Raw genomic sequence first — 57671 nt, 5'->3', positions numbered from 1 at the left:
CAAATTCCATGGCAATTTCTTCGGCGCGTTCAAAATCCAATTCGGAATTTAAATTCATCATTCCGCCGCCGCTGATCAATAATTTTTTAATAATATCATTTGCAGGAATGGAGAGGGCATCTGCCAAATCTTTTAAAGATAATACCGGCGGAATTTTCACCGGTGCATTTGGGTCAACTTCCGGTTTTTTGACCGGTTCCGGCTTAATAAATGCTCCCGGTCCGCTGGTTTTCTTTTTGCGGTTTGTATCTTGTTGGTTTTTTGTATGAAACTTCTTATTTTTTTTGTTTTTTCCGAATTTCTGAGAATTCTGAGGATTTTCTTTTCTTAAAATTTTCTTCTCCCCGTCAGCAGTATGATTCTTTTGATTTCTAGAATTTTTCTGCGAATTTCTCTGATCCTTTTTCTGGTTTTCCTGTTTTGAACCCTGCGAAAGTTTCTTGTTATTTTTCTTACTATTTTCCATATTTTGTACTGTATTCGGCTTTCTGCCATCTTTCCTCTTGTTGTGATCTGACTTTATCTGACTTTGTTTTTTTGGATGCTTTGTTTCTTTTTTTGCGGAAAATGCATCTTCCACAATTTTCATCTGCGCATCTTCAATAGTGCTCATGTGATTTTTTACATCAATATTTTTGGATTTTAATATTTCTAAAATTTCTTTATTACTTTTATTCAACTTTTTTGCAACTTCATATACTCTGAATTTTGCCATAATTATACCTCCTTTAATTATTCCTTATCAAGTTGTCTTAAAAGAGCATTACAAAATCCCTGATCTGTGACTGCAATGGAAGCTCGAAACTCCTTTCCTATCGCGTGTCCAAGCTCTTCTTTTCGACAGAAATGATAAAGAGGCACTTGATAATGATTACATTGGTTTTGAAACATCTTTTTCGTATTACTGGAAGCATCCTCGGCAACGATAACCAGGCAGGCGCTGTTTGCGCGAATCGCTTCCTGTACGGCAAATTCTCCGCTGACTAAATTTCCGGATCTCATAGCAAGACCGAGGAGTGACAGTATTTTTTTATTCAATCCCATCCATCTCCTTTTCCAGCAATTCATAAATTTCTTCCGAAACGGCCGTTTTGAAAGCACGGTCCAATCCTCTGGTTTTTCGGACTTTTTTCAGACATTCGGATTTCGGACAGATATAAGCGCCCCGGCCATTTTTCTTTCCGGTTGCATCCATGGAAATAACGCCGTCTTTGGAACGAACGATTCTTACCAAGTCGCGCTTATGCTTTTGTTCACCGCATCCAATACATTTTCTTGTGGGAATTTTTCGATTCATCATTTCACATCCTGTTTATTCTTCCGATGGCGCATCCGGCGCAACGCTCTCGAAATCTTCTGTCTGATTCATTTCATCCAATGTGTCCTCGATTTCCATCTCTTCAAAATCTTTTATTTCAAATTCTTCCGGCTGCGCTTCTTCTCTTTGTGCTTCTTCCTGCGCCTGAGATTCACTCTTAATGTCGATTTTGTAACCGGTAAGCCGTGCTGCCAGTCTGGCATTCTGCCCTTCTTTTCCAATGGCAAGTGATAACTGGTAATCCGGAACAATGACCTCGGCGCTCTTTTCTTCTACATCTGCAGTAACTGATACTACCTTGGAAGGACTCAATGCATTTTCGATAAAAATACAAGGATCTTCGTTCCAGTTAATAATATCAATTTTTTCACCTTTCAGGTCGTTGACAATGGCATTGACTCTGGCTCCATTGAGACCGACACAGGCTCCCACAGGGTCCACGTTTTTATCATTGGACCAAACCGCCATTTTTGTTCTGGAACCGGCTTCGCGAACAATATTTTTAATTTCTACTGTGCCATCTTGAATTTCTGCAACCTCTTTCTCAAACAGACGTTTGACCAGATCAGGATGTGTTCTGGAAACAAGAATCCTCGGACCGCGGTTGGTTTCTTTCACTTCTACAATATAAAGTTTAATTCGTTCAGTTGGTTTGAAAACTTCACCTCGGATTTGCTCTGATTTCATTAAAAGAGCATCGGTTTTATCGTCCAGGCTGACGCTGACATTCTCTCCTACATAACGCTGTACGACACCGGTTACAATATCCTTTTCCTTGCAATAGAAATGATCGTATACGACTCTTCGTTCTTCTTCTTTGATTTTTTGAACGATAACACTTCTGGCGTGCATGGCTGCAATTCTTCCAAAATCTTTTGGAGTAATTTCAATGCGTACTGTATCGCCAAGTTCTAAACGCTGATCTATTGCTTTTGCCTTTCCAAGACTGATTTCCAATGCCGGGTCCATCACTTCCTCTACGACTTCTTTGATGGCATACACATAAATATCACCAGTTTCCCGATCCATATTTACAACAACATTGTCTGCACTTCCGAAATCTCTTTTGCATGCAGCAAGCAGTGAATTTTCAATGGCTTCCATAATCACGTCCTTATCGATGCCTTTTTCTTTTTCCAGCTGATTTAATGCTGCAATTAATTCACTCATTTTTTTCTTTCCTCCTTAAAAATCTAACGACAAACGAGCACTTGCAATGCTCTTTTTTTCAAATGTTATATCTTTTTCATCCACGGTAATTACAAGATGATCTTGTGTCGATTCTTTTAAAATACCAGTAAATTCTTTTTGCTTTTCGATTGCCTGATAAAGTTTTACATCAATGGATTTTCCAATACTTCTAAGATAATCCTTTTCCTTTTTCAGAGGTCTTCCAAGTCCCGGAGAGCTGACCTCCAGAATATAAGCGTCTTCTATAAAGTCTTCTTGATCTAATTTTTCTTCCAGACTGCGGCTGATGGTTACGCAGTCATCAATGTTAATTCCACCTTCTTTATCTGCATAGACTCTTAAATACCAGTTTGCTCCTTCTTTTACGTACTCCACGTCAACCAACTCAAAATCATTGGTTTCCATGATCGGTAACACCAGAGCTTCTGTTCTCTCTTCAATTTCAATTCGTTTTGCCAAATCATCCATCCTTTCTTCTGCGGTCTCTATCTCCATCTGTGCTTCGATAGAAAATCCACTGAGATTTCCTATCGAAGCACAAACAATAAGAGTGGACTTTCGCCCACTCTTATGTCTTTTTTCTTAAGCTATTTATATTCTAACATGAAAAATATTCCTTGACAAGGGATTTTTCAGATAAAATTGAAGGAAAGCTGGTCTGTTTCCTCCAGGTCCCCGAGAATTCCCAACTCTTTCATTTTATCAATGGCTGCCTGCGGCGCCTTGGTGCGGTTGCGGAAATTTTCAAGAGAGGTGTATGGCTCTCCCTTGGAAGCCTCCTCCACCTGAAGCGCAGCTTTTTCTCCCATTCCGTCAATACTTGTAAGAGCAGGCATAATTTTTCCACCCATAACCTGAAAATCTTTTGCCTTTGCCTGATAAATATCCAGCGTATGGAATTCATAGCCTCTGGCGTACATTTCATCGGCAATTTTCATTTCACGAAGCAGATCAAGATCGGCATTTTTCATTTCATGTTTCGGTGTGAGCTTAATCTGCTGCATTCGTTCATTTAAACGCTCTTTCCCAAGACACATATCTTCATAGGAAAATGCCTTGGCTCGAATACTGAAATATGCCGCATAATATGCCAGAGGGTGATAGACTTTATACCATGCAATTCTCCATGCCATCATAACATAGGCTGCGGCATGAGCTTTTGGGAACATATATTTAATCTGCTTACAGGACCAGATATACCAATCCGGAACATTGTGATCTTTCATCATTTGTTCTTGTTCCGGGGTAAGCCCCTTTCCTTTTCGTACGCCCTCCATAATTTTAAACGATGCTTCTTGTTCCAGTCCCTGATTAATCAGGTAAACCATAATGTCATCACGACAGCAAATCGCTGTGGAAATCACGGCGTCTCCGTTTTCAATTAAGGTCTGGGCATTTCCAAGCCATACGTCAGTTCCATGAGACAATCCTGAAATACGTACTAAATCAGAAAAGCTTTGAGGGTGCGTATCCTGAAGCATCTGAATGACAAAATCTGTACCAAATTCCGGAACCCCCAAAGAACCTAAAGGAGTCCCGTCAATATCTTCCGGTGTAATTCCAAGTGTTTCCGTACCATGAAACAGGCCCATAACTCCCTGATCATCCATCGGAATGGTTTGGGCGCTGATTCCCGTAATATCTTCCATTCTGCGGATCATGGAAGGATCATCGTGACCTAGAATATCCAGTTTCAACAAATTCTGATCAATAGAGTGATACTCAAAGTGGGTTGTAATAATCGGGGTGTTCATATCATTCGCGGGGTGCTGCACTGCTGTAAAATCATAAATTTCTTTATCGTGAGGGACAACAATGATTCCTCCCGGATGCTGACCAGTGGTTCTTTTCACACCGGTGCAACCGATGGCAAGACGTTCAATCTCACATCGACGTTTACTGATTCCCCGTTCCTCCAGATATTTTAATACATATCCATAGGCTGTTTTTTCTGCCAGAGTACCGATGGTTCCGGCACGGAAAGCCTTTCCTTTTCCAAAAATTACTTCTACATAGGCATGGGCCTTCCCCTGATATTCACCGGAAAAGTTCAGGTCAATATCAGGTTCTTTATTGCCCTTAAATCCAAGAAATGTCTCAAAAGGAATATCCTGTCCTTCTTTTGTAAATTTTGCCCCGCACTTGGGGCAATAAGCATCGGGCATATCAAATCCGGACATTCCCATTTTAGCATATTTTTGAACCTGTTCAGAATCAAAGTCCACATAATGGCATTCTGGACAGATATAGTGAGCCGGCAAAGGATTTACTTCCGTAATCCCTGACATTGTCGCTGCAAAGGAAGAACCGACAGAACCTCTGGATCCTACCAAATAGCCGTGATCATTGGAATCCCAAACCAGTTTCTGAGCAATGATGTACATAACTGCATAGCCATTTCCTATGATTGAATTCAGTTCTTTTTCCAGGCGATTTGTAACTCGTTCGGGCAGATCCTCTCCATAGATTTCGTGCGCCCGGCTGTAGCAGATTTCACGCAGAGTTTTATCGGAATCCGGAATCACCGGAGGACATTTATCCGGATGAATCGGTGAAATATTTTCAATCATCTCATTGATTTTGTTGGGATTTGTAATGACTACTTCTTTTGCTTTATCACTTCCAAGATAGGAAAATTCATTTAACATTTCTTCCGTTGTCCGAAAATAAAGAGGCGGTTGCGAATCTGCATCCTTAAATCCTTTTCCAGCCATCAAAATAGAACGGTAAATGGCATCATCTGGATTTAAAAAGTGAACATCGCAGGTAGCCACCACAGGTTTCTGAAATTGTTCTCCCAATTCTACAATCCGTTGATTCAATTTCCGGATATCATCTGTGGAACGGATGTTTTCGATGCGATCCGAATGAATCATAAATTCATTGTTTCCCACCGGCTGGATTTCCAAATAATCATAAAAGGATACAATCTCAGCAATCGTTTCATCGGATTTTTGATCAAGCAGCGCCTGATAAAGCTCCCCGGCTTCACAGGCAGAACCGATGATCAGCCCTTCTCTATATTTTTCAATCAAAGACTTTGGCATTCTCGGCCGACGATTAAAATATTTAATATGAGATTCTGATACAAGACGATTTAAATTTACGCGTCCAGTATCATTTTGAACCAGAATAATTCCATGATAGGTTCTTCCCTTTTTTATTAAATTTTCATTATCTGATGCATATTGATTCACCTGATCGAGATTTTCCATTCCTTTTTCTTTTAACATCGAAAGAAATTCTACAAAAATCTTTCCGGTTGCACTCGCATCATCCACTGCACGATGATGTGTTTCCAACACAATATTCAAATGTTTGCAGATGTTGTCCAAAGTATATTTTCCCAGATGTCCCATCAGACATCGGGCGAGTCCCAAAGTGTCCACTGCCGTATAGTTGTAGGGCAGATTGAAACGTTTTGCATTTTCTCTTATAAATCCGGTATCAAATCCTGCATTATGAGCCACCAGAACACATCCTTTGCAAAACTCAAAAAATCTTGGCAGAACCTGCTCAATCGGATCAGAATTTTTTACCATCTCATCGGTAATCGTTGTAAGCTGTGTAATTTTATATGGAATCGGACGCTGCGGATTTACAAATTCGCTGAAGGTTTCTGTAATTTGTCCACCGACAACCTTTACGGCTCCGATTTCGATGATTCGATCTTTTTTACTGTGAAAGCCTGTCGTTTCAATATCAAAAACTACATAATTTGAGTCCAAAGACTGCCCTTTAGATTCCGTCGCGAGTTTCCCAAAATCATCTACAAAATATGCTTCGACTCCGTAAATGATTTTAAATGGATCGTCTTTGGGAAGATGCAGATCTTCGTAAGCATGACGTGCAATGGGGAAGCCCTGAAGAACTCCATGATCTGTAATTGCCACAGCAGGATGTCCCCATTCATGAGCCCGATTTATAATATCTTTGATCTGTACCACACTATCATTGTCACTCATCACTGTGTGTAGATGAAGTTCTATCCGCTTTTCTAAAGAATGATCCTGTCGTTTTTCACGAAAATCTGTAATTGCCTTAATTCCTGCTACAGAACTTAATCCAATTTCACGGTCAAATTTATCATAGATTGCCATTGCTTTCACACGATAAAATCCACCTTTCTTCAAACCATCTAAAATTTCAGGGAGCTGTTCATTTTTTACAAAAATTTTACAGGAGATGGAATCTGTGAAATCTGTTAAATGAAAAATAATAATGCTCTTTTCATTCCGAATTTCTCTTGTATCCAAAAAAGTGATCTGACCGCGCACTACCACTTCTCCGATTTCATCATAAATATCTTTGATTTCTGTTAAATTCCCATCACAGTTTCTTCCATATAATAATGTGGGATCGTCTTGATATTTTGTTTTTTTACGGAAATGTTTCTGTTCTCTGTTTGCGGCAACCTTTTTTCTGGCAATCTTCTCCTCGTGCTGTTCTTTTGCCACACTGTCTGCATGTTCTACAATGGCATGAATCTGCTGCTTTAACTGATAGGTGCTTTCCTTTTTCAATGTCTGATCCGCGGTTTTGGAGAAATCAAATCCAACTTTTATCTCCATATGAAAACGATCTTTTAATATCGTCTCAAAAAAGTCTTTGATTTCCGGAGCTTTACTTTTGTTCACAAACGTATTTTCAAAGAAAAAAGTAATGACATTTCCTTCGACTTTGTAATCTCCTTTTCTCACCACATTAAAAATAACCTCCCCTTTGCCTTTTAACTCAAAGAGGAAGCTTTTCATATACTGTTCCATTAAATAGGTCAGATTGTATTGTTCAGAAAGTTCATAAGATTCCTGAAATCGAATCTTGATATAGCGTTTGGAAAAAAGCTGTTCGCGAATTTGCTGCTCCATTCTCCAGGTGTCAATGCGTGAGATTAAGTGCGGACAACAAAAAGAAATCCGAAGCATGTTTTGTCTTTTTTTTAGTGTAATCTTTTGAATTTCGGCAGACTCAAACAAGGACCGCATTTCGTCTGAAACTTTTAAATCAGGAAACACCTGAAAAAAAGGTTTACTCGGTGTCTGCATGTTCTTCCTCCCAGTGTTCTAATTCGTTGCGCAATGTCTGAAGGAGTTCCTGCTCCGGAATTTTTCGGATAATCTCTCCCTTTTTGATCAAAAGTCCTTCGCCTTTTCCGCCGGCAATTCCCACATCGGCTTCCTTTGCTTCCCCCGGACCATTGACGACGCATCCCATCACGGCAACTTTTAAGTTTAAGTGTTCAAAATCCGCAGCCATAGTCTCTACCTGATTTGCCAAAGCAATTAAATCAATGTTGGTTCGCCCGCAGGTAGGACAAGATACAACTTCGATTCCACCGCTTCTGAGACCAAGCGTTTTTAAAATTAATTTTGCGCTAATAATTTCATTGACCGGATCTCCGGTTAATGAAACACGAATCGTATCTCCGATTCCCTGGTATAAAATGATACCAAGACCTGCTGCAGATTTAATATTGCCGCTATAAACAGTTCCGGCTTCTGTGATTCCCACATGAAGCGGGTACGCAATCTTTTCTGCAATCTGTTCATATGCCCTTGCACACATTAAAACATCAGAAGATTTGATGCTGACAACAATTTCATGAAAATCCAGGGCTTCCAGAATCGCAACCTTATCCAGAGCGCTCTCCACCAACCCTTCCGCTGTTACACCGCCATATTTTGCTAGCAGTGGTTTTTCCAAAGAACCGCTGTTGACTCCAACCCGAATGGGAACATGATATTTTTTGGCTGTTTCCACCACTTTTCGGATCTTTTCTTTCCCACCGATATTCCCTGGATTAATCCGAATTTTATCCGCTCCGTGTTCCATCGCTGCAATGGCAAGCTGGTAGTCGAAATGAATATCTGCCACAAGAGGAATATGAATTTGTTTTTTAATTTCTGCCAAAGCTTTCGCTGCTTCCTGAGAGGGAACTGTGCATCGGACAATCTGACATCCGGCTTTTTCCAATGCAAGAATCTGCTGTACGGTTGCCTGTACATTTTCAGTCTTTGTATTGGTCATAGACTGAATTGCAACGGGATTTCCACCTCCGATTTTGCGATTGCCGATTTCAATGACTTTTGTCTCATTTCTTGTATACATAGAATTCCTCCTTTACAGAATAATCTTTACAATATCCTGGTACATGACGAAAACCATTAACAGCATTAAAAGAGCCAGCCCCACAGTATGAACGGCAGCTTCAATTTTTTGAGGAACTGCTTTCCCACGAATGGCCTCTATGATTAAAAATAATAAACGTCCTCCGTCAAGAGCCGGAAGCGGCAGCAAATTCATAACACCTAAATTGGCGCTGATTAAAATCGCCATGCTCATCATCGTTAAAAATACTGCTCGAAAACCATAGGCAGCAGCCTCGTTATATTGATCTCCGACGGTTTTCACAATCCCAACAGGACCGGATAAATCCTTCATTCCAAGCTTTTGTGTTACCAGCATTTTCACGCTTTTTAACGTGATTTTTATTTGAAGGCCCACTTCCCGCACACTGTACTCGATGGTTTTCAGCGGTCCCACCTTCTGATATCCCGGCCAGGTAATTCCAATCAGATATTGATGTTTTTCCTGATTTAGAACTGGTTGAACATTCAATGTTTGTTCCTCTCCGTTCCTCTCGACGGTAATCGGAATGGTTCCTCCGTTATAATCCAAAAACATATAATAAGAGAATTCCCGGTAATTGTGAATGCTTTTTCCGTTAACGCCCACCATAACATCTCCTGCCTGAATGCCTGCCTGGGCTGCCGGAGAATTTTTCTGTACGGAATGAATTTTCGGGAGATCGACACCTGACATGCCGACCACAATGAGTGAGAGAACAAAAGCCAAAATAAAGTTAAAAAACGGTCCGCCAAAAATCACAGCCATTCTTGCCCATACAGACTTATTATTAAAAGCATTGGCTTCTTTACGGTCCTCATCCTCTCCCATCATACATGCTCCGCCAAAAGGCAGAAGTTTTACTGAATAAAATGTTTCACCTACCTGTTTTCCGATGATCGTCGGTCCAAGCCCGATACAGAATTCATCCACTTGGATGCCGTTTTTCTTTGCAATCAGAAAGTGTCCCAGTTCGTGAACCATAATAATAATTCCAAAAATTAAAATTGCAATGATAATATTCAAACGTCTACCTGCTTTCTATATGTTCATAGACCCACTGTTCTGTCTCCAACACCTGATCTAAGGTCGGGTGTTCGATCAGTTTGTGAGCGCTCATCGCGTCTTCAATGATGTCATAAATATCTAAAAATCTTATTTTGCGATCCAGAAACAATGCAACTGCCTTTTCATTGGCTGCATTGAAAACGGTTGGCATACTGCCTCCGATTTCTCCGGCCTTGTATGCATAAGGAAGCCCTTTTAGAACATCGGTCGGCGGTTCCTCAAAAGTAAGTTCTCTTAAAGCTGCAAAATTAAGCCGTTCTCCGGAAAGCGAACTGTGCTGCGGATAAAAAAGTGCATATTGAATCGGAAGCTTCATATCCGGTGTTCCCATCTGTGCAATTACACTGCCATCCTGAAATTCAATCATGGAATGAATGATGCTCTGAGGCTGAACAACTACCTGAATTTGATCCAGATTTATATCAAATAACCATCTGGCTTCCATCACTTCCAATCCTTTGTTAACCAGCGTTGCAGAGTCTATGGTAATTTTGCGCCCCATAGACCAGTTGGGATGCTTTAAAGCATCTTCTACCGTTGCGTGTGCAAGATCCGCCTGGCTTTTCTTCCGAAACGGACCTCCGGATGCCGTGATAATCAAAGAGCTTACATCTTCCTTTTGTCCGCTCTGGAGGCATTGAAAAATTGCAGAATGTTCACTGTCCACCGGATAAATGGATACTCCCAGTTCCTGTGCCATAGGCATAATGAGATGTCCCGCGGTAACCAGAGTCTCTTTATTTGCCAAAGCAATATCTTTCCCTGCTTTCATTGCGGCCATTGTCGGGCGAATACCGATCATTCCCACAATGGCTGTGACAACCATAGAACATTTAGATTCTGTTGCAGCTGCCAAAAGACCATCCATTCCGGAGACTACGCAAGTTTCCACATCCCCAAGACGCACTTTTAATTCTTTTGCCCGCTGTTCATCATAAACTGCAGCAATTGCCGGGGAAAATTCCCGCACCTGCTGTTCCAACAAATCAATGTTTGTTCCGGCAGCCAGAGCTGTCACTTTCATATCGGGATGACTGCGAACAATCTCCAGCGTTTGCGTCCCAATGGAACCTGTAGATCCTATAATTGAAATATATTTCATTTAAATTGCTCCCCCTGAAATCAGAACCGTCAGATAGTAAATTACCGGTGCAATTAAAATAATACTGTCAAAACGATCCAAAATGCCGCCATGCCCCGGAATTAACGTTCCATAATCCTTAATCCCAACGTCGCGTTTGATTGCAGAAGCTGCCAAATCTCCGATCACAGAAATGGCTCCCCCAATACCACAGATCAAAGGAAACATCAGTACAGGATCAAAATTAAAACGAATATAGGTTCTTAGATAAAGACCGTAAACGGCTCCTAAAACAGCGGCTCCGATAATTCCGCCGATTAATCCCTCAATACTCTTTTTGGGACTGAGCTGCGGCGTCATCTTATGCTTTCCAAGAAGCATTCCGGTACAATAGGCAAGTGTATCATTTCCCCATGCTGCCAGGAATAATAAGACGACAAACTCCCCTCCGTTTTGTAAATCCCGAATCTGATAAATATAGGACATCATAACTCCCACATATACAAAACCAAAAAAACATGCCATCATCTGATTCGCTTTGTATTTCGGAAATCTGACCACGTAACAGCCCAATAAAAAAATTAAAAACAGAATAATGATTGCAATCGACCATTGCGCTAAATCGAAAAACAAAGCCACAAAAAACAGAATTGTGCCGGTATAGCCAATAACTGCAAGGGATGATTTTTCAATCCCATAAATTTTTAAGATTTCACTATAACCAATTAGAGATACGATCAGTGTCATAGCAAATGTGACAATTCCGCCCAGATACAATCCGACGGCGGCGATGATTACCAAAACTATTCCACTGATTAGTCTTTGCTTAAACATAAAATTAAATTCCTCCAAATCTGCGGTCGCGTCCATTATAATATTCGATCGCTTTTCTTAATTCTTTTTTATTAAAATCCGGCCAGAGAACATCTGTAAAATAAAATTCTGTATAAGCAAGCTGCCACAACAGGAAATTAGACAACCGTTCTTCTCCGCTGGTGCGGATTAAAAGATCAGGATCCGGCAATTCTCTGGTATCCAAATAATTTGCAAAAGCTTCTTCTGTAATATCTTCTTTTGCAATTTTTCCATCTAAAACGTCCTGTGCCAGATGCTTCATAGAACGAACCATCTCGTCACGGCTTCCATAATTCAGTGCAATGGTAAAATGAATTCCCGTATTGTTCTTTGAAGCTTCCTCCAGCTCCGCAATTCTTTGCTGCAGGTCTTCGGAAAGACCAGAGACATCACCGATAACACGTACTTTCATATTATTTTTATTGGCGCGTTTGATACAGGTTTTTAAATAGTCTCTCAGTAATTTCATAAGAGCATCCACTTCATCTTTGGGACGTTTCCAGTTTTCTGTGGAAAAAGCGTAGACCGTAAGATATTTTATTCCCATATGATGAGCATCCTCAATGATTGTCTCCACAACTTTACTCCCCTGTCGATGTCCCATATTTCTCGGAAGATGTTTCTTTTTTGCCCATCGCCCATTTCCATCTAAAATAATCGCCACATGCTGCGGAATTTTTAAATGTTCCATTGTACCCTCCTATTATTATTTGAAAGACAAAACAGGGCGGAAGACTCCAACCCTGTTTTTTATTAAACTGTCATAATTTCTTTTGATTTTGCATCTACAGCGTCTTCAATTTGTTTGATAAATTTATCGGTCATCTTCTGAACCTGATCTTCCTGATCTTTTGCCTGATCATCATTTAACTCGCCGGCTTTATTTTGCTTCTTTACAAAATCGTTGGCATCTCTTCGGATATTGCGAACTGCAACTTTTGCTTCTTCTCCTCGCTTTTTCACATCCTTGGCTAATTCTTTCCTTCTCTCTTCTGTTAAATCCGGAAAATTCAGACGAATTGCCTTTCCATCGTTGGTTGGAGTAATTCCGATATCTGATACCATAATTGCTTTCTCAATCTCCTTTAGCATATTCGGTTCCCAAGGCTGAATCATAATTGTTCTGGCTTCCGGTACGGAGACATTTCCCACCTGAGCAACTGGAGTTGCCGCCCCATAATAATCAACCTTCACTTTGTCAAGTACATGGGGGTTGGCACGCCCGGCACGAATGGTCAAGAAATCATTGGCCATACTATCTAGGGATTTCTGCATCTTTTCTTCAAATTGTTTCAACATGTTTCTTTTGTCCTCCTAATATTCTCAAACGGTTACATAGGTTCCGTTAAATTCACCATTCATTAGATTCTCAATACTGTTTTTTTCATTGAGTCCGAAAACAGCCAGCGGCATTCGATTTTCAAGACACATGATGGTTGCGGTCAAGTCAATCACACCTAATTTCTGATCCAGAACCTGCTCCATGGAAATGGTACTATATTTTACTGCATTTTTATTGATTGCCGGGTCTGAATCATAGACGCCGTCAATGGATTTTGCAAGAAGTATTGCGTCTGCTTCAATCTCAATTGCCCGAAGCGCTGTGGATGTGTCAGTAGAAAAATACGGATGACCGGTTCCACCGGCAAAAAATACAACTTTTCCCTGATTGAGATCCCGGACTGCCTTATCTTTGGAAAAAAGCTCCGTAAATGCCCCGCAAACAAACGGAGTATAAATCTCGGTCTCCATCCCCACGCTGCGGAATGCATCGGATACATAAATACAATTCATCACTGTCGCAAGCATTCCAATCTGATCTGCTTTGGTGCGTTCCATGCGTTCACTTGTGCGTCCTCTCCAAAAATTTCCTCCGCCAATCACAATAGCGACCTGAAGTCCCTGATCAACCAGCGTCTTAACTTGTCGGGCAGCATCTGCGCAGGTCTCTTCATCAAATCCTGTTTTTTTATCCCCTGCCAGCGCTTCCCCGCTTAGTTTTAAAAGCACACGCTTCATATTCTTTAAATCTTTCATTGATATACCTCTTTTGTTTCTGGTTTTAAAAAAATCAAATCACGGTCCAAGCGAACAGGTCTGCTCAGGCTTTCACATTTGTCCGCTCTCAACAAGAAAAATTATATCATATCATTTTCAAAAGAACAACTGTAGAAAAAGAAAGAATCTCGTTTTTCAGAGATTCTTTCGATCTTTTGTTCTTCTGGCATCTTATTTTCTGCGTCCTCCGATGAACGCTGCATAAGTAAATAAGATTGGTATGAGAAAAGATGTCAGCTGATTCACTTTAAAGGTTTGAAAAATCACATTCATTAACATTACTGCGATATTAATCGCCAGAAGAGCCAATCCGAAATAAAAAGCACGCTTACATCCTTCAAATTCCCTGTTTCTTCGGAAAGCGGCATATCCCCCAAGTACTGCTGCAATTCCGTATAAGGCCATCAGTACTGCGCTGAAATAAAACACTGCCATAGAAAACTGCTGTTTGTATGCATCAAAATCTGCCATCAGCAGCGAGGCAACACTTAGAAGCTGTAACACTCCTTGAATTAATACAATCACACCCATAATTTTCAAAAAGGTGTTTGTTTTTTCATTCATCATAAAATACCCATCCTTTTTATATGATTTTTGCTCTTTTGACTGTCAGCATAGAGCAGTCTAACATAGAAGCAAAAGAACGTCAAGGAGCAGTAAAAACACTTCAAAGCTTTGGCGTATATTTCTTAAGTAAGAGGTTTTTCATCTGGAAGATTCAGTTCTTTCGCAACTGCAACATATTCCATCTTTAAGGCGTCAGGAGGGATTTTACAGTCATTGACTTCCGGTGCATAAAAGACACAACGGTTTTTTCCTGCTCTTTTTGCTTTATAGAGCGCAATATCTGCCTGATGTAAAAGGCTGTCATAGTCACAGCATTCATTTCCACAAAGGACTGCCCCGATGCTTGCGGAAAACTTATATCCTTCATAAGTTCCTGATAAAGCTTCTCTTAATTGCTCCGCTTTATTTTCTGCATTTTTTCTGCTGCCAATATCGCACAAAAAAATCATAAATTCGTCTCCGCCATAGTTCTAAGCAGTTTTGTTTCTTCTGCCTGAATATGAATATTGCTCATTTTTCCGATAAATCCAATGCAAACCGGTCCGATCTCGTCGGTCCAAAGAGATCGGATCATAAACTCATACCAAACTTCTTTTCCATTGGAAGCTTCTAAAATATCATTTAAAAATACTCGATTTAATTCCACATCATCGACGATGAGAATTTTTGGTTTTTTATTTATCTTCACAGTTTGTATCCTTATCCTAATTCCTGAATTTTCGACGCAATTTTTTCATATTCTTGTCTGAGTTCTTCCGCCGGCACGTTAATCGCTTCCAGTTGGTTTTCTCGAATTAGATTGACCAGTTTTTCACTCTCTCTTTGCAGACCCGAAAATTCCAATGTTCCAGAAAGACCTTTCAATGTATGCGCGGACCGGAAGATTCCTTCATAGTCCATCTGCTCTAAGGCATCGGATAACTGCTGGTATGTGGAATCTTCCATAAATTTTTTTACAAATTTCTCAACGAGAACAGTGTTTCCCATCATCCTTCTGCAAACATTTTCATAGCTTCCGTCAATACTTTCATAAAATTGTTCCATATTCATTTCTACTCTCCTCTTTTTTATTAAATGCTTCCTAAAGTTTACTAAAATCAACAATATAAAAAATTTTCTTTTCCATTATAACATTTTTCCAACCACTCAACAATCAAAAGAAACGATACATTGGATAGCACAGACCATATATTTATGGTAAAATGTATATAAGATACGGTTAATAAAGGAGGAATTTATGGATTACAGAACTTATTTGAGAAATTATCCTGATGACGACGGGCGTTTTGGTCCCTATGGCGGAGCTTATTTAACGGATGAATTAAAACCGGCATTTGAAGAAATTTCGGAAGCCTATCAAACCATCTGTCATTCATCCCAGTTTATCAATGAGCTTCGGCGAATCCGCAAGGAATTTCAAGGGCGCCCGACCCCTGTCTATCATTGTGAACGCTTATCAAAGCTCTATGGAAACTGTCAGATTTATTTAAAAAGAGAAGATTTAAATCACACAGGCGCTCATAAATTGAACCACTGCATGGGGGAGGGACTTCTGGCAAAATTTATGGGAAAGAAACGATTGATTGCGGAGACCGGTGCCGGTCAGCATGGAGTTGCGCTGGCTACTGCCGCTGCATTTTTCGGATTGGAATGTGAGATACATATGGGGGAAGTCGATATTGCAAAACAGGCTCCCAATGTAACTCGAATGAAAATTCTTGGTGCCAAGGTTGTTCCTGTCAGTCATGGATTAAAAACATTGAAAGAGGCTGTAGATTCTGCTTTCGATTCCTATGCGAAAAATTACAAGGATTCTATCTACTGCATTGGATCTGCACTGGGTCCTCATCCATTTCCTCTGATGGTGCGTGATTTTCAATCAGTTGTCGGATATGAAGCAAAGGAACAATTTCAGGAAATGACAGGTCTTCTTCCGGATGTTGTCTGCGCTTGCGTAGGAGGCGGAAGCAATTCTATTGGAATGTTTATTCCGTTTGTGGATGAGCCGGTAGATATTGTCGGGATTGAACCGCTGGGACGGGGAGCTTCTCTTGGAGACCATGCGGCATCTATGACCTTTGGAAAGAAAGGAATCATGCATGGATTTGAGAGCATTATGCTGAAAGATGAACAGGGAAATCCGGCTCCGGTTTATTCGATTGCCAGCGGATTGGATTACCCGTCCGTAGGTCCGGAACATGCGTTTCTTCATGATCTCGGAAGAGTCCAGTACGAAACCATTGATGACGAAGCCGCAATGAAAGCGTTCTTTGAACTCTCCCGATATGAAGGAATCATTCCTGCCATTGAAAGCTCTCATGCAGTTGCCTATGCTGTTCAAAAAGCACAGGAGATGAAAAAGGGATCCATCCTAGTATGTCTGAGCGGCCGCGGTGATAAGGACCTCGATTACGTTGTGGAACACTACGGTTATGGCGAGCAATATTTCTAAATATTTTACCAAGTTATCACAAACAGAGTTGGTAGAATTTTCTATCAACTCTGTTTTATCAAATGTCTATTGATTCAGCAAAGTTTTACGCTCTTTCCAATCTGGCAGAAACTTCGACATGAGACTGTGAAATCTCTGATTGTGACTTGGCTCCAACAGATGACACATTTCATGTACAATCACATATTCTATACATTTTTCAGGTTTTCGTGCCAATTGAAGATTGATTCGGATCCGGCCGGTTTTCGTACTGCAGCTTCCCCAAATGGTTTTCATATCGCGTATCGTAAAATCTGTTGCACAAACGCCCATCACCGACATCCATTTTTTATGATAAAATGCAATTCGATCTTCCAATTTCTTTTTGTCTTCTTCTGTTATCTGTGGATTCTTTTGCGCATTTTGCCGCTCCAACATTTTCTTTCGATGTTTTACAATCCAAGATTCCTTCGACAAAAGAAATGCAAAGACCACCTCCTGACGGAGCTGTCTTGGCGCTGTTACCAACACCTTGCCATCAGGAGGCTTTATGTATAAATTTATATTTTTAACATCCCTTCGTTGGATTGTAACAGAAATTCCGTGAATCATTTGTTCCATGTTATTTGTTCCTTTTCATGATCAACATATGAATGAACAGATAAAGTATCAAACTTCCTCCTATGAAAAATCCAAAAAAAGCAAGCCACGGCATCCCAAATACCTTTGGTTTGATCTCTGTCAAACAAAGAACTGCCGATCCAAACCAAAAAAATGACGCGATGATTACAATGGTCAGTTGATTTACATGGTCCCGAATTTGAGACTGCCATTCTCTTGCATCTGATCCTTCCACATTAATCCGAATCTGACCGTTTTTCGTAATATTGAGAAGATCTGACATCTGGGCTGGAATTTCCAAAGATTTTTTAGAGGAGCCGTAAAGTGCACGAAGACTGTGACGCAATTCTTTTTTTAAATCAATTTCCTTCCACATTACAGATGACATATGCGATGCCAAAATTTGCATCATGTTTACTTTCGGAGAACAAATCTTTAATGTTCCCTCCATTGTTACCATGCTTCGAGCAAGCAAAGTAATATCAGAAGCCACTGCAATTTCATGTTTTTTCAGAAGATTCAAAGCATCCTCCATTAAATCTCCCAGGTTCATACTCCCAAAATCCACATTCATATATTTTCCTACCATGTCATCCAAATCCGTATATAATTGTGCATGATTGATCGAATGTCTCGGAGTTCCAAAAGATAAAAAAGCATTTTTTAATTCATAAATATCATTTTTAAGGATTGCTGAGATTGCTCTTTTTAAAATTGCTTTATAGGAATTTGTTAAATTTCCTGTCATTCCAAGATCCAGCCAGATAATCTTTCCATTATGAACCCACAGATTCCCTGGATGAGGATCCGCATGAAAAAAACCGTCTTCTAAAATTTGCTTACAATAATTTTCAGCTGTTTTTTGTCCGATTTCTTCCAGATCGTATCCTGCTTGTTCTAATCTCTTCGTCTGATCAATGGGAATTCCGTCAATATAGCTCATCACAAGTAATTTTTGACTGGAATATTCACGAAAAACTTTAGGGCAGCTGACATAGCGAATTCCCTTTTGATTCTCATAAAATGCCTCCAGATGATCTGCCTCTTTCTGGAAATCCATTTCTTCCTTTGTAGTCTGCCACAGTTCATCAATCACACTGCGAAAATCAATCAGATCTCCTGTTCCCACAGCAAAATTCAACAGTCCGGACGCTTTCTTTAACAGGGAAATATCTTCTGCCATAATTTCTTTGATTCCGGGTCTTTGGATTTTTAAAACCACTTCATCTCCAGATTTTAAAACAGCTTTATGCACCTGGGCAATGGAGGCAGAACCGAGAGGTATGGAGGAAATTTCAGAGAAAAGTTCTTCTGGTCTTTCGGGTAGTATCTGATCTAATTCCTTTTGGATTGCTGCAAAAGACAAGGGCTTTACATCCGTACGCAGTCGGGTCAACTCTTTGCAGTACCGCTCAGGCAGAAGATCTGACCGCATGGACATCATCTGCCCTAATTTCACATAGGTAGGTCCTAAATCTTCCAGAATCAAGCAAAGTTTCAGCGGGTCAATTCCTTTCACTGCCTGATGTTTTCTGAGAACCCGAAGTATCTCCCGAAGACGCCCTTTTCTTTTTCTTGATTCCTGCGTCATAACACTCACCCTACTTTGTTTTTTCTGACGGATCCTCTTTGTCTGTCTCACTCTGCTTCTTGGCTTGCGCTTCCTCAATATATGCCTTTAACTTTTGAAGTTCCTCCGCTGACATCCGATCCACAGAAGCATATGCGTCCTCAAAACTTTTTGTTACCTGAACCGTTACATGTTCTTTCATCTTTTTCTTAGCATTGCGACAGAGCTCTTCATTCAATATTTTTCCCTGTTCCACAGTGATTTCTCCTTTTTCCACAAGATCATCAATCAGATCTCTGGCTGCTTCCGTCGTTGCCGCTGCTGCGCCAACTCCTGCTAAAAAAATTTTTTTCAGTCCATCTCCCAGATTCATTGCTTATCCTTCCTTTCTTATGAAAATTTTATTTCTGTTCGCCTTCTTGCAGTATATTGTGCTTTTTGTTCTTTATTCCTTCATTTTAACACGCGATGTTTTCCAAAACAATGGTAAATGGTCCGTCATTCACTAAAGAAACTTCCATTTCCGCCCCAAAACGTCCGGTTTTTACTACCTCGATTTCTTCCTGACACCGAGTCACAAAATAATCATAGATCTTTTTTGCTGTCTTAGGATTTCCGGCTCCCGTAAAACTTGGCCGATTTCCTTTTTTACAATCTGCATACAGTGTAAATTGAGAAACCAGAAGAAGCTCTCCGTTCACATCTTTGATTGCCCGGTTGGTTTTTCCGTTTTCATCCGGAAAGATGCGAAGTTTCAGCATTTTTTCCAGATACAGATCAGCAATTTCCGGTGTGTCCTTCTGACCTATGCCGATGAACACAAGAAATCCGTGTTGGATCTTCCCTGTAATTTCTCCCTCGATTGCTACAGCTGCATTTTTCACTCTTTGTATCACTAATTTCATTGATGAACACTCCTCTTATTTCTTAAGATCTTTCAGAATATTTTCCGGCAAAACCGATGCCAGAACATCAAAGCAGTCCGGATTTGTTTGACAGTTAGGAAGCGGCGTCCGGGTGATTTGAAATCCATATCGCACATACATCCCAACTGCCCGATAGCTCCATGTTTGAGTATGAAGAAAAATTTCTTTCTCTCCCGGTTCCACTTTTGAGAATTTGGAAAGACAATATTTGATGACAGCTTCTCCCAGTCCCTTTCCCTGTTCCTCCGGTGATGTGCTGACCCAATGGAGCAGGGGATATCGCCTTTCTTTTGTTTCCTTATACCAGGCTGTAGAAGTTGCTGTAATTTCATCTCGACAATTTACAATAAAGCACATACGCTTAGGAAGAATTTCCTGATAAGGAGAAAATATTCGATGGAAATATTCCAACGCATCCTCGAATGCAGAAAATTCTCCCACTGCCGTTTCTAATCTGGCCCAGCCGTTTTCATCTCCGTTTTGGTACATACGATATTGATAACCCTCGGGCAATTGAGGGATTTCTTGATTTGCTGCAATCTCAGCCGGTGCTTTCATTACAATATCCATAAACGGCAGATTTTTATCTAACATGATTCTTTCCCCCAACTCTATCTCATCAGAACTTTCCTATATTATAAAAAGACCAGAGAATATCTCCGGTCTCTATGTAATATAAACATTAGTTATTAATTAATTTATCTTCATCGCTCCAGCTGTATAAGCTTCTGATTTCTTTTCCTACGACTTCAGATTGATGCTCTGCCGCTAATTTTCTCATAGCCTTAAAGTGAACCTGGGCACCTGCATCAGACATATCAACTAAGAAGTCTTTCGCGAAAGTTCCGTCCTGAATATCTGTCAGAACCTGTTTCATTGCTTTTTTTGTATCCTCAGTGATGATCTTCGGTCCTGTAATGTAATCTCCATATTCTGCTGTATTGGAGATAGAATATCTCATACCTTCAAATCCAGACTGATAGATTAAATCTACGATCAGCTTCATTTCATGAATGCACTCAAAATAAGCATTTCTCGGATCATATCCGGCTTCTACTAAAGTTTCAAAACCTGCCTGCATTAATGCACAAACACCACCGCATAATACTGCCTGTTCACCAAATAAGTCTGTCTCTGTCTCTGTTCTGAACGTAGTCTCTAAAACACCGGCTCTTGCTCCGCCGATTCCCAGAGAATATGCAAGCGCTAAATCTAAAGCTTTTCCTGTGGCATCCTGTTCCACAGCTACCAGACAAGGAGTTCCTTTTCCGGCCTGATACTCACTTCTTACTGTGTGTCCCGGTGCTTTTGGTGCGATCATTGTAACGTCAACATCTTTTGGAGGTGTAATGCATCCGAAATGGATATTGAAGCCATGAGCAAACATTAACATATTTCCTGCTTCCAGATTCGGCTCAATGGATTCTTTATATAAGGATGCCTGCTTTTCATCATTGATCAGGATCATAATGATATCTGCCTTCTTTGCAGCTTCCGCAGCCGTAAAGACTTCAAATCCCTGTTCCTCAGCTTTCTTCCATGATCTGCTTCCTTCATACAAACCAATGATAACATTGCATCCGGATTCTTTTAAGTTAAGGGCATGTGCGTGTCCCTGACTTCCGTAACCAATAATGGCGATGGTCTTTCCATCTAAAAGTGATAAGTTACAATCTTCTTGATAATAAATCTTTGCCATTTTTCATTCCTCCATTTTTTTGGCTTTTATAGTAAAGGAAATTATCCTGTTACTGTCCTATATATAAAACGACGGGGCTTCATCAAAAGATGTGGGAATCGTCTTCCCCTCTTGACAATCCGGTAATTCCGGTACGCACAATCTCAACAACTTCAAAATCATCAATTAAATTAATAAATGCTTCGATCTTCTGAACGTTGCCTGTTAATTCAATCATTAAATTATCTTTTGAAACATCTACAACTTTTGCTCTGAAAATATCTGCAATGGTAATGATCTCCTGCTTCTCAGCCTTATTTGCTCTGATTTTAGCAAGAATCAATTCTCTGCAAACGGAGCGGTCGCTTTTCAATTCAAAAATCTTTACGACATCTTCTAACTTTGAAAGCTGATTTTTGATCTGCATTAAAATCATATCATCACCGCTGACTGCGATCGTTATTCTGGAAAACTTTCCTCCCTGCAGGGTGCACGCTGTAATTGTATCAATATTATAGCCTCTTCTGGTAAATAATCCGGAAATCCGGCTCAATACTCCCGGTGTATTTTCAACAAGTATTGAAAGAACAATTTGCCGCATCTTTTTCACTTCCTTTTCTTTATCGTCCCCCCGAATTCTTTGGCAAATAGGGAACCATAACTTTTTTCTATTCTACCAATTCTACAAATATGTGTCAAGAAAGAATCTTTTTTGACCAGTTCATTTTTCATCGGAAAGCCCCCGCTTTGCTGTACATGGCGATATCACAAAAGCTCCGCACAGCATAAACCGAATACAAGCAAAAAATTGCCATCCCTGTATCCGGTATGCTAAGCGGAGCAGATTTTCTAAAAACTTTGAAGTCCTCTATTCTCCTGCCGCATCATGATCTGCTGCGGTTGTTGGAGCAGAAGTTGTTGGATGATGAGTTGTCGGTGCGGAAGTTGACGGTTTGGAAGTCGTAGCTTCCGATTTTGTACTTTCTGTTCTTCGGTGAGTTGAGGTCGTTGATGTGCTGGAATGTCTGGTACTGTAGGATGTGGACGTACCGGTACTTCCCGTGCTGTAATAAGTAGAGCGGCTGGTGCTTCCGGCACTTCCCGTTTCGCTTCCTGAACTTGAATAACCGGAGTATCCAAAGGTCTCCACATCCGCAGTTCCACCATATTCTTCCGCCCAATCCTTTTTATCCCCCTGATCGAATAAGAAATAATTGAGCGCTGCCTTATTTGCCTTGAAGTTTACGAAAAATACAAACATATTGCTCTGTGCACGCCCCATTTTGTAGGTTCCTTCCAACGGTACCTGCATCTGATCAATTTCTGTGGTACCCATCTGAACCACTTTCAACACAAGGCTTTTTAAATATTTTGCACTCATATCAGTGGAAACGTCAGACAAAGCGTCCAGTGCGATCTCCGCAATTTTCGTAGGACTTTGCTCTAAGACTTTATTCAAAGCCGCCTGAAGAACTGCTCTTTGTCTTCCGGTACGACCAAAATCTCCATCTCCGTATTTCTTTGAAACAACATAACGAACTCTGGCATACCCCAGCGCCTGATTTCCGTTTAATGTTTGCTTTCCAACTTTTACATTCCGATATTTTTTCTTGGAAATATAGTTGGTTGTATTTAAATAATGGGCTTCTTTTTCTTCCAGAGAAATCTCAATCCCGCCGACTTTATTGATAACTTTTTCAAAGGTTCTAAAGTCCACAACACAGTAATTATCAATTTTAATATTAAAGTTTTCGGCAATCGTCTGATAGAGAAGCTCCACTCCTCCGTATGCGTAAGCCGAATTTAATTTATTGTGTCCATGTCCCGGAATCTCCACGTACATATCCCGCATTAAAGAAGTTAGCTTCAATTCTTTTGTTTTAAAGTTAACGGTAGCAATCATAATGCTGTCAGAACGGCCGTGATCCCCCTTGATTGCACCGTGATCGGATCCAACCAGCAAAATGTTTAAAACATCCTTGTTAAAGGTTAAATCATCGCTGACCTTCACAGAAGTTAATTTTTTCCCCTGATTATTGCTGACTGCCGCTTCCAGACGTGCATCGTAATATCCCAGAACGCCGCCGCCGGCAATTCCGAGAATTAAAAATATGGCCAAGATTATTTTAAACTTTTTCATCTTCCTTTGTGCCTCCTCACAATTATCTGCTCATGGTTATTGATTATATCATATTCAAAAGGAAAACAACAGTCGATTTTATTAAGTTTTTCAAAAGATTCTCCTTTCTTTTTGTGAATTTTCAATTTCGGCTTTCTTCTTAGGATTCCCAATAGGAGCGATTCATCGTCAATTTAGGAATCCATTTTTTCGGAAGTTTCTGATAGTTTTTTCCAAGTTTATATCCCACTAGCTTACATCCGGTGTCTATGATATATTTCGGGATGTGCTGTATTTTGCCACGGGTTATCAGGTGGCGCAGCGTTGAGAAAACCATCTTAAATCCCTCGGACTCGGATTTTACTTCTAAAAAAAGACCTCCGTAATCTACCTGCGACACTGCAAGGTCAAAATTTCGCCGCAGCTGTTCCAACGGCGTATAATCATGCCAGTGCCATACCTTTGCATCCGCTTGATAGAAAACGGCCTTTCCTGCCTCAATCAACTTTGATGCCATAATCATATCTTCATTAAAAATTGTTTTGTGAAGAAATCCTCCCATTGCATCATAATCCTTTTTTCGATAAGCGCTGCAGACATTCGAGCAAAAAAAGGTCTTAATACCTAACGTTTTCAAATCATCCTTTGTCTTTCGGCGGCTCTGTGCCGGATAATTAAAATTTCTTGTATAATATTCAATATAATTTTTTCTTGGATCCGCCATTTGTCTTCCGTAAGCTGCTGCAACCTCAGGATCTTCAAAAACTCGAATTAAATTTTCAATCAAAAATTCATCCTTGGGCACGGCATCATCTGTCATAAATAAAATCAGATCTGCGTCAGAAAGCGACGCTCCATAATCTCTGGTTCTTCCATGGTCAAAGTCTTGTTTTTGAATATGATATACTTCTACATTTTTGTAAGGAATTATCATATCCTCTGGAAAAAATTCTTTTTCAGTATTGATCAACAGAATACGATCTGGTTTTCTTGTCTGAACAGACAGCCTTTTTAAGGACCTTCTGAATTTTTCTCCGGGTTTATAAGTTGGTATAATCAAATCAACCTTCATAGGATCTCCCTTTCTCAGCGCCTTACTTTTGTTCCTTTGGTATCACGCTTGGCAAGTTTTAATTTCTGAAATTCCAGCGTTTTCTTTTTATACAGAATTGAGGTAATATTTTGTGCTTCCATAACATAAACATTGCTTAACAGATCTTCTCTGGAAAGTCTCATACTCCGAACTCCCAAAGCTCCTTTTTTCTTTGTTGGGATTTCGGAAAGCATAAATTTCAGAAACATGCCTTCCCTGGTCTGCAAAACTACTTTTTCATCCGCCTCATTTTCGGAGGATACGGGAATCACCGCAAGCAATTGATCTTCTGATAATTTCGTAGCCTGAACTGTTCTTTTGGACGCTTTTAGCTGGTCTCCGTCAACGAGTTTCATCATACTTTTTTCTGTTGCAAACAGCAGACGGCTTTGCAGTATCTTTTCCGACGCCAAAACAGTTACGATGGATTCTTTAGCGCTGTCATAATTTCCTAAATTATCAATGGGGACTCCTTTATCCCGGAATTTTCCAGCAGGAATATCCAAAGCTTTGATCTGATGCATCATTCCCAGATTGGTAAAAATACAAATTTTATCGGTATTCATGCATGGAACAAGATACTTGTAATCTTTTTGGATATTTTCTTTGTTTCGCTCATAGGTGGCTTTGTCCAAGGTTTTAGAATATCCAAAACGATCCATAACAAAATAGACCTGTTCTTCCTTGATCGGAGCCTCGATATAGACAGCCTCTTTTGCATTTTCAATCACAGTTTTTCGTTCTTTGGAAAACTCTTTTTTCAAACGATCCAATTCTTTCCGAACTACTTTTTTTAAGGAATTCGGATGATTTACAATATCCTCATACGTTTCAATTTTTTTTACGATTTCTTCGTATTCTTCTCGAAGCGCTAAAATTTCAAGACCAATCAGACGATATAATTTTAAATCCAGAATTGCAGTGGCTTGCTTATCCGTAAAAGATAATTTTGACGCTTCAATCATAGAATCGGAAGATCGAAAACGAATCGCTTCGGTTTTCCCCTTTGTCAGACAGGCTTTGACTTCTTTCTGACTGTTGCTGCCACGGATAATTTCTATGATCAAATCAATCATATCGCATGCCTTCATAAGTCCTTCTTTGATTTCTCTCTGCTCGTACAGTCTTTTCAAAAGAGTTTGATATTTTCTTCTGGTAATTTCATAATGAAATTTCGTATGGCATGCAATGATTCCCTTTAAATCCAGTGTTTCCGGTCTTCCATCTACAATCGCAAGCATATTTACGCCAAGAGTATCTTCTAATTTTGTCTTCTTATACAGTAAATTTTCCAGCCGTTTTACATCGGCGCCCTTTTTCAGTTCCAGAACAATTCGGATCCCGTCTTTGGAGGATTCATTGGAAATATCCAAAATATCCGTTGTGACTTTATTTTCAATGAGGCTTACCACATCCGATAAAAATTTGGAGATGTTATTTCCGATCATTGTATATGGAATTTCAGATATAACCAGCTTATCTTTTTCCCCTCGTTTTGTACTTTTTTCAAAGTGTACTTTTCCCCGGAGTTTTATTTTTCCGGTCCCGGAGGAATAGATGGAAAGAAGATCTTTTTGATTTACAACTCTTCCTCCGGTAGGAAAATCCGGACCATGAAGATATTCCATAAGTTCTTCGTTGGTAATGCTTTCTTTTCTCATATAAGCCTTGACGGCATCCACGACCTCACCCAAATTGTGCGGCGGAATACTGGTCGTCATACCAACGGCAATTCCGTCTGCTCCATTTACCAGAAGATTGGGCACTTTCACTGGAAGAACTTCCGGCTCTTTTTCTGTCTCATCAAAATTGGAAACAAAGTTTACAGTGTTTTTGTCTAAATCTGCAAGATATGCCTCCTGTGTCACTTTTTGTAATCTTGCTTCTGTATAACGCATCGCAGCCGCTCCATCTCCTTCAATAGAGCCAAAATTTCCATGTCCGTCTACCAGCGGAAGCCCTTTCTTAAACTCCTGAGACATCACTACCAGAGATTCGTAAATGGAACTGTCTCCATGCGGATGATATTTACCCATGGTATCTCCGACAATTCTGGCTGATTTTCTATGGGGACGATCGTAACGCAGTCCCAGTTCATCCATTGCATACAGTACACGTCGCTGTACAGGTTTTAAGCCATCTCTGGCATCCGGAAGCGCTCTGGAACAAATAACACTCATTGCATAATCTATATAAGATTTCTGCATAACTTCAGAAAATTCTGCTTTTATAATATGTTCTGACATTTTATGCCCTTTCTGTTTCTTTTTTTAATATTTAAATATCAAGCATTGCATCGTTTGCATTTTCGTAGATAAAATTTCTGCGCGGTGGAACCTCACTTCCCATGAGCATGGAAGTTACATCGGAAGCCATTCTGGCGTCTTCGATTTCAATTTGCTTTAGCGTCCGGCTTTCCGGATTCAGCGTAGTTTCCCACAGTTGCCCGGCATCCATCTCTCCAAGTCCTTTATATCTTTGCAGCGTAAAGCTCCCCGGATGCTTTGCCCGATATTTCATAAGCGCCGTATCATCAAACAAATACAGTTCTTCTCCTTTTTTGGGGATTGCTTTATAAAGAGGCGGTGTTGCAAGATAGACATGTCCATGGGTAATTAATTCCGGCATAAAACGATAGAAAAAAGTCAATAAAAGGGTAGCGATATGAGCTCCGTCCACATCGGCGTCCGTCATAATAATAATCTTATGATACCGGAGTTTGCTAAGATCAAAATCATTTCCATATCCCTCTGAGAATCCGCAGCCGAACGCATGAATCATCGTCTTGATTTCAGCATTGGCTAAGACCTTGTCCATCGTTGCCTTTTCTACATTCAGGATTTTCCCTCGAATCGGAAGAATCGCCTGAGTCTTTCGGTTTCTTGCGGTTTTTGCCGATCCTCCGGCAGAATCTCCCTCAACAATGAAAATTTCACACTCTTCCGGTTTTCTGCTTTCACAATTTGAAAGTTTTCCATTGCTGTCAATGGAGAGTTTTTGTTTCACCAACATATTTGTCTTGGCTTTTTCTTCTGCTTTTCGTATTTTTGCAGACTTTTCTGCACAGGAAAGTACCTTTTTTAAAGTTTCTAAGTTTCGGTCAAAATATAAAACAACTTCCTCTCCTGTAATCTCTCCGACAGCTTTCCCTGCATCGGGATTATCAAGTTTTGTTTTTGTTTGTCCCTCAAATCTTGGCTCCGGATGTTTTACCGAGATAATTGCAGTCATTCCATTGCGCACATCGGCTCCCGTAAAATTAGCATCTTTCTCCTTTAAAATTCCAAGCTCCCTTGCATACTGATTCATAATGGTCGTAAATTTTGTTTTAAAACCGGTAATATGAGTTCCGCCTTCGATCGTATAAATATTGTTGCAAAAGCCTAAAATATTCTCACCAAAATCTTCTGTATATTGAAACGCAGCTTCCACTTCAATTCCGTCAATGATTTGTTGAAAATAAATGGGTTCATGGAGAACCTGCTTACCTTCATTTAATTTTTTCACATAAGCACAGATCCCTTCCGGCTCATGATAATCTACCGTTGTTTCTTCTCCCTGTCTTTGGTTTATATAATGAATGGTAAGCTTGGGATTTAAATAAGCAGTCTCATGAAGCCGATTGCGCACCATCGCTGCTTTGAAATAGGTTTTATCAAAAATTTCCGGATCGGGAAGAAATTGAACTGTTGTTCCTGTATCTGTTTTTTTGCAGGAACCAATGATCTCCAGCGGACCTAAAATTTTTCCCCTGGCATATTTTTGCTGATATATTTTCCCATTTTGTTTGATTGTAACGGTAAGCCATGTGGATAATGCATTGACAACAGAAGCGCCCACCCCATGAAGACCTCCAGAGATTTTATATCCTCCATCACCAAATTTTCCGCCGGCATGCAGCATGGTGAAAACCATCTCCACCGCCGGGATTCCGGTTTTTTCATTGATACCAACAGGAATTCCCCTTCCATTGTCCGACACGGATGCTGTTCCGTCATTATGTAAGCATACGGTAATATCATTACAATATCCGGCAAGAAACTCATCCACCGAATTATCAACAATTTCATAAATTAAATGGTTCAGACCTTTTGTAGATACACTTCCGATGTACATGCCAGGCCGCTTCCTGACAGCCTCCAATCCCTCCAAAACCGAGATACTATTGGCATTATATGTATGGTTTGACATCATTTAGCTGTCCTCCTAACTTTACAGATAATCTTAGATAGTTTATCACAGAAATTTCTGTTTTACAAATATGGAATTTCGATTAAATTTGACTTTGTACGACAAAAAAACTATAATAACAAAAGAAAAACAGAAAGGAATCAAGAGTATGAAACGTAGGATTTACAAAAAGATTTTAATGGGCATTTTGGGATTTTCTGCCCTTATCTTTACTGCAGCATGCAGTCAAGCCAAAACTACAGATCCCGCTCAGACAATGGAGGCATTTTATCAGCTGATCGTTTATCAAAATACCAAGTCCATAACGGAGCTTGGGATTGCCCCTCAAGAAGCAAAAGAAACTTTAAAAACTTATCAATCATCCATGGTATCAACGATTCAAAAAAGCTTTGATGATGCCGGAGTTACCATCAATAAGGCACAGGCACAGAAAATTTTTCAATCCATCAGCAAAAAACTTGCTGCTTTGGATTACAGCATTGACGTGGTAAAAGAAAATGACAAACAGGCTGCAGTCAAAGTTTCCAGCCAATATATTCATTACCTGGATATTTTCAAAGAAGCAAAAGATACAACCATAAGGGAACTAAAACCACTTCATATCGAGGATCTTTCCGGAGCTAAAAAGCAGTTGGTTGAAAATGTCATCGAAGCATTTGAGAATGCAAAAGTATCAAAAGAGATGCACAGCAGAACGTTCCAGCTGAAAAAACAAAAAATCAAAAGTGGAGACGACACCATTCAAGTGTTCTTTCCAAAAGACTATGAACAAGTTGGAATTCACTTGATACAGATGACAACGAATCAATAAAAAGAAAAGAGAGAACCGTTTTCCCACACGATCAAAAGGTCAGCCAAATCATTTTGGTTGACCTTTTTTGCTTCCCCAAAACGCATTGTTTTCCTTATAAGTTGAAGCATTCCTCGTCCTCTTCCAGCATTTTTTTCAATTGCTTTCTTGCATCACTGCAGCGAAGTTTTACACTGCGCTCAGATATTTGAAACAAGTCAGCAATCTCTTTGCACTTAAATCCATAAACGTATCGAAATAATAATGTATCTCGATTCCGATCCGGCATCGCACCTAATTTTTGTTTTAAAGACTCCAGATCAATCATCTGAAGATACGTGTTTCGCGGATCTTCTACAAAATCTCCTTCATCCCCGTCATCATAGGTAAGGCTTTCATGTTCATTATTTTTCTCATCCTGAATTAGCGCAAGCGCCGTATTTTTTGTCATGGCAGTTAAAAAATAAAGAATCTCATCTTCCGGTACTTTTAAAATACTATTTGGATACAAAAGTGCTTTTTCAAAAACACTTTGAAGTACATCTTCTGCCAGGTCAATATCTTTTACATAATTTTTCGCAATATAAAATAATTTCTTTGAATATAACATATATAACTGCTCAATATATTTTACGGTACTCTTGCCAATAGGTTTCCTCTTACGTATTTTCATTTATATTCTTCTCTCTTAATTTAAAAGTATTACAGGGTTAATGATCACTCTCAACTATTATAAAGATATAAATTCTAGTTGTAAATAACCGTATCGTAAATTTGTGACACTTTTTCTATATTTTTCATAGTTTTGTAACTTTATGACACACTGCCGCATGGTGAATCAAATAAAAATTCCTCCAATACTGCCGAAAGATTTTCTTCTGAATATTCAATTTCTTTAGAATATATTCTGACAATATCAAAAAAAGTAAATGACTTCTTCTTATCATGACAAAATTGATAAATCGTTTCTATCAGCAGACAGCTTAAAACCGCAAATCTAACTTTATCAAATAAATTATAATCTTCATAGGCGCTCATAAAATACCGATAAATAAAGTAACCTGCAAGATTCTCATAATATAAAGCGTTTCCTGGATCGGAGACAAAAATCGTCGATTCCTGTGCGATCTCTGAGAGAATCTCTTTCCATGATGGATTCATACAATCCAAATCATGATAAAAATAAATCCAGCGTTTTAATGATTCAGACATGTGAAAGCTTTCTAGAAAATGAAATTCCTGAATTTTAACCATTGATATATCTCTGGGAAGTTCCTGATCCTGATTGATCTGCTGCTGAAGGGCAAAAGTGAAATCTAAAATTCGATTGATTCGTTTCTCGATTGGAAGGCTGCGGTTCCTAAGTATTTGAAATAGCCATTCTTGAGCCATAAAAAGCCAATTTGCCCAATCGTCCTCCTTGAATTCTTCAGAATCCCCTGAAACTTCTACTAACCGAAACGGCCGATGATTTTGAAGAATCAAATCCACTGCCTGCTCGCAAGCCAGACCAAGACCGCTTTGTACTATAGATCCATACTGATTGTGAAATCTGGGATGCTGTGCGCAAATCTGACACAGCGCAGTTTCTCCCAGCGTACGATAGATTTCACATAAATTTTTTTGATTTAAAAACACACAGCGCCCCGAAGAATCTTTACGGAAAACAGCGCCTTCATCTGAACACAAAATCCCGTTCTGTAAAGCTTCTCCGAACGGTCCCGTTACTTTGTGATACTCTTGCAAGGAATCTTGATCAATCATAATATCCCATCCGATACAGCAATTGTCTTTACAGAGATTTTCTTTGCATCGAAATTTTTTATAATGTTCCGGAACATAAACTCTCATGATTACCTCCCTTCCCATTCAATTATAACCTATTCACACAGATATGAAAATATCCTTTTTCAAGAGTCTTCGCAAAAAGGAAGTGCTGTTTTACAGACACTTCCAGTGATTTCACAGCACTTCTTTTTTCAATGGTTATGATACATTCATTTGATATTCTAATCGAATTCGATCTGCAATCACAGCAATAAATTCAGAATTCGTCGGGCGGTCCTGTCCGGAATGTACAAAGGAACCAAAAATTTCTCCTAATAACTTCTGATTTCCACGGTTCCATACAATATCAATGGCATGGCGGATCGCTCTCTCAACACTACTTGATGTGGTTTTATATTCTTTTGCGATGGATGGATATAGAAGTTTGGTAATATAATTTACCATATTAGAATCTTCCACAGCCATCACAATCCCTGATCTTATATACTGATACCCTTTAATATGTGCCGGGATTCCCAAGTCACGTGCCAAAAGACTTACATCCTTGCGAATGTCATTGGTTCTGCGAGCAATTCCCAATGGGTTTTGATATTCCTCCTGACTTTGCTGAATTTTTGTATGAATTGACTTCAGCCTGCTTAACTGTTCCATTCTGTGAAGCAGCATTTTCGGTTGAAACGGTTTCATCATACAGTAATCTACTCCCATATAGCACAGATATTCCATAAGATTTTGTGTTCCGATGGAAGTTAAAACAATAAAAGAGGGAAGGTCCTCTTCTTCCATGGCTTCCCGGCACTTTTCAATGACTCCGATTCCATCCAGTCTCGGCAGCATTAAATCCAAAACTACGATATCCGGATGAAAATGAGCGATATCATCCAGCGCTTTCATTCCATCACTGCTGACTGATATAATATCAAATTTTTTGGACAATTCCTCCTTTAATTGTCTCTGCTCTTCTGAATCATGGTCCGCAATCAAAACACGGTATTTTTCATTCATTTTTATCCTCCTTTTACAAGCCAAACCTCTGCATGCTTCCCCAAGTATCTCTCTTATATCCTGCCATTATATTTTAACACTAATTCAAGAGACATTTTTATGATATTCTCCTCTTAATTTGTCTGCAATCATTGCAATAAACTGTGAATTCGTAGGTTTGCTCTTTTCCCCACTGATGGTATAGCCAAACATTTCTTCCAGAAGTTCTATTTTCCCCCGGTTCCATGCAATTTCAATTGCATGGCGAATTGCCCTTTCCACACTGTTGGATGTGGTCTTATACTTTTTAGCTATGGTTGGATATAGAAGCTTGGTAATATAATTCATCATGTTTCCGTCCTCAATTACCAGAAAAATTCCTTCTCTTAAATATTGATATCCTTTAATATGGGCAGGGATTCCAAGATCTCTGATCATTCTTGTGATCTCCTGACGAATATGATATTGAAAGTAAAAAGACAAGTTCTGATTTCTTTTTTTTACGTCTTTCTTCGGCTGAGTTTTTTGGTTCATATGTTTGAATCGAAAAATCTGCTGGATACGATGTACTAAAATTTCAGGTTCAAAAGGTTTCATCATACAATAGTCAACATCCATAGAGCTTATAAGATCTGCAGATATCTCTGATCCACCGGCAGTTGTTATAATGCAGACCGGGATTTGTTCCAAACCTAATTGTTTCTGGCAGTTTATAATCACCTCCATGCCCTTATGTTTCACCGTATCCATATTTAGAACGATAACATTGGGACGATATTTCCGTATTTCACTGGTATAATCTTTCCCATCGTTTTGATTTATGAAAACATCAAAACTGCTTTTTAATCCTGTTTCTATCTTTTGTGCCTCTTGTTGATCACTTTCTATCACCAAAACCCTCAGTTTCTTTTCCATAAGCCTTGATTCTCCTTCCTAGGCTCTGTGTTTCTCTTCACATTGCTATGAGAGAATCTCGTTTCCATACTCCAGACGAATTTTATCAGCAATCAGCGCTATAAATTCTGAATTTGTCGGCTTTCCTTTTCCTGCATGAACAGTATAGCCAAATAAAGCATCAATGGTATCCATTTTTCCACGTCCCCATGCAACTTCGATTGCATGTCGTATCGCCCGCTCCACTCTGCTTGGCGTAGTGGAAAATTTCTCTGCAATGGTCGGATACAGTTGTTTCGTGATGGAATTTAAAATATCCATATCGTAAACAGCCATCATAATCGAATCTCTTAAATACTGATATCCCTTAATATGAGCCGGAACTCCGATTTCATGAATCATATTGGTAATAATGATCTCTAAATGATTTTGAGTAATTCCATGAGGTTCTTCCACCATTGAAACCAGAGGTTTTACAGCTGATTGTCCGGATCTTACCTGCTTAATCTTTCGGATGACCGTTCCGGAATCAAACGGCTTTAAAATGAAATAAGAAGCTCCAAGTTCCATTGCTTCCTCACAGACATTTTCCTGTCCCATCGCAGATAACATTATAACAGTCGGTTTCTTTTCCAAACGCTCTTCTTTTAATCGTTCCAAAACACCAATCCCATCAAGCTTGGGCATAATAATATCCAGCAAAACCACATCCGGATGTTTTTCTTTAATCACCTCAACTGCGGCTTCCCCATTATCTGCACTTGCAATCACGTCAATGTCCTTTTCCTGTTCCAGTATTTCTGTCATCATTTCAACCATCCTCTGGTTATCATCGGCAATTGCAACATTAATTTTACTCATTTTAAGTCCTCCAATTCTGTTTTTATTTACAAGATTATTATATATTTTATCGAAGTTTACAAACAACCCGCTATCTTTCGCAAGTTTTTGCCGAATCACAAAAAATTCAATGTTTTTAGATCTTCCTCGACACAATTTTTTTAAAAGAACGTCGAATTTTGCATCGCCGAACCTTCACTCAAGGTTCACTTAAGGTCCTTCTTTAAGGACAAAAAGCAAAAGGAGAGGACCTCCTAATTTGGAAATTCCTCTCCATTTTTAAGCTGCTTTTTTAATTCTGTGATGGATTTTACCAGAATGTCTGCACCTGCTTCTTTTAATTCTTTTTCGGAGCCGAAACCATAAAGAACCCCGATATTGTCCAGCCCATTTTGCTTAGCCCCCACAATATCATGACTTCGATCACCGATCATGACAACCCGTTTTACATTCTTGATTTCACACTGCTTTAAAGCATATTGTATAACTTCCGCTTTTGTTCCTCGCGTCCCGTCCAGTTCCATTCCATAGATGCCATGAAAATACTTTTCCAGTCCAAAATGCCGGATAATTCTTCTGGCATAATTTTCGGGTTTTGAAGTTGCGATAACTGCTTTTTTCCCAACATCACAAAGCATCGAGAGAACCTCTTCCAATCCCTCATAAACCCGACATTCAAAGATGCCCCGGTCCTGATAATATTCTCTGTAGAATCCTACTGCTTTCCATGCCTGCTCTCTTGAAAATCCGTAATATCTTTGAAAAGAATCAATTAACGGCGGTCCAATAAACTCATATAGTTTTTCTCGGTCTTTTTCTGTAATGCCATATTTTCTGAGAGCGTACATAACAGAATTTGTAATTCCCAGCGCAGAATCTGTAACAGTTCCATCCAGATCAAAAAAATAAAATTCATAGCTTTTCATTGAATCACACTTCCTTCTTTATCTCGATATACTTCAATTTTTTGGTCAATCTGTCCTTTGAGTTCCTCTACATGAGAGATAATGCCTACCATCTTTTCTCCCTCCGATGATAATTGATGGATAATTTCCATTGCTTTTGTTAACGATTCATGATCCAAAGTTCCAAATCCCTCGTCAATGAAAATGGTATCAATATGAATCCCGCCGTTCTGACTTTGAATCACATCACTGAGTCCCAGTGCAAGGGACAATGCCGCCTTAAAAGATTCTCCTCCGGAAAGCGACTGTACGTCTCGATTTTTTCCGGTCCACTGATCAAAAACTTCGAGATCCAGTCCTGTCTGAAGTCGTTTATTATTGGTTTCTTCCTTCCTTTTCAACAAATATCTCTCGTCACTCATTAACAGCATCCTCTGATTTGCCGCAGATAATACATAATCCAGATAGACAGACTGAACAAAACTTTCAAATGTAATTTTTGCTTTTCCGTTTAATTCTCCGTTTGCAGTGTCAGAAAGATCCTTCAAAATACTATACTGTTTTTCGATTTCCTCATTTTCCCGAACTTTATGCTTCAAACGCTGCAGACAGTTTTCGTTGATTTTTCTTGTCCCGGATAATGTTTCTATCTGTTCCGAAAGTTTCTGATGTGCGTCTTTAAGATCGTTTAAAGTGTGTTCCAACAGGGTTATTTTCGGCCTTTTCTGATTGCTCAATTCTCTTTGAAGCGCTTGTTTTTGCCGTTGACATATTTCCCGCCTAATCTTGTAATCCTGAAGAAGCTTTCGATTGGTTTCCAAATCCTCACGATTCATCCGATCATCCGAAAGCTCCTTTTGAGAAAAGGGCTGCTTTTCCGTTTCATAATCCTGTCTGAGGCAAAGAAGCTGTTTTTTCTGGTCCTGCAAATTTTCTTCTGCCTCGTTGTATCTGCTCTCAAGATCTGCACATAGCTTCTGTACTTCTAAAACCTCCTGCTCCTTCCTGCTTCGCAGAAATTCATACTTCTCTATTTGGGATTGAAGCCTCATCTGCTCCTTTTTGGCTGCTTCATAACAGTCAAAGGTCAAATGTTTCTGAATTTGGGAAAGTCTTGCCTTTGCCTCCCCTTTCGTTACCTCTTGCTTATAAATCTCTTCTGAAACTCTCTGCTGCTGTTTCAGAAGAGATTGCAGCAGCTGTTGTGCTTGTTCTCTCTTTGCCTGTGTCCGTCGTACGGTTTCCTGCTGTTTCTTTAACCAGTCGAAATCCTCTTTACACTGCCGTAAGATTTCCTGATATTTTTGATAGAGGAACTGAATTTTTTCAAATTCCTGCTCGTTCAACCCACTCTCTTTTTCCACAATTTCTTTTTGATTTTCTGCTTTGGCCCGTCGACTGGTTGTCTCCCTGAGAATGGCTTCATATTGATGATCCTTTTCTTCCTCCTGCTGTTTTAATCGTTTCAATTGGGAAATTGTAACATCACTGTTTTGTAACTTTGCCTTATTGGGATGCACTCTTGAACCACATACCGGACAAGGTTCGCCGCTTTGAAGCCCTGCAGCCAGAAGCCCTGCCTGATTGCAGTCATATTGATTCTGAGCTTTTAGAACTTGTTGTTTGATGATCTTTCTTTCCTCAAATATCGTCTGAAACTGGTTTAATATCTCCTGGTAGGAAGCCTCCTCCTTTTTCCAGTTTTCCAACTGTTTGAGCAGTCCTTTCCATTTTTTTGCTTTTGCCTGAATTTCCAGACCTTCCTCACGCTTTTTTTCTATGGAGGCTTCCAAATCTTCATGCTCTCTTATAAATGCAGCATATACTTTCTGTTGCTGCTGCTGTTCCTGATACCGATTGGATAAACGCTTCTGTTCTTTTTGAAGCCGGCTCAGCTCTTTTTGTGTGCCTTCGATCTCTTCCTTGAAGCTCTCTAAGTTCTGATATTCTTTTTTCTGATGTTCCAACTGCTTTAAATCAACTGCCATTTTTTGAATCAGAGGCTCTTTTTCCTGAATTTCATCATACTCTTTCATACATCGCAGTTTTCTTTCTTGTTCATTTTTTAACTGAAACAGAGTTTGCTGCATTCGATTCTCGATTTCCTTGGCTCTGCGTTCTCGATCCCTGATGTTTTCTTCTATTGGGACAAGCACCGTTAAAATACGCTCTGCATTGACTAATTGATTTTCTAACCCAGCCATTTCCTCCTTCCGGGCTTCCAGCTTCAAAGATTCCTGCATCAACTGTTCCAACTGGTCAAACTTTTGGTTTTTTTCTTGAGCTCCCTGAAATTCCATGGAGATCTTCTGCACCATCTTCTGCAGTTTTGATGATGTTTCCTTCCATTGGTGATATTCGATGGACGTTCGATGCTGATATTGCTCCAGTATGTTCATAAATTCTGACACCAGGGACTCTTTCTGAAAGTATTCCTCATATTTCACATACTCTTCGTCAGTTTCATGGATTTCTGCCTGACCCTCCAGTACAAAAATTTCTTTCATTAAGGTTTCATGTTCTCTGATGCACGCCCGATACCGCTCCTTGAGCTTGTTTTGAAAGTCATAAAGATATTCTGTTCCGAAAATTTTCCGATAGATTTCACCTCGTTCTTTACTTTGCGCATACAAAAGCTTTAAAAACTCTCCCTGTGCAATCATGGAAATTTGTTTGTACTGGGAACGGTTCATGCCCAAAATTTCCTCAATTTTTTCAGTCACACTTTTTGTTCCGGTACATAAAATTTCGTTTTCCTGATATAATACGGCATCCGCATTTTGCCTTGTAACACCGTTCCCTCTTTTGCTTTTTCTCATATAGGAAGGATTTCGCTGAATTTTATAATTCTTCTGACGATGTTCAAAGGAAAGAAGAACTTTTGTTTCTACGTCATCTCTTGCGAAATCACTGCGCATCATTTCGGATTTTCGATATTCTCCGCTGACTTCTCCGTAAAGGGCAAAACAGATAGCATCAAAAATGGTCGTCTTTCCTGCCCCTGTTTCTCCAGAAATCAAAAAAATTCCCTGAAAATTTTCAAAATGTATTTCTGTTTTTCCGGAAAATGGTCCAAAAGCCCACATTTCTAATATTTGAGGTCTCATTGCTCTGCCTCCTTAAAAATTGATGCCATCGTTTCCATTCTTTTTTGGTCTGCCTCCACATGATTCTGTATTTTATAAAATTCAGAAAATAATTGGATCGGGTTTTGATTAAAAAGATGCTCCTGCTGAAATTTTATATGTTCCAGTGTTTGCATATATTTCCGATTTTCAAAACTGATCTGCATTACATTTGGATAGACTTTGCGTACTTTTCCAATGACATCAAACATTTCATCCTCATCTGTTAAAATAACATGCATATAATCCTGTAAATTTCCCAATTCTACTTCTCCATTCAACAGTTCTTTCATGCTGCATTTAATCTCGCGCATATCATGAAGCGGCCGAAGAATACGGTAGGACAGGTCTATGGTTTTGTTTTTTTCAATTGTCAAAATCGTTGCCTTTTTTTCTGTATGAATTTCTGAAAAAGAATACTTTAAAATAGAACCTCCATAACGCACATGTTCTCTGCCCATTGCCTGAGGTTTATGAATATGACCCAAAGCCACATAATCAAAATCATCAAACACCCGGTAGTCAACCTGATCCAGACCTCCCAGAGAACTGCTTTCAGAATCTGAAAGCTCCGGATTTTTATGATTGGCAGTCACAAACTGATGTGCTAATAAAATGTTTGTCTGTCGGGTATCTACGTTCATTTGTTTTACAAAATATCTCAAACACTCCTCAGTGTTTTCTTTCTGAATTCCAAGCAAGTGATTGATATATACTGGCTTGACAAACGGCAAGAGATAAAAACAGACGGAAACCTTCTCGTCTTTAATTGTAATCTTCTCCGTCTCTCCCTGAAACAGGGAAGATATGTAAATATGAGACTGGGAAAGCAGATGTCTTCCAAAAGAAAGCCGTTCCCCGGAATCATGATTCCCACTGATAATCAAAACCTTTTTCTGCAGAATATTTAATTTGTTTAAAAATTCATCCAGAAGACGGATCGCTTCAATGGTTGGAATTGATTTATCGAAAACGTCCCCGCACAGAAGAATCACGTCCACTTCTTCTTCCTCTATTATCTTTAAAATTTGCAGTAACATGTATTTTTGATCTTCGATCATGGATATTTCATTTACTCTTTTTCCAAGGTGAAGATCTGATAAATGTAAAATTCTCATATATTTTCCTCTTTTTCACAGTATACATTTCATTTTCATGATTCATTATAACAGCTTTTTTCTATCTTTGCCTAATTTCTTTCCACAAAAGCAAGTGAAAAGACGGCTCATCAAGATGACGAACCGTCTTTTAACCACCTAATGTTACATCCTGCCTGCGATACCATTCTAAAGCTTTCTCAAAATCATCATCTGTATAGTCAGGCCAGAATTTTTCCTCTACATAAAAGTCAGCGTACACGGACTGAATCGGGAGAAATCCTGACAGGCGGCGCATTCCGCCCCACCGTATGATGAGATCAATTCTTGAAATTTCTTCTGAGAAAACATGACCATCTTTTTTTAAATGAGACAGATCCCATTTCCATCCGTAATTCACTAAAAAATTAACTCGAATTCCCCCTCCATGCACAGGGGTTCTCGTATTATACGGCAAGAGTTCTTTGGGAAAGCATTTTGAGCGAGAGTCTCCTATGACAAGAAGATCAGCTCCCTCTCTCGTGAGCATCTCCACCGCTTTTACACAGGCTTTTTGAAACGCCTGAAACTGTTCCGAAGGACGTTTGCAGTTATCCGTTGTAAATCCGTAATAGGTAATTTCCTCAATGCCGCACATCTTTGCCTTTTTTAGCAGTTGAAGTCCGGGTTTTAATCCAAAATTGTAGCCCTCCTGTTTTTTTAATCCATGGGCAACTGCCCATCGCCGGTTCCCGTCCGGTATGATTCCGATATGTCTCAGTTTGTGTTTGCTCATCTTTCTATTCTCCTAATAAAACTTTATACAGTGATTATATCCCATTTTTAAAATTTATTACGAACTCAAAGATAAGTCTGATTCTTATTTTGCCATTTCCTCTATCATTGTTTCTGCCAGAATCGCATAACCTCTCGAAGGTTTCTCGACAAATACATGTGTCACCGCGCCTATGAATTTGTTTCCCTGTACAATCGGGCTCCCCGACATTCCCTGTACAATTCCGTTGGTTAATTTTAAAAGATTCTTATCCGTAATTTCTATTTCCATACTCTTTGTTGTATTGGAGTCCGAATGATTTACTTTACGAATTTTAATTTCGTATTTTTTAAATTCTCCGCTGATATTGGATAAGATATAAGCCTTTCCCTCTTTAATATCCTGACGATATCCGACCTCGTACTCCTTTTGGTTTCCAAGTGCCATAGAGCCATAGATCCCTTTTTCCGTATTCTTTTCAATGGCTCCAATGACATTTTCCTCTTTATAGTAAATATTTCCGACAATTTCCCCCGGAGATCCAGCTTTTCCTTTTGATATGGAATCTATTTGAGGATCTAAAAGAAATCCTCCTTTTACGTCCATTAAATCTCCGGTATCCATATCACAAATCCCGTGTCCAAGTCCTCCAAATCCATTTTTGCTGGTGTAGGTTAACGTTCCGATCCCCTGTGTATTATCTCTGACCCATGCTCCGATTTTATACTGATGGTCCGATGCGGACATCACCGGCAATACTTTAATGGTAATCTTTTTAGAATTTCTGCGAACGTCTAAGGTAATTTCTTTGCCCTTGCATTGATTTACCATGGACATAAAGGAAACCTTAGAATCAATGGATGTGCCATTGACCGCCAGGATATAATCTCCCCGATATAATTTATTGCTGCTTGGCGCATGGCTGGCTCCGTCAATCCCTGTAAAAGTATCTGTTTCCAATACCAAAAGTCCTTTTGTCTCCACATAAATTCCTACAACTTTTCCACTTGGCACAACTCGCTTTGTGTCCACCACATGAACCTTGATCTTTTTTAACGGAATGGTTCCAAACAAGCTGGCGTCCATTTCATACTGTCCGGTTTCACTTTGTTTAAATACAAAGGGATGATTTAGCTGAATTTTTTGGTTGTTAATCTTTGCCGTTGCCGGAACATTATACTTTAAAGATGTTTCCTGCCCTTTTTTGATATGAATTGCATTTGGAAGCTGCTCTTTGCAGTATTTGATGTAAAGAGTACCAATTGCCAAAAGATTTAGAAAAAAAAGCAATATCAATATTTTTCGATAATAGTATTTCCGCATAAATTTTCCTCCTAAAAAAGGACGTACCTTTTTTTGTGATACATCCTTTTTATTATGTGCTATTATCGTCAATCGAATCAGTATAATTTTACGTCATTTGCTAAAGATTTCATTTCTTTTGCATTTTTCATAGAAGTTTCGGTTCTTTGATCCCCGCTGATCATTCTGGAAATTTCTTCCAGTGATTCCTTTGCATTTAATTGCCGAATGGTTGTGGAGGTTTTCTTCTGGTCTGTTTGTTTTTCAATAAAATAATGGCTGTCTGCCATTGCTGCAATCTGAGGAAGATGTGTAATGGCAATCACTTGATGATCTTTTGAAATGAAAGCCATTTTTTTTGCGACACGATTGGCAGTCTCTCCGCTGATTCCCGTATCAATTTCATCAAAAATCAAGGCATTGACCCGATCTGCTTCTGCCGCCACAGATTTCATCGCTAACATAATTCTTGACAATTCTCCTCCAGAAGCCACTTCCTGCACCGGACGCGGAGGAAGCCCGGGATTGGTAGAAATCAGAAAACGCACATGATCCGTTCCGTCCGGCGAAATCCGCTTTTCTTTTGTAATCTCAATTTCAAAACTTACAGAAAGAAAATTTAAATCCTTCAGCGCCTTTGTAATTTCTTTTTGTAAGTTTTTCCCAATGGTTTTTCTTCCTGCCGAAAGTGTTTCCGCTGCAAGATAATAAGAATCCTCCAGCTGCTTTTGCTGCGCTTTCAGAGATTCTATTTGTACAGACGCATTCTCAAGAACCTCAAGACGTTTGGAAGCTGTGTTGACATACTCCAATATCGCTTCGATGGAAGTTCCATATTTTTCCTTTAATCCATTGATTAAATTCAGCCGCTGTTCAGTTTCTGCAAATGTCTGCTCATCAAACTCCGTCTCTTGTACATAATCGGTTAATTCCTGGTGAAGACTCCCGAGCAGATCCTCTACCTGAAGCAGCTGTTCATAAAATCCATGAATTGTGGGATCCAGATGACTGACTTCCTGCATCTTTCGGATACTTTCCGTTAATTGATTCCCGATTGCCTGATCCTCCTCATATCCCGTCAGGCGACTGACAGCATAACAGGATGCTGCAATTTCCTTCCGATACAGCATTTTTTTGTAAAGCAGCTCTAACATCTCATCTTCTCCGCAGTTGAGATTTGCAGCTTCAATTTCCTGGATCTCATGTTCTAAAAAATCAATTTCCCGAAGTCTTTGATGATCATCCATCGAAAGCGCCTTTATTTGTCCAGAAAGTTCCGAATATTGACTGGCAAGACTGCGGCACGTATTTAATGCCGTTTTTGATTCTTTCGTAAGAAAATAATCCATCATGGACAAATGATTTTTTTCTTTCAGCAATACCTGATGCTCCTGCTGACCATGAAGATGAAACAGCCGTCTGGAAACTTCTCTTAAAGTTTTTAAAGTGACAGTGCTGTCGTTGATTTTATTTATGCTTCGGCGTTCCTGAATCACACGTTTGATAAACACCTGTCCATCTTCAATTTCCAAATCAAACGCTTCAATCTCCTGAATTGTCTGCGGATCATCAATCCAAAACAACAATTCAATGACCGCCTCCTTCGCTCCGGGACGAATCATATCTTTTGGAATTTTCTTCCCCAACGCGCTTTCAATTGATCCGATCAAAATTGATTTTCCGGCCCCGGTCTCTCCTGTCAGAATATTTAAATGTTCATGAAATGTAATTTCAATCTCGTCAATCAGAGCCAGATTTTTTACATGTAAATTTTGAAGCATAGAACCCCTCTCAGTCTTTTTCTTCCATTGCCCGGATCATCTGCTTAATCTCCGCAATGACTGTCCGCCCAATAGTTTTATCTTTCATCACACACATAATCGTGTCATCTCCTGCAATCGTTCCAACTACCCCTGAAATCTCTAACGAATCCAGCGCTGCGGCTGAAGCCATCGCCATTCCGGAAACGGTTTTCACCACAAGCATATTTTCTGCCAGTTCCATAGAAAGAATTGCCTCTGCCAGAATCCTTTGATATTTTTTCAATGTTTCATCTTCCGGATCCATCAAGCTGTAAATTTGACGTCCTTTTGCATCCGGCTTCTTAATCAGAGCCAGATCTCTGATATCACGGGAAATCGTAGCCTGTGTCGTCTGAAACCCGATGTTGTGAAGTCTTGACAGCAGCTCTTCCTGAGTTTCGATGGAATATTTTTGGATTAAGTCGATAATTGCCTGCTGTCTATTCTTTTTCATTGCTCCCACCAACCTTAATTCTTAAAATTTGATAAAAACTATCACCTTTTACTTTGATTACTTTGGCTCTCTTTTTTGAATTTTTTACTTGAAGGACATCCCCCGGCTGCAGCTTTCGTGCAACTTGTCCGTCAAATGTAACATAGGCCTCCTCAAGCTGTGTCTGCCGGACATTTTCTATATAAATTTCTATGTTGTCTTCCGGAGAAAGCACCATACTCTTCGCCTGCAAAGAATGAGGACAGATCGGAGTAATCACAATCACATTGGCTTTTGGATTGACTACCGGACCTCCTGCGGAAAGATTATATCCTGTAGAACCTGTGGGCGTGGAAATAATCACTCCGTCTGCCTCATAAATATCCAAAAGCTCATCATTTACCATAATCCGAAAAGAAATAATTCTCGAAAATCCACTCCTTGCAATCACAACATCATTTAAAGCCGGCAAGTGATCGGTTTCCTGATTTGCGTGAATGACTCTTCCATCCAACATCATCCGCTCTTCGATCTGAAATGTATCGTTTAACAGTCCGTCCAGACCTTCATAAAGCTGTTTCAGCTCAATTTCCGTAAGAAATCCCAGAGTTCCGAGATTTACGCCTACCATCGGCAGATCCTTTCCGGCTAAGAGTCTGGCTGCGTGCAGCATGGTTCCGTCTCCGCCTAATACAATCACACATTCTGTGTCTTTTGTAATGCAAGTCATATCTTCCTGAATGTGTCTTGTAAACTCGCACATTCGATGGCTGACGCCGCCGGACTGTTCAATATAATCCTGAATCTGTTTTGAAATCTCCAGTCCCGGATCTTTTTCCTCATTTGTCAAAATTAAAAAATTTTTCATGTCATTCCTTATTCTTTGCCAGATCCTGATGAGATGTTAAGACAATGGCTTCCATGTCCGTTCTCCCTATCTGTTTTTGTTCTTCTGTTGCTGTTTTCTGCATATGAAGCAGATATTCGATATTTCCCTCTGGTCCTTTAATCGGAGAATAATCCAAGTGCAGAAGCGAAAATCCACTGGCGTATGCAAAATCACAGATTTTCTCAATCACTTCCTCGTGCACCTTGGGATCTCTGACCACTCCCTTTTTCCCGACTTTTTCTCTTCCGGCTTCAAATTGGGGCTTAATCAGGGCTACAACCTGACCGTCAGATGTAAGAATCCGGTCCACTGCCGGTAAAATCTTCGTCAATGAAATAAACGAAACATCAATCGAAACAAAAGCTGCCTTCTCCTCGATGTCATCCTCCGTTAGATAGCGCATATTCGTTCTTTCCATACAGACTACCCGATCATCATTGCGAAGCTTCCAGTCCAGCTGACCATGTCCCACATCGACAGAATAGACCTTCACTGCACCGTTTTGAAGCATACAGTCTGTAAATCCTCCGGTGGACGCCCCAACATCCATGCAAACCTTTCCTTCCAAAGAAATGCCAAAGCGCTGCATTGCTTTTTCCAGCTTCAAGCCTCCCCGGCTGACATATTTTAAAGTTTTTCCCTTGATGACAATCTCCTGCTTTTCATCAAAGGACGATCCTGCTTTATCTTCTCGCTGCCCGTCCACAAAGACAATTCCAGACATAATGATTGCTTTTGCTTTTTCTCTGGAAGCAGCAAGTCCTTTTTTTACCAATAGTACATCTAAACGTTCTTTTTTCATGTATTATCCCTCAATCCACTGGCGTATGCATGCCGCAACATGTTCTCCGTCAATCTGAAGCATTTTTCGCAGCTCTGCGACGGACCCATGTTCCACAAACTGATCCTTAATTCCAATGGTTCTCACGTTTCCCTTATAATTATTTTCCAAAAGAAGCTGTGATACCATGGAGCCAAAACCGCCATGTAAAATTCCTTCTTCCAAGGTCACAATCAAAGAATACTGTTTTGACAAATCATATAACAGTTCTTCATCCATCGGTTTTATATATCTTGGATTGACCAATCCAATTTGATAACCATCTCCTTTGAGAATCTCTATCGCCTTCTGTGCCTCGGAAATCATGTTTCCAACCGCCAAAATCACAGCGTCTTTTCCTTCTTCTAAAATCTGACCTTTGCCATACTCTAAATCTTCCATGCGATCTTCATAGAGATGCCCCGCTTCTCCCCTGGAATATCGGATTGCTGTCGGTCCCTGAGGGTTCGAAAGTGCCGTTTGTAACATTGCCCTCAGTTCTCTTGCGTTGATAGGAGACATCACAGTCATATTTGGAATCATTGAAAGGTACGGAATATCGAAAATTCCCTGATGTGTCTCTCCATCCGCTCCTACCAGTCCGGAACGATCCAGACCAAAAATCACCGGATAATTTCCAATCGCCGCATCATGAAGAATCTGATCAAATCCTCTTTGCAAAAAAGTCGAATAAACCGCAAACACAGGTTTCAGCCCTCTGGCTGCCATTCCCGAACAAAAGGTCACTGCATGTTCTTCTGCAATTCCCACATCGTAAAAACGATCCGGAAACTGTTCCTGAAATTTCAAAAGCCCGGTTCCATCGGGCATTGCCGCTGTAACTGCCACTATTTCTGGATCTTTTTTTGCCATCTCCAGCAATGTCTCAGAAAAAATCGCAGTATTGGAAGCACCAGAGGACTTAGAAAGAACTTCTCCTGTTTTTAAGGAAAATGGATTGACTCCATGAAATTTCGCAGGATTTTGCTCTGCGGGCCGATAACCCTTTCCCTTTTTTGTCACAACATGAAGAATGATTGGCTCTTTTAGCTGTTTGGCTCGATTCAGTGTTTCAACCATCAGCGGAATATTATGTCCGTCTAAGGGACCGACATAAGTGATTCCCATATCTTCAAAATACATCCCCGGCACAAACAACTGCTTGATTGAATCTTTGGATTTTTTTAAAAAGGAAGCAACTCCTTTTCCGATTCTGGGAATTTTCAGCAAAGACTGCTCCACATTCCCTTTGAATTCCACATAGCCCTTCTGCGTTCGCACTTTATTAAGATACGCAGACATTCCTCCTACGTTTTCTGCAATGGACATCTTGTTATCATTTAAAATTACAATCAGATTTTTCTTTTCTTTCCGCAGCCTTGCCATATTATTTAATGCTTCATATGCCATGCCGCCGGATAATGCGCCGTCTCCGATCACAGCAACAATTGTCTCATCCGTCTGATGAAGATCTCTGGCTGTTGTAAGTCCCAGCGCAGCGGATAAGGACATGGAACTGTGACCGCTGTGAAAAGCATCACAGTCACTTTCTTTTCTCTTCGGAAACCCACTCATCCCTCCAAATTGACGCAGAGCTCCAAATCCTTCTTTTCGCCCCGTTAAAATTTTATGAACATAGGATTGATGTCCGACATCAAAGATCAACTGATCCTTCGGAAAATCTAAAACAAGGTGCAGCGCCATGGTAAGTTCCACAATTCCAAGATTGGAGGCAAGATGTCCTCCGGTACGACTGACATTTTTTAACAGAAATCGACGGATTTCCTTGGCAAGTATACGGTAGTCTTCCGGTTGAATTTGCTTAATATCATTGGGTTTATTAATATATTCCAGCATATTTCTCCTTTCTTCCGGTTTCTGATTCTATCCTGATTAATACGTCCGGTCTATCAAAAATGCTGCGAGACTGATAAGATAACCATCCTTCTGATATCTCTTCAAAATTTCAATGGCTTGTGCCGAAAGATCCTTCACATCTTTTTTCGATTGCTCCAGACCCTTTAATGTAACATAGGTTGTCTTATGATTTTTCTCATCACTTCCAACCGGCTTGCCGATTTTTTGTTCATCCCCAATTAAATCTAAAATATCATCCTGAATTTGAAATGCCAATCCAAGAAATTCTCCGCACTGTTCCATTTGAGCCACTTCATCTTCTGAAGCATTTGCAAGAATTGCACCGATCATCATACATGCCTCAATCAAGGCAGAGGTCTTATTCTTATGAATAAACAAAATCTGTTCCATGGAAAGTTCCCTTCCCTCCAGTTCTACATCAGCCACCTGACCGCCGATCATTCCGTAAATTCCCGGTTTTGAAGCCAGCACCTGAATTGCCCGAACCACGGAAAAAATCTGTGTTTCGTCTGCAAGGTCAAAAGACTTCGCCGCAGTCTCATAAGCATAATTTAGCAATGCATCTCCGGCTAAAATTGCCATATCTTCCCCGTAAACAATATGGCAGGTTTTCTGTCCTCTGCGATAATCATCGTTATCCAAAGCCGGCAGATCGTCATGAATCAGAGAGTAGGTGTGTATCATTTCAATTGCTGCCATAAATGGTTCAATGATCTTTCCTTCCCCATGGAACATGCGGAAGGTTTCTTCCATTAACATCGGACGCAAACGTTTTCCTCCTGCACGAACCGTTGTATTCATGGCGGTGAGCACTGTTTTTGATAACCCTTCAGGTTTTGGAAGATACTGATCTAAGATTGTCTCAATGTGCGTCGTCCTTGCTTTCATTTCCTCTTTAAAGTTCATCTTCTTTTCCATCCTTGTCTAATAGAATCAACTCTTTTTCCACTTTATCTAAGGAATTTTTACATTGTTTCATAAGGTTTACACCTTCGGTATATAATTTTACGGCCTCCGAAAGTTTTATATTCTCATTGCTAAGCTGTAAAAGAATTTGATCCAGCTGATCAAACCCCTGGTCTATGCTAAATTGTTTCTCACTCATAAGCTACTCCTTCGTTCTGTTTCTTCTACTCTGGCATGAATTTTCCCATCTGATACCGTCACGAAAATAGAATCTCCTTTTTTCACATGCCCTGCCGAAGACACCGGATTTTGATCGGAATCTTCCAGATACCCAAATCCGTTCATTAATTTTGCTGTTGGTGATAATCCGTGAAGCTTTCCTGTCAGCACTTCCAGGCGGTGCCGGTAGGCTGTGATTTTCTCTTTTATGCAGGACGACAGTCTCTCTTCCAGTTCATTGAATCGCATCCTCTGCTCCTGCAGCCGATATTGGGGATCATAATCTGCAAAGCTCCACTGATATTCCTTCAAGCGCATTTGATACCTCTGAAGAATTTGATTCCGCAAGGTTTGTAAAGTATAGACGCGACGCTCCAGTCCTTCTATGATTTCTCTTATATCCGGAACTGCAATTTCACATGCTGCCGTGGGAGTTGCCGCACGAAGATCCGCCGCATAATCTGCAATCGTTGTATCTACCTCATGTCCTGTTCCGGAAATAATCGGCGTTTTTGCTTCATAGATAGCTCTTGCAACATTTTCTTCATTAAAAGCCCATAAATCTTCCATGGACCCTCCTCCCCGTCCGACAATGATCGTGTCAACACCATAAGCGTCCAAAGCTTTAATCCCTCTTACGATGGTTTCTGAGGCCTTCTCCCCCTGAACCTGTGCCGGGTATAGAATTAACTGCACATAAGGATTTCTTCTTTTTGCCGTACTTATAATATCATGGATGGCAGCGCCGGTTTTGGCTGTAACAATTCCGATCTTTTGAGGATTCTTAGGAATCGGCTTCTTATGCTCATGATCGAACAATCCTTCCTCGTAAAGCTTTTGTTTTAACTGTTCATAGGCAATATAAAGATCCCCCATCCCATCCAGACGTATTTCGTCTGCATATAGCTGGTAACTTCCGTTTCTTTCAAAAACACTGACATTTCCACTGACGATAACTTCCTGACCGTCTTCCATGTCAAATTTTAATCCCTGATATCTGGAATTTGCAAACATTACGCAGGAAATTTGTCCGCCCTCATCCTTCAGAGAAAAATAAATATGTCCGGAGGGATGGTATTTACAGTTGGATACCTGCCCTTTAATGGAAATCCTGCGCAGTGCATAATCGCTCTGAAACATTCGCTTAATATAAGAATTGATCTGTGTTACGGAAAAAACTTTACTTTTCATCCAGATCTGTTCCTATCTGTCCTAAAATTCCATTAATAAAAGGAGCCGCCTTTTCATTGCAATATTTTTTTGCCAGTTCTACAGCCTCGTTAATTGCAACTTTTTTGGGCACCTGCGCATCCATGAGAATTTCATAGATTGCCAGCCTCAAAATTGATAATTCCGCCTTTCCCAGTCTCATCAAATTCCATGCTCTGGCATGTGCTGAAATCTCGTGATCCAAATCATCTAAATGTATCATCAGATCCATTACTTTTTCTCTGATTTCTTTCTGATGCTTTTCACAGATCTGCTCGTGCCCCTGAAAATAGAGTCGAATTTGCTCTTCAAATTCCTCTTTGTTACAGAATTCTGCCGCAAACAGAATTCTGAAAATGTGCTCTCTCATTTCACTTCTTGTCATTTGATTTCCTTTCTGCGCTACAAAGACGGAACTGCTGACAGTTCCGTCTGGCTTTCACTGTTTGATTCCGATTGTTTTTCTAAAAATCACCTATTCCTCTGCTGCAACTCCTGCTACCCGGACATTGACCTCACTGACTTTTAATCCTGTCATATTCTCAATTGCAGACTTTACACGGTTTTGTACTTTTTCAGATACCGCTGGAATGCTGACACCGTAATCCAGTTCCAGAGCAAGATTGACTCTTACATGGTGATTTTCCACGAACACCTTGACTCCTTTTGAAAGATTATTGACTCCAAGCTTGCTGACTAATTCGTTGGTAATGTTTCCGCACATTCTTGCAACACCCGTCACTTCTGTTGCTGCAATTCCCGCAATGACTGCAATAACATCATCCGCAATCTTCACTTCACCGAGCACACCCTGCTCTTTTATCTGATAACTACTTTTATTTTCCATAAAAAGCCTCCTGTACTTTTTGCATACTGATATAACTGATTATATCAAAAATGCGTTTCTTATTCAAACTTATTTTATGTAATGTTCTCCCGCCTCAAACATTTTTTACAGATTTTGTTCTAATCATCTGTTTTCATCGAAGTAATCACAACATCTTCCAGCTGACATCCTGTTTTTCTAACAACAATGTCTTCAATCTGGCTCCGCTCAACTTTGGACAAATCTTTTTTATTTACCAAAACGTCTACTTTTCCATTGCTGATGGTTACAATAGAATTTAAAAATCCTTTTGCTCCTAACAAGTTTTCTGATGCCGTTTCCATTTCCATTTGTTCTGAAAGCGTTGATAATTTATCTACGGCATCCTGTTTCACGCTGTCCTTCACTGTTTTATCCTTAATAATTTCCTGCAAAGTATCTTTTGCCTTGCTGTGCGTCTGTTCCCGTTCTAATTTTGCCTTGGCAACATAGTTGCTGACTTGGGCATTGGTCAAGACTGCTTCTCCTACGTCTGTAATGTCATCCTTTACTTCTCCTGCAGTTTCCTGTGCTGTATTCGACACTGTCTTTGTTTTCGTTTTTGTGGCTGAATCATATTTTCCGCTGTAATTTACATATCCGGCGGCGGCAATTATTACCGCCAATGTTGTAATAATCATCTGATTCTTTTTAAACAACTTCTTCATTTATGAATCCTCCATTTTTAAGACTTTTACTTTATAAGATGAAATATGAAAAAGAACAGAGACTGCCTCCACAATATTCTGGTTGACGACATCATTTCCTCCTCCCTGCGCAACCACAACCACTCCTTCCACTTCCGGCTCCACTTCCTTGATCACGTAAGGAACTTTTTCTCCATCTTCCTCCACCAAAACAGTTTCTTCCCCCTCCTTTACCGTTTTTTCTTTCTCTCCGGTGCTTTCTTCATAGGGACTATCTTTATTCACAACAGACTCTTTTGAAGCTTTTACTGTAATCATAACTTTTACTTCCCCCACTCCGGCTACATGCTGCAATGCCTTAACAAGTCTTTTTTCCTGCTTTTTTACATAGGCATCGGTGGAATCTTCAGATTCTGTTGCAGTTTCTGTTTTGGAAGTTTCTGTTTTCTCTCCTGAAGGAATACTTAAAAGGATCAGTCCAATTCCAAGTGCGAACAGTAACAAAAGCTTCTTCATTCCTATGGTTTCTATGAAATTTTGCAGTTTCTTTTTATCCATCATATTTCCTCTACTCACTTATATTTATATTAGAGCTTTTCACATTATAGAAGTTGGAAATCACGCTTTTTAATGCCTTTTCTTTTGATTTTATATGATCTGCCCTTACTGAAACCGAAGAAATTTCACCTTTGTCATCCAAAGAAACCTGAATTTCATCAGTCTCTATTTTATACTTCTTTAAAATCGTTTGAAGCTCCCGGCGAATCTGTCCTTCCTTCGCTTCTTTTGCGTCGTTTTCAAAAGAAAGACGTTCTGCGCTGGCTGCCATATTAGAAAATACGTCTTCTACTGTTGTTTCGTTCCCAAATAATCCAAAAATCGGACGAATCATAAGAGATATCAGCATAAATCCCGTAATCAGCCGTATATAAGGCCGATATTTGGACTGCCCAATCAACTGCTCCGCAAGCGTTGATAGAATCAAAAAAAAGATCATAGATTTTACAAACTTCATCTTCTATTACCCCGTGTAATAATTGACATTAGTTGAAAAAGCAATCATTGCGATGGATAAAATAAATAACATCGTCATTGTCAGAATCATCCGAAGCATCAGTTTTCCGCTTTGAATTACAGCATCCATAGCGCCGGTTACTCTTTTGTCCGATACTGGCTGCAGCAAAATTCCTGCCCCCATATAAGAAATTACAACGCAGGAAATTTCTAAAAGCGGCGGCACAACAACTACAAGAAGTACCAAAATTCCTGCGGCTCCGATACTGTTTTTTATCACAACCGCAGATCCGAGAATTGTTGTCATCACTGAATTCAGTCCTCCGCCGATTCCCGGAATTGCCGACATTCCTTTTTGAAGTGCCGTATTTTTCAGAGAATCCACCGCCGGAAGAATCATCGACTGTATCAGTTGAATTCCGAGGATCACCGATAAAAATCCTTTCATAAAAAGTTCTGCGGCAAACTCCAGCGTTTTGCAAAGTCTTGAAAAATGTTCTTCTTCCGAGAGATGATTGATGATTTTTAAAACAAATAAAATTTTAATCATAGGCAGAAGTATCATATTTGCCGCAGCAGACATTGCATAAATTAAGAGTAGATAAAATTCATAAACCGCCGTGGATGTACTGATACCGGATGTGGAGACAACCGCAATAGAATATGCGGAAATCATTCCTTTCATGTAATCCAACATAAGATCCACAAGATTTTGTATCGTTGTATTTAAATAAAAAAAGGAATTGGTCATTAATCCGATGAGAATAATATAGGTTACATAAAATGCCGTGTCTCCAGTACTCCCTTGAAAAAAAGAATCTGAAAGATTTTTAAAAATTGCAGCAATCAGCGCTGCGGCTATGATTTGTTTTAATACATTTTTCTGAATGAAAAAGTTGTTTTTCAGCTCTCCCAGAAGATGATCCGTTAAATCTTCCACAACTCCTTTTATATCTCCGGTCATTAATTTTTTTACTAGCTTTGTATAAGAAAGATCCGTTTCTTCTTTTAACGTTTGTTCTACCTCCCGGAGGGAATCTTCATTGAGCTCCTCTTTTGATGTCTGGGCAGCAGAGACAGAAACCGTGCCCAAAAGGAACCATAGAAACAAGATACAAATACTGATTTTTTTCATGAGCCATTTCCCAAAAGTTTTTGTACTGTTTGCAGCAGAGACTTAAAAATCGGCACACTTACCAACAAAATCGCCAATTTTCCTACAAATTCAATCTGTTTCCCGATGGAAGCCTGTCCTGCATCTTTACAGACATTTGAGGTAAATTCACATAAAAATGAGATCCCGATTAGCTTCAGCAAGATCTGAAAGTAACTCTTTGGAATTCCGGAATACTCCCGGATCGTTTCAAATACGTCAAGAATCTGCTTCATTTCCCGAAGCCCATAAACCGCCAGTATTACACTTGCAAACACTCCGATCACCATTCCGATTTCCGGACGAATGGCTTTCAGCTTCATGGCGGCCAAGCTTGCAACAATTCCAAATAAGGCTGCTTGTATCATATCATCCTCCCATCATCAAGAGATTGTAAAAAGCGTCTGCACACTTTCAAACAAATCATAAATATAAGGAATTACCCATGTTAAAACAAGAATCAACCCCGCCAGCGTCAGTAAAAATGCCTGCTCGTCTCTCCCGGAATGTTTTAGTACCTGTACAAGAATTGTCACGAGAATTCCAACAGCTGCGATTCTGAAAATAATATTTACACTCATTCCATCCCCCCTATATTAAGATAATTACAATGAGAAGACTGCATGACAATCCCAATGACCGGTACATTTTACAGTTTTTCATCACCTGATCCTTCATCTGAAAAATTTCATCCTCCAGCTGTTCAATCGCAAAGCCAATGGTTTTTTCCTGCATTTCTTTATCTAAATATCCTATAGTTTCCCCCATGGTCTGAATCGGTTCCAGAAACTTGTTTTCTAAAATTACCGGATTCAGATATTTCTCTAAAGATTCCTGCCACACAACGGAAAAAGATTCTTCTTCATAAGTTCCAAGTCTTCTTGCTGTTTCTTGTAAAAACGGCATAAACTCATCAGAAGCTTTTTGTGCAATTCTGCAAATTGCTTCCGGTAATGGTGTAAATCCATACCGTATTTCTCCCTGTAGAAGATACAGCATCCGCTTTAGTGCGATCCCCTGTTCCAGACGTTTCTGCTCTTTCTCTGCTTTCCGAAATCCAAAACAAATCCCGGAAAAAATCACAATCAAGACTCCTATTATTTTAATCATATAATACTGCTCCATTTTCATCTAAAATTTTCTCAATGGTTCCCGGCTTGCCATCTGTGCTTAACAAAACATACCTCTGAAACATCTTCTTTTGTAATACTTCATTGAGATAAGGATTCTTTGTCAGAGATTCCATATTCTTTCCATGAGCTGTGGCAACCATCGTACACCCTCGATAAGCACAAAAAAACAGGGCATCAATATCACTTTGGCTTCCGACCTCATCCACCGCAATGACTTGTGGAGCCATCGAACGGATTAACATATTCATCCCCTCATCTTTTGGACACCCATCCAATAGATCCGTCCGGATTCCCAAATCATTTTGAGGAATTCCCTGCCACGCTGCCCCGATTTCGCTCCTTTCATCGGCAACGCCAACCGTCTGTCCACAGTTTGAGATCAAACGAATCAAATCGCGAAGCATTGTCGTCTTCCCACATCCCGGCGGAGCTACAATCAGCGTTGGAAGTATCTTTCCCATTTTGGTGCAGTGATGATAAAGTTTTTCTGCACATCCTTTCACCTGATGAGCCACTCGAAGATTCAGACACGAAATATGTTTCATCCTCTGAATTTTCCCATGTTCTAAGGCTACAGATCCGGCAAGTCCCACGCGATGACCTCCGCGAATTGTCAGAAATCCCTGCTTCATCTGTTCCTCATACGCATACAATGAGTAATTACTGATATATTCCATAGCCTGTCTTAGTTCTTCCATGGACAAGATGTATGCATTATTTTTTTCAGATATCAACCCTCTCCTGTCCGATAAAAAATATTCTTTGTGCTGATATGTAACGATCACCGGACGCTGCGTTCTAAATCGAATCTCCTGAAGCTGGTCCCAATCTATATCAAAATGACTTAACAGATTTCGGATTCTAAGAGGAAGAATCCTTAAAATCTCATCTCCTTCTTTCATAACGATCCACCTCCAAATACCTGTATAATCAAATATATGGGGAAAGCCTTAAATTATGCATAAAAAGAGCAGATTCTTTTGATATAAGAATCTGCCTTTTTACTTGTAAGATGCGACAGGGAAAATTGTCACTTCTACTGTCATGATATCTACTGATTCCAAATTGCTTCTGCATCTACCGCAATCTTTTCACAATTTCTTCCCATCGTATCTTTCTTCTTTACATCTCCACCTTGCTGTTTTAAATATTTCACAATGTCGTTACTTTGTCTTGCGTAAGCCATTTGTATTGATGTCCATGAAAATTTATCATCTTCCTCCTTTACATATTTGTTAATATCCGCACCTTGTTTTACTAAATATTTCACCATGGCAAAATCGCCAATGTTCACAGCTGACTGTAACAATACCTCTTTCTTTATACTTTGTTTTAGTTTAGAATCTTCCATAAGCTTTACTACAATATCACTTCTTCCATTCCAAATTAGATTCTCCAGTTGATCTTCATCCGGTCTAGCTCCTTTCTTATACATCTTTAAATAAAAGTCCTCTGTACTATTTAAAGATAAACATGAAAGAATCTTATTTCCATATTTTTTTATGTACGTATTACGTTCTATGGTTTGTAAATATTGGAACTGATCTTCGCTACAGGCCTCAAACATAGAATATATTTCTGCTGCACTTGGATGATATCCTAAACGATTTAATGTTTCACATGATTTCCGATTACCGAATGCTGAAATAAATTCCCATGTTATGTTTTGACCGAATTCATTCATTTTTCTATAATCCACGCCTCCTTTTGCTGCTAAGTTTTGAGCATTCTCCAATTTCCCGCCAAGAACCGCATAAGAAACGGCATTCGCTTCATAATAATCTACTTTCTGATTTCCTTTTACCCCAATATTTAATAAATATTCAACAACTTCCACGTCATTACACATTGCCGCTATGTGCAACAGTCCTACTTTATCTCCATCTTTCCAAGAAAAATCGTATTCATACTGTTTTAATACTTTTAAAGTATCAACATTACAGTAAGCGCAAGCCAAAGCCAAAACAATTTCCTTCTCATTTTTCTTTACTTTTTTTTCTCTTACCAGACGCTGCAGCTGTACGTTATTTCCCAAAACAGCTGCTTTCACTGCTGCAGATATTTTTTGATGATCTCCGTTTCTTAATCCTATTTTTGCAACATATGGAGCAAAATAATATTGCATTCCCCAATTTTCTGTTTTCAGAAAATTGTTAAAAAAATCTGGATTAGTTTTTGCACCCGATGACAACAATCTATTTATGATCGCTTGCTTTTGATCAAAATCTTTTAATCGAATATCATTTACCGCACATTGTAAAGGGAAAGTATCTTCGTCGCCTTTTAAGTTAACGTCAGCTCCTTCTTCTATCATTAACTCCGCTAATGAAAATCTGTTATTCACCAATGCCCAGCATAAGTTTGTGTTCTTATCAACCCCTTTTTGATTTACCATCGCGCCTTCTTTGATCAGTAACCTGCATATTTCTAACTGAATTTTCTGGCTTTCAATTTCTCTAACAGCAAGTTCTAAAGGCGTTCTCCGATCTATGAACCCCATTCTCTTATTCACTATAGATTTATTTTTTTTTAATGCTTCTTTCACTCCTTGAAGATTCGGCTGTAAAATAGAATCCTTTAATTGCCTTTGTGCCACTCCTTCTTTTCTTTTACAGCCTAAAACTACACAGGAAATAAGTATTAAAGTACAAATAATCGTTAATATTTTTTTAAGGTATAATTTCATTCGCCCTCCTATTATTCAAAAATTTCACCAAAATCTTGCTGATTTTTTCTATCTGACAGTTGAAAAAATAATTCCTTTGATCCGCTGCACATATACTCATGAGAGATTGTTCTTAAAACGATATCTGAATTTCTTATAAAATATATATCAATCCAATCTGCAATCTCATAGATATTCGGATACCGCTTCAGAACTTTTAAGCTTTCTCTTGTGCAAGAGAAAAAATACCAGTTATCTACTAATATATAGCCTTTTTTACCTTTTTTTCTCGGAAGTGGTGTTCCGTGTTTTCTGCATAAGCGACTTTCTAAAAAAAACTCTTTTAAGTATTTAAACACCAGACAGTTTTTTATTTCCTCCTCTTCCCGGAGTCTCTCCTGTTCGTTTTTTACTTTTTCTAATGGTATCACTAGGACAAATCTATCACATTTATTTTGGAGTATTTTAAAAACCTCATTCTTTTTTGTCAGCAATAGTTTATCCATATCAAAATCGCACTTATTTTCAAACTCCATATAATTCATTTCAACCACGTATGACCTTTATGAACACTGAGATTCAAACTGAAACGTCCCCGCTAGCATAGACACCCAAAACGAAAGGATTCTATCCAGTTCTTAGTTTTTCTTGATTTTTCTCGTTTTT

60 protein-coding genes (1 of these 60 running past the window's edge) are annotated in these 57671 nt (G+C 39.6%); 2 read left to right on the top strand and 58 right to left on the bottom strand.

The features are described 5' to 3' along the window. The 17 genes from infB to AC27EF_RS00220 form a co-directional block, all read right to left on the bottom strand. Window positions 1-715: the 5' portion of a translation initiation factor IF-2 gene (gene infB, locus AC27EF_RS00300; protein WP_487108171.1), read on the bottom strand. 1586 nt of this gene lie to the left of the window's left edge; 715 of the gene's 2301 nt are visible here — the first part of the coding sequence; it begins with the start codon at window positions 713-715; its stop codon lies beyond the left edge, outside the window. 17 nt (window positions 716-732) lie between these two features. Beyond that, the gene (locus tag AC27EF_RS00295) at window positions 733-1038 is read right to left on the bottom strand and encodes a L7Ae/L30e/S12e/Gadd45 family ribosomal protein (RefSeq protein WP_487108170.1); all 306 of its coding nucleotides are present in this window, start codon (window positions 1036-1038) and stop codon (window positions 733-735) included. After that, the gene (gene rnpM, locus AC27EF_RS00290; RefSeq protein WP_487108501.1) at window positions 1031-1297 is read right to left on the bottom strand and encodes an RNase P modulator RnpM; all 267 of its coding nucleotides are present in this window, start codon (window positions 1295-1297) and stop codon (window positions 1031-1033) included. Before rnpM ends, AC27EF_RS00295 begins: the two co-directional genes overlap by 8 nt. A 15-nt stretch (window positions 1298-1312) precedes the next feature. Next, entirely contained in the window at window positions 1313-2488 is a 1176-nt protein-coding gene (nusA, locus tag AC27EF_RS00285; RefSeq protein ID WP_487108169.1) for a transcription termination factor NusA, read from the bottom strand. Between the two features lie 15 nt (window positions 2489-2503). Beyond that, entirely contained in the window at window positions 2504-2968 is a 465-nt protein-coding gene (gene rimP, locus AC27EF_RS00280; protein WP_487108499.1) for a ribosome maturation factor RimP, read from the bottom strand. Window positions 2969-3141: 173 nt separating this feature from the next. Continuing rightward, window positions 3142-7554, bottom strand: a complete 4413-nt coding sequence (locus AC27EF_RS00275) for a PolC-type DNA polymerase III (RefSeq protein WP_487108168.1) — start codon at window positions 7552-7554, stop codon at window positions 3142-3144. Then, window positions 7538-8617, bottom strand: a complete 1080-nt coding sequence (gene ispG, locus AC27EF_RS00270; protein WP_487108167.1) for a flavodoxin-dependent (E)-4-hydroxy-3-methylbut-2-enyl-diphosphate synthase — start codon at window positions 8615-8617, stop codon at window positions 7538-7540. Before ispG ends, AC27EF_RS00275 begins: the two co-directional genes overlap by 17 nt. A 12-nt stretch (window positions 8618-8629) precedes the next feature. Continuing rightward, window positions 8630-9661: an RIP metalloprotease RseP gene (rseP, locus tag AC27EF_RS00265; RefSeq protein ID WP_487108166.1), complete on the bottom strand. Its 1032-nt coding sequence runs from the start codon at window positions 9659-9661 to the stop codon at window positions 8630-8632. A 4-nt stretch (window positions 9662-9665) separates the two neighbouring features. Beyond that, the gene (locus tag AC27EF_RS00260) at window positions 9666-10805 is read right to left on the bottom strand and encodes a 1-deoxy-D-xylulose-5-phosphate reductoisomerase (RefSeq protein WP_487108165.1); all 1140 of its coding nucleotides are present in this window, start codon (window positions 10803-10805) and stop codon (window positions 9666-9668) included. After that, complete coding sequence (locus tag AC27EF_RS00255; RefSeq protein WP_487108164.1) at window positions 10806-11618, bottom strand: phosphatidate cytidylyltransferase; 813 nt, start codon at window positions 11616-11618, stop codon at window positions 10806-10808. It lies immediately after the preceding gene. Window positions 11619-11622: 4 nt separating this feature from the next. Then, window positions 11623-12330, bottom strand: a complete 708-nt coding sequence (gene uppS / locus AC27EF_RS00250; protein WP_487108163.1) for an undecaprenyl pyrophosphate synthase — start codon at window positions 12328-12330, stop codon at window positions 11623-11625. Window positions 12331-12392: 62 nt separating this feature from the next. Further along, on the bottom strand, window positions 12393-12938 hold the full coding sequence (gene frr / locus AC27EF_RS00245; protein WP_487108162.1) for a ribosome recycling factor: 546 nt from the start codon (window positions 12936-12938) through the stop codon (window positions 12393-12395). 24 nt (window positions 12939-12962) lie between these two features. Next, complete coding sequence (gene pyrH / locus AC27EF_RS00240) at window positions 12963-13658, bottom strand: UMP kinase (protein WP_487108497.1); 696 nt, start codon at window positions 13656-13658, stop codon at window positions 12963-12965. Window positions 13659-13868: 210 nt separating this feature from the next. Beyond that, complete coding sequence (locus tag AC27EF_RS00235) at window positions 13869-14264, bottom strand: hypothetical protein (protein WP_487108161.1); 396 nt, start codon at window positions 14262-14264, stop codon at window positions 13869-13871. 122 nt (window positions 14265-14386) lie between these two features. Next, a complete protein-coding gene (locus tag AC27EF_RS00230) occupies window positions 14387-14713 on the bottom strand; it encodes a diguanylate cyclase domain-containing protein (protein ID WP_487108160.1) in 327 nt (108 codons plus the stop codon). Beyond that, the gene (locus tag AC27EF_RS00225; RefSeq protein WP_487108159.1) at window positions 14710-14952 is read right to left on the bottom strand and encodes a hypothetical protein; all 243 of its coding nucleotides are present in this window, start codon (window positions 14950-14952) and stop codon (window positions 14710-14712) included. Before AC27EF_RS00225 ends, AC27EF_RS00230 begins: the two co-directional genes overlap by 4 nt. Before the next feature lie 11 nt (window positions 14953-14963). After that, window positions 14964-15314: an Hpt domain-containing protein gene (locus tag AC27EF_RS00220; protein WP_487108158.1), complete on the bottom strand. Its 351-nt coding sequence runs from the start codon at window positions 15312-15314 to the stop codon at window positions 14964-14966. A gap of 187 nt (window positions 15315-15501) precedes the next feature. Here AC27EF_RS00220 and trpB point away from each other — a divergent pair, with 187 nt between their 5' ends. Next, a complete protein-coding gene (gene trpB, locus AC27EF_RS00215) occupies window positions 15502-16716 on the top strand; it encodes a tryptophan synthase subunit beta (protein ID WP_487108157.1) in 1215 nt (404 codons plus the stop codon). 66 nt (window positions 16717-16782) lie between these two features. Here the strand turns inward: trpB and AC27EF_RS00210 are convergent, their stop codons facing one another. From AC27EF_RS00210 to AC27EF_RS00160, 11 genes are all read right to left on the bottom strand, one after another. Then, the gene (locus AC27EF_RS00210; protein WP_487108156.1) at window positions 16783-17316 is read right to left on the bottom strand and encodes a M48 family metallopeptidase; all 534 of its coding nucleotides are present in this window, start codon (window positions 17314-17316) and stop codon (window positions 16783-16785) included. A 1-nt stretch (window position 17317) separates the two neighbouring features. Beyond that, complete coding sequence (locus tag AC27EF_RS00205) at window positions 17318-18907, bottom strand: ABC1 kinase family protein (RefSeq protein WP_487108155.1); 1590 nt, start codon at window positions 18905-18907, stop codon at window positions 17318-17320. A 10-nt stretch (window positions 18908-18917) separates the two neighbouring features. Next, window positions 18918-19259 (bottom strand): phasin family protein, encoded by a 342-nt coding sequence (locus AC27EF_RS00200; RefSeq protein WP_487108154.1) that lies wholly within the window; start codon window positions 19257-19259, stop codon window positions 18918-18920. An 85-nt stretch (window positions 19260-19344) separates the two neighbouring features. Next, entirely contained in the window at window positions 19345-19791 is a 447-nt protein-coding gene (dtd, locus tag AC27EF_RS00195; protein WP_487108153.1) for a D-aminoacyl-tRNA deacylase, read from the bottom strand. Window positions 19792-19806: 15 nt separating this feature from the next. After that, window positions 19807-20406 (bottom strand): GNAT family N-acetyltransferase, encoded by a 600-nt coding sequence (locus tag AC27EF_RS00190; RefSeq protein ID WP_487108152.1) that lies wholly within the window; start codon window positions 20404-20406, stop codon window positions 19807-19809. A gap of 88 nt (window positions 20407-20494) precedes the next feature. Beyond that, window positions 20495-21511 (bottom strand): ketol-acid reductoisomerase, encoded by a 1017-nt coding sequence (ilvC, locus tag AC27EF_RS00185; protein ID WP_487108151.1) that lies wholly within the window; start codon window positions 21509-21511, stop codon window positions 20495-20497. Window positions 21512-21593: 82 nt separating this feature from the next. After that, on the bottom strand, window positions 21594-22091 hold the full coding sequence (gene ilvN / locus AC27EF_RS00180; RefSeq protein WP_487108150.1) for an acetolactate synthase small subunit: 498 nt from the start codon (window positions 22089-22091) through the stop codon (window positions 21594-21596). 267 nt (window positions 22092-22358) lie between these two features. After that, window positions 22359-23630: an LCP family protein gene (locus AC27EF_RS00175; RefSeq protein ID WP_487108149.1), complete on the bottom strand. Its 1272-nt coding sequence runs from the start codon at window positions 23628-23630 to the stop codon at window positions 22359-22361. 139 nt (window positions 23631-23769) lie between these two features. Continuing rightward, on the bottom strand, window positions 23770-24681 hold the full coding sequence (locus AC27EF_RS00170; RefSeq protein WP_487108148.1) for a glycosyltransferase family 2 protein: 912 nt from the start codon (window positions 24679-24681) through the stop codon (window positions 23770-23772). Between the two features lie 14 nt (window positions 24682-24695). After that, the gene (locus AC27EF_RS00165; protein WP_487108147.1) at window positions 24696-26948 is read right to left on the bottom strand and encodes a DNA gyrase/topoisomerase IV subunit A; all 2253 of its coding nucleotides are present in this window, start codon (window positions 26946-26948) and stop codon (window positions 24696-24698) included. Window positions 26949-26979: 31 nt separating this feature from the next. Continuing rightward, window positions 26980-28893: a DNA gyrase/topoisomerase IV subunit B gene (locus tag AC27EF_RS00160; RefSeq protein ID WP_487108496.1), complete on the bottom strand. Its 1914-nt coding sequence runs from the start codon at window positions 28891-28893 to the stop codon at window positions 26980-26982. A gap of 148 nt (window positions 28894-29041) precedes the next feature. On the opposite strand from AC27EF_RS00160, the gene AC27EF_RS00155 reads away from it, so the two are divergent. Continuing rightward, the gene (locus tag AC27EF_RS00155; protein ID WP_487108146.1) at window positions 29042-29704 is read left to right on the top strand and encodes a hypothetical protein; all 663 of its coding nucleotides are present in this window, start codon (window positions 29042-29044) and stop codon (window positions 29702-29704) included. Window positions 29705-29798: 94 nt separating this feature from the next. Here the strand turns inward: AC27EF_RS00155 and AC27EF_RS00150 are convergent, their stop codons facing one another. The 30 genes from AC27EF_RS00150 to AC27EF_RS00005 form a co-directional block, all read right to left on the bottom strand. Continuing rightward, complete coding sequence (locus AC27EF_RS00150; protein WP_487108145.1) at window positions 29799-30356, bottom strand: RNA polymerase sigma factor; 558 nt, start codon at window positions 30354-30356, stop codon at window positions 29799-29801. A 140-nt stretch (window positions 30357-30496) separates the two neighbouring features. Beyond that, window positions 30497-31534, bottom strand: coding sequence for a flagellin lysine-N-methylase (fliB, locus tag AC27EF_RS00145; protein ID WP_487108144.1), 1038 nt, complete (start codon window positions 31532-31534; stop codon window positions 30497-30499). A gap of 135 nt (window positions 31535-31669) precedes the next feature. Next, window positions 31670-32476, bottom strand: coding sequence for a sporulation transcription factor Spo0A (spo0A, locus tag AC27EF_RS00140; RefSeq protein ID WP_487108143.1), 807 nt, complete (start codon window positions 32474-32476; stop codon window positions 31670-31672). 84 nt (window positions 32477-32560) lie between these two features. Beyond that, on the bottom strand, window positions 32561-33370 hold the full coding sequence (gene spo0A, locus AC27EF_RS00135) for a sporulation transcription factor Spo0A (protein WP_487108142.1): 810 nt from the start codon (window positions 33368-33370) through the stop codon (window positions 32561-32563). 45 nt (window positions 33371-33415) lie between these two features. Continuing rightward, window positions 33416-34210 (bottom strand): sporulation transcription factor Spo0A, encoded by a 795-nt coding sequence (gene spo0A, locus AC27EF_RS00130; RefSeq protein ID WP_487108141.1) that lies wholly within the window; start codon window positions 34208-34210, stop codon window positions 33416-33418. A gap of 233 nt (window positions 34211-34443) precedes the next feature. After that, on the bottom strand, window positions 34444-35115 hold the full coding sequence (locus AC27EF_RS00125; RefSeq protein WP_487108140.1) for an HAD family hydrolase: 672 nt from the start codon (window positions 35113-35115) through the stop codon (window positions 34444-34446). Next, a complete protein-coding gene (locus AC27EF_RS00120; RefSeq protein WP_487108139.1) occupies window positions 35112-38201 on the bottom strand; it encodes an SbcC/MukB-like Walker B domain-containing protein in 3090 nt (1029 codons plus the stop codon). Before AC27EF_RS00120 ends, AC27EF_RS00125 begins: the two co-directional genes overlap by 4 nt. Further along, a complete protein-coding gene (locus tag AC27EF_RS00115) occupies window positions 38198-39337 on the bottom strand; it encodes an exonuclease SbcCD subunit D (protein ID WP_487108138.1) in 1140 nt (379 codons plus the stop codon). Before AC27EF_RS00115 ends, AC27EF_RS00120 begins: the two co-directional genes overlap by 4 nt. A gap of 130 nt (window positions 39338-39467) precedes the next feature. Continuing rightward, window positions 39468-40091, bottom strand: a complete 624-nt coding sequence (locus tag AC27EF_RS00110) for an undecaprenyl diphosphate synthase family protein (protein ID WP_487108137.1) — start codon at window positions 40089-40091, stop codon at window positions 39468-39470. 84 nt (window positions 40092-40175) lie between these two features. Then, on the bottom strand, window positions 40176-41393 hold the full coding sequence (gene spoIVB / locus AC27EF_RS00105) for a SpoIVB peptidase (protein WP_487108136.1): 1218 nt from the start codon (window positions 41391-41393) through the stop codon (window positions 40176-40178). Window positions 41394-41470: 77 nt separating this feature from the next. Then, window positions 41471-43153, bottom strand: a complete 1683-nt coding sequence (recN, locus tag AC27EF_RS00100) for a DNA repair protein RecN (RefSeq protein WP_487108135.1) — start codon at window positions 43151-43153, stop codon at window positions 41471-41473. A gap of 10 nt (window positions 43154-43163) precedes the next feature. Then, window positions 43164-43628, bottom strand: a complete 465-nt coding sequence (gene argR / locus AC27EF_RS00095) for an arginine repressor (RefSeq protein WP_487108134.1) — start codon at window positions 43626-43628, stop codon at window positions 43164-43166. Next, window positions 43615-44475, bottom strand: a complete 861-nt coding sequence (locus AC27EF_RS00090; RefSeq protein WP_487108133.1) for an NAD(+)/NADH kinase — start codon at window positions 44473-44475, stop codon at window positions 43615-43617. Before AC27EF_RS00090 ends, argR begins: the two co-directional genes overlap by 14 nt. Window position 44476: 1 nt before the next feature. Beyond that, entirely contained in the window at window positions 44477-45298 is an 822-nt protein-coding gene (locus AC27EF_RS00085) for a TlyA family RNA methyltransferase (RefSeq protein ID WP_487108132.1), read from the bottom strand. Window positions 45299-45301: 3 nt separating this feature from the next. After that, window positions 45302-47173, bottom strand: a complete 1872-nt coding sequence (gene dxs, locus AC27EF_RS00080; protein ID WP_487108131.1) for a 1-deoxy-D-xylulose-5-phosphate synthase — start codon at window positions 47171-47173, stop codon at window positions 45302-45304. 36 nt (window positions 47174-47209) lie between these two features. Next, window positions 47210-48100, bottom strand: coding sequence for a polyprenyl synthetase family protein (locus tag AC27EF_RS00075; protein WP_487108130.1), 891 nt, complete (start codon window positions 48098-48100; stop codon window positions 47210-47212). Continuing rightward, window positions 48090-48299 (bottom strand): exodeoxyribonuclease VII small subunit, encoded by a 210-nt coding sequence (gene xseB / locus AC27EF_RS00070; RefSeq protein WP_487108129.1) that lies wholly within the window; start codon window positions 48297-48299, stop codon window positions 48090-48092. The genes AC27EF_RS00075 and xseB overlap by 11 nt, the downstream gene beginning before the upstream one ends. Then, window positions 48296-49510 carry an exodeoxyribonuclease VII large subunit gene (gene xseA / locus AC27EF_RS00065; RefSeq protein WP_487108128.1) on the bottom strand — a complete coding sequence of 405 codons (1215 nt, stop codon included), beginning with the start codon at window positions 49508-49510 and terminating at the stop codon, window positions 48296-48298. The genes xseB and xseA overlap by 4 nt, the downstream gene beginning before the upstream one ends. Continuing rightward, the gene (nusB, locus tag AC27EF_RS00060; protein WP_487108127.1) at window positions 49500-49913 is read right to left on the bottom strand and encodes a transcription antitermination factor NusB; all 414 of its coding nucleotides are present in this window, start codon (window positions 49911-49913) and stop codon (window positions 49500-49502) included. Before nusB ends, xseA begins: the two co-directional genes overlap by 11 nt. A gap of 90 nt (window positions 49914-50003) precedes the next feature. Continuing rightward, window positions 50004-50375 carry an Asp23/Gls24 family envelope stress response protein gene (locus AC27EF_RS00055; protein ID WP_487108126.1) on the bottom strand — a complete coding sequence of 124 codons (372 nt, stop codon included), beginning with the start codon at window positions 50373-50375 and terminating at the stop codon, window positions 50004-50006. A 119-nt stretch (window positions 50376-50494) separates the two neighbouring features. Beyond that, window positions 50495-51061 carry a SpoIIIAH-like family protein gene (locus AC27EF_RS00050; protein WP_487108125.1) on the bottom strand — a complete coding sequence of 189 codons (567 nt, stop codon included), beginning with the start codon at window positions 51059-51061 and terminating at the stop codon, window positions 50495-50497. Then, on the bottom strand, window positions 51062-51601 hold the full coding sequence (locus AC27EF_RS00045) for a SpoIIIAG-related protein (RefSeq protein ID WP_487108124.1): 540 nt from the start codon (window positions 51599-51601) through the stop codon (window positions 51062-51064). 7 nt (window positions 51602-51608) lie between these two features. Continuing rightward, window positions 51609-52055, bottom strand: a complete 447-nt coding sequence (locus AC27EF_RS00040) for a stage III sporulation protein AF (RefSeq protein ID WP_487108123.1) — start codon at window positions 52053-52055, stop codon at window positions 51609-51611. Between the two features lie 6 nt (window positions 52056-52061). Then, complete coding sequence (locus AC27EF_RS00035; RefSeq protein ID WP_487108122.1) at window positions 52062-53189, bottom strand: stage III sporulation protein AE; 1128 nt, start codon at window positions 53187-53189, stop codon at window positions 52062-52064. Then, a complete protein-coding gene (locus AC27EF_RS00030) occupies window positions 53186-53575 on the bottom strand; it encodes a SpoIIIAC/SpoIIIAD family protein (RefSeq protein ID WP_487108121.1) in 390 nt (129 codons plus the stop codon). The genes AC27EF_RS00035 and AC27EF_RS00030 overlap by 4 nt, the downstream gene beginning before the upstream one ends. 15 nt (window positions 53576-53590) lie before the next feature. Next, window positions 53591-53788 carry a stage III sporulation protein AC gene (gene spoIIIAC, locus AC27EF_RS00025; RefSeq protein ID WP_216436275.1) on the bottom strand — a complete coding sequence of 66 codons (198 nt, stop codon included), beginning with the start codon at window positions 53786-53788 and terminating at the stop codon, window positions 53591-53593. Between the two features lie 10 nt (window positions 53789-53798). Continuing rightward, window positions 53799-54317, bottom strand: a complete 519-nt coding sequence (gene spoIIIAB / locus AC27EF_RS00020) for a stage III sporulation protein SpoIIIAB (RefSeq protein ID WP_487108120.1) — start codon at window positions 54315-54317, stop codon at window positions 53799-53801. Beyond that, window positions 54310-55242 (bottom strand): stage III sporulation protein AA, encoded by a 933-nt coding sequence (gene spoIIIAA, locus AC27EF_RS00015; protein ID WP_487108119.1) that lies wholly within the window; start codon window positions 55240-55242, stop codon window positions 54310-54312. Before spoIIIAA ends, spoIIIAB begins: the two co-directional genes overlap by 8 nt. 149 nt (window positions 55243-55391) lie before the next feature. Further along, window positions 55392-57026 carry an ankyrin repeat domain-containing protein gene (locus tag AC27EF_RS00010; protein WP_487108118.1) on the bottom strand — a complete coding sequence of 545 codons (1635 nt, stop codon included), beginning with the start codon at window positions 57024-57026 and terminating at the stop codon, window positions 55392-55394. Between the two features lie 11 nt (window positions 57027-57037). Then, complete coding sequence (locus AC27EF_RS00005) at window positions 57038-57541, bottom strand: hypothetical protein (protein ID WP_487108117.1); 504 nt, start codon at window positions 57539-57541, stop codon at window positions 57038-57040. Window positions 57542-57671 lie beyond the last annotated feature (130 nt).

The sequence above is a fragment of the Anaerostipes stercorihominis genome, from assembly GCF_057535655.1.
The sequence above is the reverse complement of the archived record's forward strand: the minus strand, read 5'-3'. Positions and strand labels throughout refer to the sequence as shown.

Excerpts from the sequence above, each read along its gene's own strand:
- AC27EF_RS00155 (WP_487108146.1), top strand. The coding sequence starts at position 29,042 with ATGAAACGTAGGATTTACAAAAAGATTTTAATGGGCATTTTGGGATTT.
- AC27EF_RS00165 (WP_487108147.1), bottom strand. The coding sequence starts at position 26,948 with ATGTCAGAACATATTATAAAAGCAGAATTTTCTGAAGTTATGCAGAAA.
- spoIIIAA (WP_487108119.1), bottom strand. The coding sequence starts at position 55,242 with ATGAAAGAAGGAGATGAGATTTTAAGGATTCTTCCTCTTAGAATCCGA.
- AC27EF_RS00115 (WP_487108138.1), bottom strand. The coding sequence starts at position 39,337 with ATGAGAATTTTACATTTATCAGATCTTCACCTTGGAAAAAGAGTAAAT.
- AC27EF_RS00170 (WP_487108148.1), bottom strand. The coding sequence starts at position 24,681 with ATGAAGGTTGATTTGATTATACCAACTTATAAACCCGGAGAAAAATTC.
- AC27EF_RS00125 (WP_487108140.1), bottom strand. The coding sequence starts at position 35,115 with ATGAAAAGCTATGAATTTTATTTTTTTGATCTGGATGGAACTGTTACA.
- AC27EF_RS00090 (WP_487108133.1), bottom strand. The coding sequence starts at position 44,475 with ATGAAAAATTTTTTAATTTTGACAAATGAGGAAAAAGATCCGGGACTG.
- uppS (WP_487108163.1), bottom strand. The coding sequence starts at position 12,330 with ATGGAACATTTAAAAATTCCGCAGCATGTGGCGATTATTTTAGATGGA.
- AC27EF_RS00255 (WP_487108164.1), bottom strand. The coding sequence starts at position 11,618 with ATGTTTAAGCAAAGACTAATCAGTGGAATAGTTTTGGTAATCATCGCC.
- AC27EF_RS00230 (WP_487108160.1), bottom strand. The coding sequence starts at position 14,713 with ATGATTTTTTTGTGCGATATTGGCAGCAGAAAAAATGCAGAAAATAAA.
- AC27EF_RS00205 (WP_487108155.1), bottom strand. The coding sequence starts at position 18,907 with ATGACGCAGGAATCAAGAAAAAGAAAAGGGCGTCTTCGGGAGATACTT.
- AC27EF_RS00085 (WP_487108132.1), bottom strand. The coding sequence starts at position 45,298 with ATGAAAAAAGAACGTTTAGATGTACTATTGGTAAAAAAAGGACTTGCT.
- spoIIIAB (WP_487108120.1), bottom strand. The coding sequence starts at position 54,317 with ATGATTAAAATAATAGGAGTCTTGATTGTGATTTTTTCCGGGATTTGT.
- frr (WP_487108162.1), bottom strand. The coding sequence starts at position 12,938 with ATGTTGAAACAATTTGAAGAAAAGATGCAGAAATCCCTAGATAGTATG.
- AC27EF_RS00035 (WP_487108122.1), bottom strand. The coding sequence starts at position 53,189 with ATGAAAAAAATCAGTATTTGTATCTTGTTTCTATGGTTCCTTTTGGGC.
- AC27EF_RS00030 (WP_487108121.1), bottom strand. The coding sequence starts at position 53,575 with ATGATACAAGCAGCCTTATTTGGAATTGTTGCAAGCTTGGCCGCCATG.
- AC27EF_RS00160 (WP_487108496.1), bottom strand. The coding sequence starts at position 28,893 with ATGTCAAACCATACATATAATGCCAATAGTATCTCGGTTTTGGAGGGA.
- ilvN (WP_487108150.1), bottom strand. The coding sequence starts at position 22,091 with ATGCGGCAAATTGTTCTTTCAATACTTGTTGAAAATACACCGGGAGTA.
- rnpM (WP_487108501.1), bottom strand. The coding sequence starts at position 1,297 with ATGAATCGAAAAATTCCCACAAGAAAATGTATTGGATGCGGTGAACAA.
- xseB (WP_487108129.1), bottom strand. The coding sequence starts at position 48,299 with ATGAGTGAGAAACAATTTAGCATAGACCAGGGGTTTGATCAGCTGGAT.
- AC27EF_RS00075 (WP_487108130.1), bottom strand. The coding sequence starts at position 48,100 with ATGAACTTTAAAGAGGAAATGAAAGCAAGGACGACGCACATTGAGACA.
- AC27EF_RS00045 (WP_487108124.1), bottom strand. The coding sequence starts at position 51,601 with ATGATGGATAAAAAGAAACTGCAAAATTTCATAGAAACCATAGGAATG.
- AC27EF_RS00190 (WP_487108152.1), bottom strand. The coding sequence starts at position 20,406 with ATGTTAGATAAAAATCTGCCGTTTATGGATATTGTAATGAAAGCACCG.
- dtd (WP_487108153.1), bottom strand. The coding sequence starts at position 19,791 with ATGAAATTAGTGATACAAAGAGTGAAAAATGCAGCTGTAGCAATCGAG.
- AC27EF_RS00110 (WP_487108137.1), bottom strand. The coding sequence starts at position 40,091 with ATGAGCAAACACAAACTGAGACATATCGGAATCATACCGGACGGGAAC.
- AC27EF_RS00175 (WP_487108149.1), bottom strand. The coding sequence starts at position 23,630 with ATGAAAAAGTTTAAAATAATCTTGGCCATATTTTTAATTCTCGGAATT.
- AC27EF_RS00005 (WP_487108117.1), bottom strand. The coding sequence starts at position 57,541 with ATGGAGTTTGAAAATAAGTGCGATTTTGATATGGATAAACTATTGCTG.
- spo0A (WP_487108141.1), bottom strand. The coding sequence starts at position 34,210 with ATGAGTAAAATTAATGTTGCAATTGCCGATGATAACCAGAGGATGGTT.
- trpB (WP_487108157.1), top strand. The coding sequence starts at position 15,502 with ATGGATTACAGAACTTATTTGAGAAATTATCCTGATGACGACGGGCGT.
- AC27EF_RS00210 (WP_487108156.1), bottom strand. The coding sequence starts at position 17,316 with ATGGAACAAATGATTCACGGAATTTCTGTTACAATCCAACGAAGGGAT.
- argR (WP_487108134.1), bottom strand. The coding sequence starts at position 43,628 with ATGAAAAAGAATAGACAGCAGGCAATTATCGACTTAATCCAAAAATAT.
- spoIVB (WP_487108136.1), bottom strand. The coding sequence starts at position 41,393 with ATGCGGAAATACTATTATCGAAAAATATTGATATTGCTTTTTTTTCTA.
- AC27EF_RS00040 (WP_487108123.1), bottom strand. The coding sequence starts at position 52,055 with ATGAAGTTTGTAAAATCTATGATCTTTTTTTTGATTCTATCAACGCTT.
- ispG (WP_487108167.1), bottom strand. The coding sequence starts at position 8,617 with ATGTATACAAGAAATGAGACAAAAGTCATTGAAATCGGCAATCGCAAA.
- nusA (WP_487108169.1), bottom strand. The coding sequence starts at position 2,488 with ATGAGTGAATTAATTGCAGCATTAAATCAGCTGGAAAAAGAAAAAGGC.
- AC27EF_RS00220 (WP_487108158.1), bottom strand. The coding sequence starts at position 15,314 with ATGAATATGGAACAATTTTATGAAAGTATTGACGGAAGCTATGAAAAT.
- xseA (WP_487108128.1), bottom strand. The coding sequence starts at position 49,510 with ATGAAAAGTAAAGTTTTTTCCGTAACACAGATCAATTCTTATATTAAG.
- AC27EF_RS00275 (WP_487108168.1), bottom strand. The coding sequence starts at position 7,554 with ATGCAGACACCGAGTAAACCTTTTTTTCAGGTGTTTCCTGATTTAAAA.
- spo0A (WP_487108143.1), bottom strand. The coding sequence starts at position 32,476 with ATGAATGAAAAATACCGTGTTTTGATTGCGGACCATGATTCAGAAGAG.
- AC27EF_RS00200 (WP_487108154.1), bottom strand. The coding sequence starts at position 19,259 with ATGAATCTGGGAGATGGACTGAAAAAAATTTTTTTAGCAGGAGTTGGC.
- ilvC (WP_487108151.1), bottom strand. The coding sequence starts at position 21,511 with ATGGCAAAGATTTATTATCAAGAAGATTGTAACTTATCACTTTTAGAT.
- spo0A (WP_487108142.1), bottom strand. The coding sequence starts at position 33,370 with ATGGAAAAGAAACTGAGGGTTTTGGTGATAGAAAGTGATCAACAAGAG.
- spoIIIAC (WP_216436275.1), bottom strand. The coding sequence starts at position 53,788 with ATGAGTGTAAATATTATTTTCAGAATCGCAGCTGTTGGAATTCTCGTG.
- nusB (WP_487108127.1), bottom strand. The coding sequence starts at position 49,913 with ATGACAAGAAGTGAAATGAGAGAGCACATTTTCAGAATTCTGTTTGCG.
- AC27EF_RS00010 (WP_487108118.1), bottom strand. The coding sequence starts at position 57,026 with ATGAAATTATACCTTAAAAAAATATTAACGATTATTTGTACTTTAATA.
- dxs (WP_487108131.1), bottom strand. The coding sequence starts at position 47,173 with ATGCTGGAATATATTAATAAACCCAATGATATTAAGCAAATTCAACCG.
- AC27EF_RS00260 (WP_487108165.1), bottom strand. The coding sequence starts at position 10,805 with ATGAAATATATTTCAATTATAGGATCTACAGGTTCCATTGGGACGCAA.
- recN (WP_487108135.1), bottom strand. The coding sequence starts at position 43,153 with ATGCTTCAAAATTTACATGTAAAAAATCTGGCTCTGATTGACGAGATT.
- AC27EF_RS00050 (WP_487108125.1), bottom strand. The coding sequence starts at position 51,061 with ATGAAGAAGTTGTTTAAAAAGAATCAGATGATTATTACAACATTGGCG.
- AC27EF_RS00235 (WP_487108161.1), bottom strand. The coding sequence starts at position 14,264 with ATGATGAATGAAAAAACAAACACCTTTTTGAAAATTATGGGTGTGATT.
- fliB (WP_487108144.1), bottom strand. The coding sequence starts at position 31,534 with ATGAGAGTTTATGTTCCGGAACATTATAAAAAATTTCGATGCAAAGAA.
- AC27EF_RS00120 (WP_487108139.1), bottom strand. The coding sequence starts at position 38,201 with ATGAGACCTCAAATATTAGAAATGTGGGCTTTTGGACCATTTTCCGGA.
- AC27EF_RS00150 (WP_487108145.1), bottom strand. The coding sequence starts at position 30,356 with ATGAAAATACGTAAGAGGAAACCTATTGGCAAGAGTACCGTAAAATAT.
- pyrH (WP_487108497.1), bottom strand. The coding sequence starts at position 13,658 with ATGAAGCGTGTGCTTTTAAAACTAAGCGGGGAAGCGCTGGCAGGGGAT.
- AC27EF_RS00055 (WP_487108126.1), bottom strand. The coding sequence starts at position 50,375 with ATGGAAAATAAAAGTAGTTATCAGATAAAAGAGCAGGGTGTGCTCGGT.